This is a genomic window from Streptococcus dentasini (genome assembly GCF_053206945.1).
In genome coordinates, this window is sequence record NZ_JBRUHS010000014.1 from 1 (window position 1) to 52,928 (window position 52,928).

Consider the following 52,928-nt stretch of genomic DNA (forward strand, 5'->3'; position numbering starts at 1 on the left):
GTCATAGGACTCACAAGGGTCAGATCAATCCCGGTCACCACATAGGCCTCATAGAAGGCTTGCGGATCATCCGCTGTAAAGAGCTGGAAGGCCCCTTTTGGTGTGATCTTAGCCGCTTGAAGCATGGTTCGAACGTCCTCTGGGGCCGCTTCAAGGCTGGCATAATCAGCGACACTAATCCCTTCAACAGCCTGGCCTTTAGCGTCGGTAATTTTTACCAATTCTGGACGCAAGGTCAAAGCTTCTTCTGGATAATCGTCTACGTAGAAGAACCCTTTTTGGATGGTATCTGGGGAAGACTTATCGCCCTTGTATTGATCCAGATCCCACGTCAATTCGTAGAAATTGGTTGAACCAGCCAGGACGGTCTTGCCGTCAATCACGGTGCCATTTTCATTTTTATTGACCTTGTGCGGTTTGATGTAGTTATTATTGGGATTGTCTGGGTCTCCTGGTTTCCCTGGGGTAGTGACCCGAACGATATTGGATTTGACCCCATAAGCATCGTTGACCGTTAGGGTAAAGTTATTTTCATAGGTGGCCCCGTCGTTCATGACCTGACCGACAATGGTTGGGACGGGGGCAGTGATGCCCTTGGTGTAGTCCTGATTGAGCTGGGTCAGGGTTTCCGCAGTGGCCGTGAAGGTCACCGTATGCGTGGTTGCATCATAGGTGACCTCAAAGTCTGGACTGGCCACCTTAGTCGCTTCTAGGTTGAACTGATAGCCGCTTGGCAGGGGATCGACCAAGACGAAGGAGGTGGTTTCCTCACGGTTGGCCGGCAGTTCAGCCGTTCTCAGTTGGAACTTGACCACCGACTGTTTAGCGACCAGGGTCTTGTCGATATCGACTCCTATGTTATTGGTGATACCTTTGGCTACACTCGGTTGAACCTCTAATTTATAGTAATGGTAGCGAACTCTTGGTACATTAACTGGATCAGGAACCTTCTCATAAAAAGGTTCAACTGGCGGCGTCGGCTCTACCTCATAGTTGGGCTCATCCGGCTTGTTTGGTTCCGGTTGATCCGGTGTCCGAGTCGGTGGCGTTGGCTCCGGCTCGTAGTTGGGTTCTACCGGGGCTGGTTCGGATGGCTGTTCCTCTTCATAGTTAGGCTCATCCGGTTTATTTGGCTCCGGCTGATCCGGCGTACGGGTCGGAGGCGTTGGCTCCGGCTCATATTTTGGTTCTACCGGAGCTGGTTCGGATGGCTGTTCTACTTCATAGTTAGGCTCATCCGGCTTATTTGGCTCCGGCTGATCCGGTGTCCGAGTCGGCGGTGTTGGCTCCGGCTCGTAGTTGGGTTCTACCGGGGCTGGTTCCAAGTCCTTTTCGGCCTCGTAAACAGGTTCTGAAGGCTGAGTTGGAGCTGCTGGCGGTGTTGGCTCAGATTCCATCGGTTTATTAGGAATATCCTTGGCCTTTATCTTAGAATCAAAAGCGAACCATATTCCCGAGGCGTTTTCAGCAGAAATCGTAAATTTGATATCGGAACCCGTTTGTTTACCAACAATGGCTCCATACCAATTCAATGGGGAATCCGAACTATCCCATTCACCGCTTTCAAATCTCGATTGATTGGTCTTAGTATAGTTTGGAGTAGCAGCGTATAAGCCATCTCCATTGTCTTTTACAGAAGAGCCGTTTATTTCAATGGCCGTCCCTGTGTGATAATCAACCTTCTCAATTGCATTTACACCATCATACTGTGCCCAACCATGTCCTCTGTTAAGTGAAGAGAAATCTAGCAATGCACCCGTCGCATCGATTTTATTTCCATCTTCATCATAAAACCTAATTTCTACATCAATACTCTGTGAGCCAAAGAACTCAAAGTAATAGATCGTTGCGGTAGGATCATCATATAGCATGGCAGGTATTTTATCGGCCTTAAGACTAGTATCTTTTAGCGTATATATGAATTCTGCAGAAGCAATTTTTATACCATTCAGCTCTGAATTCTTTAAGTTGGTGTACTTTGCAACAACAGGTTTACCTTTTGACAAAAATACTCGCTTGCCCGGCCAATCTGCACTATCTTGAATTCCACCCCAAAAGTGACTATAGGCAACTCGTCTCTTTTCTGTATTAAATGGTGTATCTGCCTTAATATAGTCCATTTTATCTGCTTCGGCATAGAATTCGTCAGCATTATAGACTTTATCTCCCGATGTAATTTCAAGGGAGGCCTCTTTTTCCTTCTCAAAGACAAAAGGTTGCGATTCTGGTGATGGTAAATATCCATCATCATTTTTGTGTTTTTCTAGCTCTGCTAAGGCAGCCTTGTAAGCGGCCTGCTCATCTTCGTAAGCTTTTAACTTGGTTTGGTAGTCAGCTAAGTCTTTTTGGTATTGGGTTAAGTCTTTTTGATATTGGGCTAATTTAGCTTCATAGTCAGCTTTAGCATCGACATTGCGCTGTTTGATGGCGGCATTTTCTGCTGCAATCTCGGCATTCTTAGCCGCATTTTCAGCCACAACCTTGTCGTAAGCCGCTTTGGCATCCGCATTGGCCTGTTGAACGCGGGCCAGCTCTTGTTCGTAGGCGGCCTGTTTAGCTTGATAATCTGCCTCATTATCCTTGTTCTTTTGTTGGATATCTGCTAAATCTGTATTATATTGCTTCAGGGCTGCTTCATATTGAGCTTTGGCTTCGGCATTGCGCTGCTTGATGGCTGCATTTTCTGCTGCAATCTCAACATTTTTTGCCGTATTTTCAGCCACAGCCTTATCGTAAGCCGCTTTGGCATCCGCATTAGCTTTCTGCACGCGAGCGAGCTCTTGTTCGTAGGCGGCCTGTTTAGCTTGATAATCCGCCTCATTATCCTTGTTCTTTTGTTGGATATCTGCTAAGTCGGCTTCATATTGCTTCAGGGCTGCTTCATATTGAGCTTTAGCATCGGCGTTGCGCTGTTTGATGGCTTCGTTTTCTTTCGCAATCTCAGCATTTTTTGCCGTATTTTCAGCCACAGCCTTGTCGTAAGCCGCTTTGGCATCCGCATTGGCTTTCTGCACGCGAGCCAGTTCCTTTTCGTAGGCTTCTTTAGCTGCTGCATAGGCAGCTTGGCTGTCTGAGTTGGCTTGTTGGACAAGGGCCAAATCTTTTTGATACTGGGCTAATTTAGCTTCATAGTCCGCCTTGGCAGCAGCATTAGCAGCATTAATCCGCTCAACTTCTGCCTGATGGGCAGCTAAATCTCGTTCATATTGTGCTTTCTTAGCGGCGTTTTCTTGATTAATACGATCGGTCTTTGCTTGATTTGCAGCCACATCAGCCTTGTAGGTTCCCGTTGTGGTTTTAATAGCTTCCGCCTGCTTGCTGTAGTCAGCCTGAATTTCGTTTAATTTTTCATCTGCTTCTTGGGACGTTCCCACAGTCCCCTTGTCAACAGTTTCATCCTGTGACACCGACACGCCGGCTTCAGCAGCGGATTTTACAGCCTCATCAAGCTCAGTAGCCGCTACATCGACAGGTATTGAACCAGTTTTTTGCTCTGCTTGGGCTTGACTAGTCTCTGCTTGCGAGCTAGGAGCAGCCTGCTTTTCTGGCAGATTGGTTGCGGGATTCCCAGTCTCTGTTCCAGCTACTGCTTCTGTATCAACAGTGGATGTTGTACTGATCTCCGTATCTTCAGCGAACGCCTTTTGACCTGCTACAGACGCAATAATAGCAGTTCCCAACAGGGCACCACAAAGGGTCTTACTGATTTTACTCTTGCGAAAACCAAAAGTTTCCTTGTGTTTCATCTTATTTACTCCTTTTAATCGAGTTGTAATATTCCGTTTTTTAGTTACACCGATGTCATATTACCATTTTATTAGGAACTAAACAAGCTAATTGGCTTTTATTTGCTAGCAGTTGATAATCTTTCGAAATTTATACGCTAACTCTTAATAAATATTAGGTTTTACCACAATTTTACAGGCCTGGCTAAGGCCTTCACAGGTGGTTGGGAAGATGGGGTATATCTCCAGGACAGCTCCATTCTCTAGCTCCAAAGCCAAAGAAAGCTATTTTAAAACTGAAGGCCTTGCCTGCATTATTGCTCTGATTCTGCTCTTTCTAGCAAATGATTTTTAATCTTGGACTGGAAAAGCTAGCTAGATAAGGCTGTCCCACCCCTATCTATGAGGAGCTCCCTTTTATTTAAGATTTCTAGTCAAAATCAAATAACTTAGTCCACCAAAAAAGCATAAAATCACTGCTGCAACAACATAATTTTATGCTTTTTCCTGTATTATGGAATCTATCTACTTCAGGACCTTTAATGAAGCAGTCCGAAGCCAATAAGGAGGAGGTAGATAGCACTTGGCAGGTTATTAAAAACATGGACCATCATAGAGTCCTTGATATTGCCACGACGCTGATAAGCGCTATAGAGGACTGCTCCTAATAGGGCATAGAGAAAAAATTCCGGAATGGTCGCAGCATGCCCCAAGGAGAAAATTGAGGAGGTTACCAAACCAGCTAATATTTTACGCTGTTTAAAGAGAAGTACCTGCGGAAAACCGCGAAAGGCCAGCTCTTCAATGAGCGGTGCCATCAGACCAATCATCAGACAATATAAAGCCGTATAGAGAAAGAAGCCGCCCTGAAAGAAGTCTGTCAACTTGGCAAGCGCTTGGTCATTTGCTGTCTGACTCTGACCAGATATCCAAGCGAGAATCAAGGTTCCAAAAACAGCCACTGCTCGGGCTGCCAAAAAGAAGAGAAAATTGTACCCGATATCCCCCCAGGTCATCTTTTGAAGCTTGACGGTCTCGGGTTCATGCTTTTTATAGCTTCGCCAGAGCAATGTGAAAACGGCAATGATAAAAAGGATACAGAGCAGACCCAGTCCCCACTTGAGCGGCAGAGAAAAATAGGATTGATTTCGTAAAAGCAAGATAGGAACCATATTGCAGCATATGGCTAGAACCAGTAAACCAATAACTTTAAGAATATTAAAAAATAGTTTCATCATATCCCCTTATAATTTTATTTAGATATAGTGTACCATTTCTTTTTCATTTTGATAATGATAACAGTAAGAATAATTCACGATATCCCAAAATCGGGGCCTGCTATGTGTTCCCAAGTTCATTTACAATCGGTAGAATAACGGTAGCTCGGCCACCGCCTTGTTTTGTATTTGACAGCTCAAGCCTGCCCTTGTGCAGGCGGATAATATTATCCGCAATAGCTAGGCCTAGTCCTTGATGAGATTGGCTGCGACTACGGCTGCTATTCACAGTAAAGAAAGGCATTTTAGCTGAATTTAGAGCTTCTTGACTGAAACCAGGTCCACTATCAGTACAGGTGATAATTAATTGACTGTCTTGTTTCAGATAATGTATGGAAACGTTAGTCCCCAAAGGACTATGCTCTATAGCATTGGCAGCAATATTGATAAGCGCTCGTTTGAGCAGTTTGGGATCCCAGCTTGCTTGATCCGTGAGTGCTAGCGGCACCAGACAATCAAATGTAAGGCCTCTGACAGTAGCCAGACCTTTAAGATCACGATTGAGAGACTCTATAAAGTCTCTGACTGTAAGGATCTGAGGAGAAAAGACCTGCTGGCTCTGCGTCTGCGACAGTTCTGTTAGCTCTTGAAGATAGTCATCCAAGGCTTGGATATTTCTCTTAGTATGACTCAGAAAATCAGCTTGTTTCTCAGTTAAGTCCGTCAATTCCAGAAGGTCGGTGTTACCCTTGATAACTGTCAAGGGAGTTTTGAGATCATGAGTCAGGGCAGCTATCTGGTAGCTCTGGTCCTGCTTTGTCTGCCAAGACTCAAGAAGAGACTCTCTCAAACTAATACGCAGTCTGTCCAAACTCTGGATAATTTGGTCGAACTCCTTGATTCTAGTCTTTGGTAAAGAAAATTCTAACTCCTCCTCTTGGATCTTCTCTGTCATCCTTATAATAGGCCACAACTGGCGCTTGACATAACGGCCAAAGAAAAGGCTGGTCAAGATAAAATAGAATAAGAGTCCTAGACTCAATAAACCAATAATAACTATGCTCAGACGGGGTAAATGCTGCTCTAACCAAGGATCACGGTAACGCTGCCTGAGTTTATAATTGACAATAAGATGGCTGCCGTCAGGCCTCCTAAAGGTTTTGAAATACCCATAGCGACCATGGTCAAGACTGTAAGAATCTCGAGACGACGATGCCTTCTTCTTTAATTGGGGGTTCATATTAGTTTGTAGTTCCTGTCCATCTTTATCCACGAGCAGATAGCTAGTCCCTTGTGGAAGATTGGATAGTTTAAAATGCGAATCTGTCTCAATCGAGCGTGTTAAGTTTATCAACTCATTTTCTGTCTGATTAGCTGGCAAGATAAATCCGGTTCTAAAAGCCACTATCAAACCAATGTAAGCTATAAGCCCCATTCCTATGGCTCCCAGAACAACACTCATGAAGTAAGCTACGAAAATACTGGTCAAGGATGGGTTTAATTGTTTGTTTGCCATTTATAACCAATCCCCCAAACTGTTTCAATGGGTTCTGCTCCAGCCATCCGAAATTTTGCACGAATATTTTTGATATGCTCGGCTATGGCCGCAGGTGTTCCGCGTTCTTCAAATCCATAGAGATAGTCATAAAGCTGCTCTTTAGAGAAAACCTGGCCGCGGTGTTTGGCCAAATACTCACAAATTTCGTACTCTGATTTAGTCAGGGCAAGTACTTGATTGCTAATAGAAATTTCTTTGGCAGACAGATCGAACCGAATATTTCCTAAGACTAAACTGGTATGATGTTCACGCCTTTCCCGACGTAAGTGGGCATTAACACGCGCTAAAAGCTCTTGGACACCAAAAGGCTTAACCAGATAATCATCTGCTCCGCAACTAAGCCCTGTGACAATGTCTGCTTCCTGTGACTTAGCTGTCAGAAAAATGATCGGACTGTCCACCAGAGAGCGGATCTCTTTACAAAAACTCAAGCCATCGATATCAGGCATCATAATGTCCAGTAAAATCAAATCATAATCTACTAACTTTGAACGATCAACTTGTTCAGCACTGGTAAAAGTCTCTACCAAATAGCTTTGCAGCTCTAAGGTATTTTTTACCAAAGTCAGAATATCTGCTTCATCATCAATTACCAAAATACGTGTCATCTTTTTTCCTTTTTATGTTATCCGTACCATTCTTATCATATCATCCATAAAGTAATACTGACAAGCCATAGAGCAAGTAAATATGCAGCGGATAGAAAATATAAAAGAGATGCTTACTGCCCTTGCCTCGTTGGCCATTATACATAAGCATGAACGGTGCTGCAAAGATTTCTAACCATTCAAAATAAGAAAAGAAGAGACCGTGAAGGGTCAGTGGAGCACCTGCCAACAATGCACGCCCTAGATCAATTATCAGAGATACAAGGACAAAGGCGAGAACTTCCCTTTTGAGCGTTTTTCGGCAGAGATACATGGCAATGCCTACAATCAAAGTTGCCGTTCCACCATCCATAATGGAAAGATGCAGCGGCAGGATCGTAAAATTGAGCAGGTTAACAACAAACATGCCCAGTTGATTACCAGACCCCATGAAAATGCGGTAGAAAGGCATGAAAAGAAAGGGCAGAAGAATCGGAAAAAGAAGGGTCGGAATGCCTCGAAGGTACTTCCTCTCCTCAATCCAAGCAATCCCCTGCAAAGCAACCAGCAAAATGGCAAAGGAGGACAGCATCATATTCTTAGGAAAGAAGCCATCTCCCCGTACCAAAGGCTGCAGCACATTATAAAAGCCAAACTGAATCAGTCCCATGGCAATAGCTAAGCCGTAAATCTTGAGGAAGTATTTCTTGCGGTCATGCGTATGAATAAACCCTTCGATAATTGCAAATAAGAACAAAGGAGCGGATAGTCTCCCAAGCTGAGTGAACCACAGGGGGATCTTTCCTGTATAGTCAAAAAAGTAATGAATATGGTCTAGCAGCATGAGCACCAAGGCGATGTATTTGAGCTGAAAGCCCGTCAGCTTCTTGAATTTTGTCATAAGTAGCCCTCCTTACCTATTCTTAGTATAAACAATAAATTTAAGGACTTTATCAGGAAGAGCAAAATAAAAAACGTATAAAGGTCCAATTGACATCTTTATACGCTTCTTATGCTGATAGCTCTCTCCTCCAAATTTTATACGCTTCTTTAGCTAGAATAATTAGAGGCTGAAATAGCAGTCGCAATACCATTTGTCCACTATTTATCGCGATGGCAAAAGTATAAAAATAAGTGCTAGCCATAACCCAGTTCTAACTCCATTGATTGCCGCTGTGTGTCAGGTTGGGACAGCTATAAGTTGCTTCAAATTTACAGGTTGCGCTAGGTAGCTGAAAAATTCTGAAGAGCTATAGATGGCAGCATAAGCTCCAATTACTCCGCACACTCATCACTCGGAAATAAAAGGGCAGGGCACAGAGCCAGCGCCTAACAACTCTCATTCCATGCTGCTCTAACACATATTAAAAGTAAAGTCCAATAAGATTAAATAGAGGAGATTATATGACAGCTTCAGTAGGCAAATTCATCCCCTTCCAACCCTCAAGGGCGCCTGACAATTCATAAGCCTCTAGCCCAGCTGATAAGAGAAGTAACAGAGCCTGTTTGCCTAATATGGTGCCGCTGTTCCAGTCATAAACTACGTAGGTTTTATCCTTGGCTAAGCTCCCTAATTCTTGGGCTAAATCTTTAGCAGGTAGAGCTCTGGATCCTTTTATCTGCTCCTTTTTAACATGAGCTGGGGCATTGCGGACGTCAAGGAGGACATAAGGTGAGTCATCATCTTCCATGGCTTTTAATACCTCAAAATGGTTAATATAAAGGCTAAGGTAGGTTTCCAGTAATTCAATTTTTGTCATAATAGTTCTCCTTATAATATTGTCGGGATTTTTCAACCCAAGTTTTAACAGTTCTCTATTTTAGTTTTTTTACAGGCAGTTGAATTTACCAATTTACTCCCTTCGAAAATCCAGAGGAACCACTAAGAATGGCAAGAAAGAAGCGAGAGTACAGCTGTGGTTACTGGCTACCTCACTTCAACTTCTGCAGCGACAAAAGAGCTTAAGAGTACACTGCCCTTCTGCTCAAACAGAAAAAAAACTAATTTTGCACGTTTGAAGCTGATTCAGCTTATTTGCTCAGCGATTTGCAATAGGATAGCCTTTTGACTGTCTGATAATTCCTCTATCACTTCATGCTCAGCCTGTCTCATAACCAACCACATATCGGAAACCAGCTTCTCACCTTTTGCAGTCAAGGCGAGCACGTTCTGACGGCGATCTCTAGGATTTCGCTCTCGCTTCACCAATTCTTTTTCTTCAAGCACATCAATAATTTGCCCAATACTAGTTCGGTCGATGCTCAGTTTCTCACCAATCTTAAGCTGAGTATGATTGGGAGAATTAAATATGGCTAAGAGGACACCATAATATCTGGAATCCCTGTAATCCAACCCATGCTGGCTTAAATGGCTGCTAAAGCGTCTGTCCATAAACTGAGCAATTTTACTTAGGGTAAATCCCCATGATTCTTCAACTCTTATAAGAGTTCACCTCCATTCTTTATATATAATCAGTTTTACTGATTATCAGTTAAAATGATTATATGGCAGAAACTGAAATTTGTCAAGAAAAAGTACAGTGGGTAATTTTATTGATAGAGCACTGAGGTTGAAGCATTCTTATTCGTTTATAACTAATTCTAGCTGAGTTTGCTGTAATTTAGCCTTTTACCCCTATAATGCTAAGGTGAAAACGGCGATTGATTATACCAAAAGCTTAGAGTTCCTCTTTTAACTATCACTAACGCTACTAACAAGATCAAAAAAGAAAGGCCCTATAACTCCTAGTAGGGATTTATTCACTGAAGTTATAAAGCCAATGTCTATACTTATATTACAAAAAAGAGCAGAGATCAATCGATTTCTTTAAAGTATTGATCATCTCTTACTCTCTTTTATATCGATTAGGATTTAGCCAATAGCTGCAAGAAGAGCTTGGACTTGCTTAGCCAAATCTGCTAAGACTTCTTCAGAAGCTACATATTTACCATCAGCCCAAGCAGAATCGTTAACTTTTGAGAAAGTCACTTGGTCCACAAACTGTGTGCGGATAAATGGCATCAAGTTACGGTAGCTCTCTGCTACTGGTTCATTACCACCATTTGCCAAAACAGATACTGTTGTAACCTTATCTTGAAGGACTGAAGCACCTGTTGTATCTGAAAGATCTTCAGCACGAGAAAGCCAATCCAGTAAGTTCTTAACAGAACCCGGAATCGCAAAGTTATAGACTGGTGAGAAAATCCAGATAGCATCAGCTGCCTTAACAGCGTCACGAACAGCTTGAACTGCTGGCAATACCGGTGTTTCAAGGTCTTGATTAAAGATTGGAACCTGAGCCCAATCAAGATAGGTGACCTTGGCCTTGCCAGCAAGGGCTTGTTCAGCCTGCTGAGCCAGCTGCTGACTAAAAGAGCCTTGACGCAACGATCCGACAATAAATAAAATGTTTTTCATATAGGTTTCCCCTTAAAAATATTGTGTTTAGTAATTTTTCGGTTATTACTATGTAGTAATAATAGCACAACCAGAGGATCTTGTATAAAAATTTGCTCACTTATCATTTTGATCAAGAGTTTTAAATTTTTTCAAGAGGGTAATCAGCTGCTCTTGCTCTTCTTGCGTTAATATGCTAAAAGTCTCTTCTACTGCCTCAATATGTGCTGGCAAGGCCCGCTCAATAATGCGACGACCTTTTTTAGTGAGATGAATAATATAGGCACGGCCGTCCCTCTTACTAGCCTCACGTCGAATCCAACCGCTCTTTTCCATATTTTTGATGACAATGGTCATATTACCCGATGTCGTCAAAATACTGCTCACCAGTTCTCCAATACGCATGGAGCCTTTACTGTAAAGTACATCAAGAACACTGAACTGGGCTGGGGTCAAATCGAAGTCACGGAAAGTTGTGGAAACTCGGCTATCAATAGTATGGAAGGCTTTTCTCATGACAACCATACTTTTGACAGCAGAATTTTTAAATTTTGTCATAGACTATCTCCTCAAATGGGTTGAAGCGGAATCCCAGCACTGTCTGTTTGGCATCAATTAATTTATTGAACAAACAAAGGAGAAACTAGGACATCCTCTTCTCAACAAAAATTGTAATCGCCCTTGTATACGAGCCACCTTAAATCCACAAAACTACAGACAAACCTGACGCCTGGCCTTGGTCGCTATCGCTTGGTTATTAAGGGTTCTACCAAGAGCTGAAAAATAGTTTAAAATGAAACCAATTTCCTTGTTAAAGCTGCTATATTCAGCTTTTTTACTTTCCTAAAATGACCTCTAAGTTCTTTCATTGTAGCATTTCTGACTAAGAGTCGCAAGCTAAACATCTTATTTTGGAAATATAAAAAGGATCTGATCCTTCTTTCAAATAAAGGATCAAATCCTTAGATAAACCTAAGGCTAATTGATCGATTAAAGCCGTGTCAGAAACTACTTTTTAACCCGTGGAAATTTTTAGAAGCAAAAAGGAGGTCAATTAAAAGAAATCATCAAAAAGCGACAGTTGGTTATCTTCAGGCATATCACCTAGAATACCCATTTCATCCATTTTTTCAACTAGAGTAGTTGAAACCCCACCGCGTTTGCGCAGCTCGGTTTTAGATAGGAATTCTCCTTCTTGACGGCTAGCAACAATCTGTTTAGCAACGTTTTCACCAAGTCCGTCCATAGCCACAAATGGCGGGATGAGAGTGTCGCCTTCAATCTTGAATTCGGTTGCTTCACTATTATAGAGGTCTAACTGACCGAAGTGATAGCCGCGCTCCAGCATTTCATTGACAATTTCCAAAGTGGTATACAGATCAATTTCAACGTTGGACGCTTCATTATTCTTACGTTTAACAGCAATATCTTCCATACGTGCCTTGACAGCTTCTACCCCTGCGCTCATGGTTTTGAGCTCAAAGGCTTTAGCTCGAATGGAGAAGTAGGCACAGTAATAGTAGATAGGATGGTGCACCTTAAAATAAGCTACGCGCAAGGCCATCATAACATAGGCAGCTGCATGGGCTTTAGGGAACATGTACTTGATCTTCCCGCAAGATTCAATGTACCAGTCTGGAACATTGTTATCGCGCATGGCTTGAATATAAGTATTGCGCTCTTCCTCAGAAATTTTAAGCCAAAGCCCCTTACGCACCCGCTCCATGATAGTGAAAGCCATCTTGGGATCGAGACCTGCGTGCATGAGATAAACCATAATATCATCCCGACAGCCGATAACTGTTGAAAGAGTGGCAATGCCTTCTTTTATCAAATCTTGAGCATTGCCCAGCCAGACATCGGTCCCGTGTGAGAGTCCAGAAAGTTGGAGCAATTCAGCAAAGGTCGTCGGGTGGGTCTCATCAACCATCCCTCGAACAAAGTTAGTACCAAATTCAGGAATTCCCAGCATCCCCGTCGGTGTTCCGATCTGCTCCTCGGTCACACCAAGAACTTCAGTTCCCGAAAAGAGCTTCATGACATCCGGATCGTCGGCTGGAATATCTGTAGGGTCAATTCCCGAGAGATCCTGAAGCTTACGAATCATGGTTGGGTCATCATGACCCAGAATATCGAGTTTGAGGACGTTTTCGTCAATATCATGGAAATTAAAGTGGGTGGTCTGCCATTCTGCTGTCGTATCATCAGCCGGATATTGAACAGGAGTGAAATCATAAACATCCATATAGTTCGGAATAACAACGATACCGCCAGGATGCTGACCCGTTGTTCGCTTAACACCAGCTGACCCCATAGCTAAGCGATCGACCTCAGCATCACGGTAGAATTTATTGTAGTCACGCTCATAACCCTTGACAAAGCCATAAGCTGTCTTTTCCGCAACAGTACCGACAGTTCCGGCACGGAAGGCATATTCTTCACCGAAGATATCACGCACATCCAAATGGGCAGATGGTTGGTCATCACCGGAGAAATTAAGATCGATATCGGGCACCTTATCGCCATCGAAGCCCAGAAAGGTTTCAAAGGGAATATCTTGACCGTCTTTCATCAGGGACTGGCCGCACTTGGGACAGTCCTTATTTGGTAAATCAAAGCCAGAGCCGACGGATCCATCCGTGATAAACTCCGAATATTGACATTCTGGACATATGTAGTGGGGAGGCATGGGATTAACCTCAGTAATCCCAATCATCGTTGCCACAAAACTAGAGCCGACAGATCCCCGTGAACCAACTAGATAACCGCGCTTATTCGACCGATCAACCAACATCTGGGAGGCCAGATAAATCACGGCAAAGCCATTTCCCAAGATAGAGGTCAGTTCTTTTTCAATACGGCGATCGATAATGTCTGGCAGAGGATTGCCATAGAGCTCAAAGGCCCTAGCATAAGTTTTTTCAGCGACAGTCTCTTCGGCCTTGTCGATATAAGGCGTATAGAGGTCATTTTTGACCACCTCTACTTCTTCAAAGCGTTCTGCAAAGGTCTGTGTGTTTGTGACTACAATCTCATAAGCAAGCTCTTCCCCTAGGAAGGCAAATTCATCCAGCATTTCATTTGTCGTTCTGAAATGGGCCTTTGGCAGAGGAGCTGGCTTAGCATCCTCACCACGACCGATTGGGCGGTTAATCATAGCTCCTGGCCCTAAACTGCGGACAATGATTTCCCGATAGAGCTCATCTTCCGGCTCTAGGTAGTGAACATCACCCGTCGCTAGGATCGGCTTATCCAGTCTGCGTCCCACTTCGATCAAATCACGGATAACCTGTTGAATCCCAGCCTGATCTTGAATCAGATCATTAGCCAAAAGGGGGGCATAGATAGCCGGTGGCATCACTTCAATAAAGTCATAGTAGCGAGCTACTTCCACCGCCTTATCTACACCGCTGGTTACTACTGCATCAAAAACCTCGCCTTCCGAGCAAGCTGATCCCAGCAGCAGCCCTTCACGGTGAGCATCTAGGATGGTTCTTGGTATTCTGGCTACGCCTTCAAAATATTTGACATTGGATAAACTAACCAGTTTAAAAATATTTTTTAAACCGATTTGATTTTGTACATAGATGGTAGCATGTTTGACTCTGGCCTTTTTGTAAGAGTCCTCTGAAACCAACTTAGTGTTGAGTTCTGATAAATCAGTAACATTACGGTGGTCACGCGCCTCTTTAATAAAGATGAAGAGCAAGCGCCCTGTGGCTTCCGCATCATAATTAGCCATATGGTGATGATCTAAGGCCACTTGAAAACGTTTAGTCAAAGGGCCTAGACCATGGCGTTTATACTCAGGATAGAGGTTACGGGCAAACTCTAGAGTATCTATGACTGGCTGAGTAATGTGGGGCAGACCATGGCGTTCATAATTAGCATTCATAAAGCCAACGTCAAAGGTAGCATTGTGGGCAACTAAGACCGTATCCTTACAAAAGTCCTGAAATTCTTGCAGAACCTGCAAGAGCGGTTTAGCATCTTTAAGATGGTTGTCCGTAATCCCTGTCAGATCAGTCGTGAACTGGCTGAGGGGGTGGCCTGGGTTGATAAATTCATCGAACTGATCAATGATATTACCTTTGTGCATTTTAGAAGCCGCAATCTGAATCAAAGAGTTATTTACGGCAGAAAGCCCTGTGGTTTCCACGTCAAAGACAACATAGGTTGCTTCATGCAAATCCATAGGCACTTCATTGTAAGTGATCGGCACACGATCCTCAACGATATTAGCTTCTAAGCCAAAGATAGCCTTGATACCTGCCTTTTTAGCTCGGTGGTAACCATGGGGAAAACTCTGAACGTTTCCGTGGTCGGTGATAGCAACAGCTGTGTGCCCCCAGTTAGCTGCTTTGTCAATTAACTGTTCAACCGTAGGTAGGGCATCCATGGTAGACATATTGGTATGGGCGTGAAATTCTACACGCTTTTGCCCTTCGGGCATAAGATCCTTGCGTTCCTTATGGACAATTTCCTTCACATCCTGCACATTCATGGTCAAGGTTTTGGTCCACTGATTATTTTCAATATTTCCGCGAACGCGCAGCCAAGCACCCTTGGCGATCATGTCATACTTTTGCAAATCGGCATCATCTTTAGCCCACTTCTGCATGGCAAAAGATGAGGTATAATCTGTCATTTTAAAGCTGATGATGTGACGACCGGTTCTAGTTGTACGGCGCTCTACATCAAAGACCATCCCTTCAAAAACAATACGATTTTCTTCTGTTTCGATCTCCACCATAGGTGTGATCTCTGCCTTATCAAAACCAGCTTGACGTTTAGCTGCTCTTTCCTTATAGTCAAATTTGGGAGTGGGAGCAGCCTCTTCTTGGGCAGGCATAGAAGCTTCTAGGGAGGCCACAGCCTGAGCATTCTCTTCCTGAGCCTTCTCAATTAATTGCTCACTTCGAGCCTCAAAGGCCTGAGTCAGCTCTTGGGTCTTGTCAGCGTCGGTCCTAATCGTAAATGTGACAGTCCCAAAGCCAAACTGGGCAAACTGTTTCTCCAGCTTAGGAAGATGCTGCTGTTTAAAATGGTCATTATCCAGAAAACTGGGGGCATGAATAATGATTTGTCGACCTTCGCGAGACACTGCTAAATCCGAAAATGAAGAGCGAAAACTCGCGCTATTGCACAGAGGAAGATTAAAACTCTCTCTATAATATTCCTGAAGCAGTTGGTCTGAAACATCATTAGATTGAGCTTCAATGTCAAAACTAGCCTTGATATCAGCCTGTTCGAAGGTCCTGACTAGACGGTCAGCTAACTCGCGATAAATTTCAATGGGGGGAATTTCAGCAAAGATAAAATGAAACTCCCAGTGACGGCTAACAGCATGTACTTTAACTTCCTTAATGTCAGCAGACAAAAATACTGGAGACTGTCTCATCTCAAGCGGCATTTCTATCTGTTCCATCAATTTTTTGAACAAGTCTGACATGATATTTTACTCCTTAATAGTCAGTATATTATAGCATAAATAGCCTATAAAATCTCCCCATTACCTCAGGCCAAAAGGCTTAGAAAAGGGGCTGGAACTGATCTTGTTCCACCCCTTTTGGTGCTTTTTTCTGCCGACACGGCAAGTTACCCAAAACACTGTTTCCTGATATTTCAGAGCTAAATTTAAAGCCCTATTTACGTTTTTTAGACTTTTTCTTCTTGGACTTTGATTTAGGCTTTTTAGTCGTAGACTGATTACTTTTGTTTGATTTAGAAGGTAATGCCTTCTCAGACTTATCTGTCGTATTAGATGTTTGGCTATCCGCTTGAGTGCTCTTTTTACCATTAAGCTCAGAGGCCTCTGATTTTACATCTGCCTTCTCAGTTTTAGCCGCCTCAGCCTTAGACTTACTAGCTGCTGATTCGGTGTTTAATTTTTTAGCAGAGGTCTTAGTCTCTTTTGCCTTTTGGGATTTCTTAGCTTCGCGCTGCTCACGCTTTTGCGCTACTTGTTCGCGGCGCTTTTCCTCCCGCTCTTTCTGGGCTTTTAGCTTTTTAGCTATTTTTTCATCGTGAGTTTTTTGCTTATCAGCCTTACGCTTGGCAAGCTGGGCATTGTAGTCTGCCAAAGATTCCTCAAATTCAGCCTTTTTCTGGGCTAATACTTCTTCAAGCTCTTCCAGTTCTTTAGGCTGCTCTTGCTGACGTAAATCTTCGTAAAAGGCCGCCACAGTTGTTCCTAGGTAAGGTGCCAAAATAGAACCACAAACCAAACCGATGATAATGCTCAAAACCAAGATCAAAGCGACCCCTGCTGATGATCCCGTTTCTAAGACAGATTGACTTGCAGCAATTCCTAGCAGCGCAGCAAAGGCAGTAACCAGCAAGTACCACCCTAAAAAGCTCAGTACAAGCTGAAAAAAGTCTTTTTTATGCCCTTCCATCATGAGACGACTTTTAGTGATCGCTGAAGTAGTGGTGATGCCGTTATCAGCATCAAAATCATCTTTGAGTAGGAAGAGGCCTTGTGAATAAGAAATCGCCTTTACGACACCGGGGACGATCAACAGAACTGACCAAAGCAGACTAAAAATGTTGGACATAAGAACAAGACCAAAAATGCTGTCAAAGCGTTGGTTCCTAAAGGCATAGGTGCCTGCCTGTCTAAAAGACCATTTACGGCCACGAATCAACTCTAAATAAGCATAGCTAGCCCCCGCGCTGATGCCAACAGTCGCAAAAAAGGCGAAGAGAGCTAGAATCAGAAAGGCCATGGTAAGAAAGACCAAAACAATATTGGTACTAACTGATAATTCTAAGCCAGAGGCCTGCTTCCAGACGAGGGTTAGAACCCCCAGCAGGACTAGGACGATCGCCACTAAGACTAGCATTGGTACTAATATGACACCGATTCCCCAAGCCCAGTTACCACGCAGGGCTATCTTAGCTTGTTCTTTTAGCTCTTTTCTCGTTTTCACAACAAACTCCTTTTAGTTTAATACTACTATTCTATTACGGTTAAGAAAGCTTGTCAATGTAAAAAAGGACCTCGATGCCAGTAGGACTTAGCAAATCTTGCTACAGAGCTTTGAAAAGTACACTTTTAGTTATGCGACATCTTATGAAAACGCAGATTTGCAATAGTTGCAACAAAAACTTTCACTGTATCTCCGGGGATGAAAGCCAGGCTGCTCGTCACTACAGCTGTGAAAAGGGGAGCTCCTGTAAAAAAGGCCAGATACAAGCCCCCAAGTACATCAACAAATAGGACACCAGCCAGCCAAATAACTACGAAGGTCAGCACAGCCCTACGTCTTTTCAGACGAGACAAGCCCCAATCCATCAAGAGAGGAACAAAAAGCCAAGCAAGGACATAGCCAGCTGTTGGACCGATCATTACCTTAACTGTTGTTGTCAAACCTGAAAAAACTGGAATGACAAGACCGACTAGAAACAAAAGCAAGACTGACAGACTGCCTTTTTTGCCTCCTAACAAGCTGCCAGCCAGCATAACACCGAGATTTTGTAAGACAATAGGAACAGGGATAAACCCTAGGGGGATGCCCGGTATGTAACTGAGGACGACCAAAAGAGCTGTCATCATAGCAATAGATACGAGATCTTTTGTTTTCATTTTTTCTCCGATTCTCATTTAAAATAGATACTATCGTGCAAAGAGCACTTGGGATTGAAGGGATGACAACAATGCGGACAATGGCCAGACTTGTACTCTGACCAATCTAACAATGACCGACAAGCACCACATTGGACTAAGCACTTCTCGTTTTTATTCATGGGCTGAAAGTGGTGATCACAGAGGCTGTCATGGCATTGGTAGCAGGCATAAAAAGTCTGGCAGGCTTGACATTTTAAGGCCACGATATCGGTCTCACTGTGATAGTGATAACACCGACCTGCCTCATCGAGATCAATGCCGCGTATGGTTCGCATAGAGTTACTCCTAACCGTCATTGGTCTTAGTCTAGCATAGCCAGCATCGCTTGTCAACCAAACATAAAAAATAAGTTAACAAACAGCAAACAAAAATTGGCTTATAACACAGTACTTCCCATTAGCTATAAGAAGTCAGAAGTACTGCTGCCAACATTTCTAATTGATTCATGCTATAGGGATGTCTATTTAGGTATCATCCCCGAAAAAGAGCGAAACAAGCGCAATGACGATGACAGCACCAGCTACAGATGGCAGCAAGGCCATACCTGCTAAGCTTGGTCCCCAATAGCCAAATAATTTTTGACCAATCCAAGAACCAATTAAACCAGCGAAAATCTTTGCCAAGCAGCCCATGGAGCTGCCTCTGTTTGTAATACTGCCGGCTATAGCACCAATAATGGCTCCGACAATCAGCGATCCTATCCCTATCATCTTTTATCCTCCATTTAACAACAAGTAGAAGCGGCTCTGTGCTTTAACAGCCAGATATCAGAAATTTCGATTATTTTTTCCATAACCATAGCGCTCAAGAAAGTCCTGACGGAACTCTAGCAGACTATCGTCCATGATAGCTTGACGGACTTTCTTCATCAGGTTGACTAGGAAATAGAGATTGTGGTAGCTGGTCAGGCGAATACCAAAGGTTTCGTCCGCTTTGAGCAGGTGACGCAGGTAGGCGCGTGAATAGTTTCGGCATGTATAACACTCACAATCTGGATCTAAAGGTCCAAAGTCCTTAGCAAAGGCAGCGTTTTTTACAACCAAACGTCCTTGACTGGTCATGCAGGTGCCATTGCGGGCAATACGAGTCGGTAGCACACAGTCGAACATATCGACTCCGCGGATGACTCCGTCAATCAAACTGTCCGGAGCTCCTACTCCCATGAGATAGCGCGGTTTATTTTCTGGCAGGAGAGGAGTTGTAAAGTCGAGGACAGCATTCATCTCTTCATGACTCTCACCAACAGCAAGTCCCCCAATAGAATAGCCTGGAAAATCCATGCTGACAAGATCAGCAGCCGATTGACGACGCAAATCCTCAAACCCTGCACCTTGGACAATGCCAAAGAGGCCTTGATCCTGTGGGCGGCGATGAGCTTTGAGACCACGCTCAGCCCAGCGACTGGTGCGCTCAATGGATTTTTTAACATAATCGTAGGGTTGGTAAAATTGCGGACACTCGTCAAAACTCATCATGATATCTGAGCCTAGATTATTCTGAATAACGATAGCTTTCTCAGGTGAGAGAAACATTTTGGCGCCATTGAGGTGATTTTTAAAGGTTACACCTTCTTCTGTGATGTTTCGGCTATCTGCCAGAGAGTAGACCTGAAAGCCACCACTATCGGTTAAAATGGCTTGATCCCAGTTCATAAATTTGTGCAGACCACCGGCCTCAGCAATCAACTCATCACCTGGACGCAACCAGAGGTGGTAGGTGTTTGATAGGATAATTCCTGAACCCATCTCCTTGAGTTCCTCTGGTGATTGGGTCTTGACCGTCGCCTGAGTCCCAACTGGCATGAACATAGGGGTCGGAAAAGTGCCATGCGGTGTGATAATCTCACCTAGACGGGCACCTGTGTGCTTTTCTTTCTTAATCAAACGGTATTTGATTGGATAATCTGTCATTCACTTCTCCCTTGTCTTACCTTTATTTTTAAGCGCAAATTAGCTTCACTATTTTAACAAAATAAGACAGACTTGTCACTTGGAGCAGTAATGGGCATAGAAGCTGAAATTAATAATTTAAAAAAGAACTATGCTATCACCATCATTAGAGAGCTAGTGTACTGCAAGAAGTGAAATATACTCGTACATTATTGCTAGTAAAGATAGTCTAGTTATTTCAGGTAAAGGTATCTTATCGTGAATTAGTGATTATACATGTCCGGTTATTAATATTGTACAAATATTGGGGAGAACAATTGCTAAAGCTGTGAGGCCGCCAATAGCCCAATAATTCACTAAATTATCAATAGGTACATCCAAAATAACCGGAGTAAGCGTCAGGTAGACTATTGTTAAGACTAGGGGGACAACTAATGTCGATAGAAGATACTCATTAGTCCTAACTCCACTGAGTAACAATGTCTTTAGAGTTTTCTTTTCCTTTTCATCTGCTAAAATAGTTAGAATTGGGCTGCCTACAGCTAAGACAATGGCAAAAGGAATACAAAGCATTAGATAAGCAAGGCCTATTTGATCCTTTGGACCGGACTGACTGTCTATTATAAACCGGTAAAGGTAAATCAGGGCTACAGGCATAAGTACCTGTAAGAGAACACTCTTATTAGATAGAATAATCTGACAGCGCAACCAAAGAAGGGCCGTAAATTGTCTAAACATTGAGTTTTCCTCCTGTTAATTGAATAAAAATATCTTCTAATGTTGGCTCACAAGAATGGATGGTCACTATTTTTTCGCCATCATTAACCATGACTTGACCCAGTTCAGTAAAATCTAAAGTTCTTTCTGAGCCGTCTTCATAACTCAATTTAACTCGCTTGTCCTGATTATATTTCCGGATTAGGTCTTTTGGACTCCCTTGTTCAACTAATCTCCCCTCATTAAGCAAGGCTAAATTATCACAAAGCAAGGTCGCTTCATTCATGTCATGAGTGGTCAAAAAGATTGTTGTCCCAGATTCTTTCAGCTCTAAAATCAGCTCATGGATGGCCTGAGAGGTTGCCGGATCAAGACCTGAAGTTGGTTCATCAAGAAATAGAACTCGAGGTTGGTTAATTAAGGCACGAGCTAGAAGCATTCGCTGTTTCATACCTGTTGAGAGTTTTTCAGCAACTGTCTTGCGGCTGTCATAGAGACCAACCCGCTTTAAGAGATCATCAATAGCAAGATTATCTATTCCATAATATTTAGCATAAAAAAGCAGGTTATTATAAAGGGTCATTTTTTCATAAAAGCCAGTAGTATCACCAACTAAACCAATTTTCCCTAATTCTTGACTTGTTAATTTATGGGAATTTTGTCCTAAAATTGAGGACTGACCGCTGTCTTCCCTTAACTGTCCTGTCAAAATATTGATTGTAGTCGTCTTTCCTGAACCCGAAGGTCCAAGAAATCCAAAAATTTGACCCTTTTCAATCGAAAAACAAATGTCATCAAGAGCAACAGTCTTACTAAACGTTTTTCTAATATCCTGAGCAACAATAACTGAAGTATTCATACATGTTCCTTTCTTAACGGTATGGCGTTATTATAAAGAAAGGGGAGCAAAAAGAAAACGACATCCATGTCGGCTACATGGATGCCCCATTGAAACTTATTATTACAATTCAAACTCCCTGATGTGTCTTTATTTTTTGCTTGTTTATTTTTTTAACAAACCTAGAATGCAGATTATTTCTTATTTCGAATGACTTAAAAACGAGGCCACATCTATTTTGACCTCGTTAGTAAATCTGTTTATTAGGAATAGTAATTATGCTATTTCCTCTCTAAATTTCAACCTGAGCAGCTACTGTTTTAGCTGGTTGTTTCCCGACGTTTTCTAGGGTTACAGACTTGACTTCTGCTGCATTGGTAAAGACAACAATGATTGATTTTTCCTTTTTAGCTGCTTCAAGGGCTGCCAAGTCAACTACGGCAAGGAGATCACCAGCTTCCACGCGCTGACCATCGGCTACCTTGGGCGAGAATGGAAGACCATTCAGATTAACCGTATCAATCCCAATGTGGACTAATACTTCTAAACCATCATCGGTTAAGAGACCGTAAGCGTGTTTGGTAGGAAAAACACTGGTTACAACACCGGTTACCGGTGAATAGACATTACCATCTGTAGGTTCAATCGCAAAGCCATCTCCCATCATCTTACCGGAGAAAACTGGATCCTTGACTTGCTCGATTGGAATAATCTCACCATCAGCCACCGAAATAACCGCCTCAGTGGTACCCTTGAAGCTACTTTCCGGTGCTGCTACTTCTTCTTTTTTAGAGAAGTCAACCACAGGTATACGAGCACCGGAGTCTAGGAGATCTTGAATATCAGATTTGAGCCCATCAGCCTTAGGTCCATAAACAGCTTGGACTCCCTGCCCTTTGACAACCAGTCCGAGAGCACCCGCCTTCTTCCAGTCATTTTCACCGCCGACATGCTCAGGATTTTTAACCGTTACACGCAGGCGGGTCATACAAGCATCAACATCTTCAATATTATCTTGTCCACCCAACAGGTTAATGATTTGGACAATTTGAGAATCAACTGATGTTTCAGCATCTCCATTATTAGCATGGATAGCTTCGTCAACTTCTTCGCTGTCGTAGTTACCATTACGGCCAGCAGTCGCTAGATTCATCTTTTGAATCATAAAGTTAGCAATGAAATAGGTTAATAGACCAAAGAGCACACTCACCCAGATAAAGTTGACCACATCAATACCCAACCCAGCCTTAATAGCCATTGGTGTACGCGTCAAAAGTTCAATATTCCCAAATGAATGAAGACGAAGGTGAACGAGATCGGCCATGGCAAAGGCTAAACCTTGGATAATGGCATAGACAGCGTAAAGTGGCAGTGCAGCGAACATGAACATGTATTCCAAGGGTTCAGTAACTCCTGTTAGGAAGGTGGCAGCGGCGGCAGAGATAAACATTGATTTGTATTTTTTCTTCTTATCAGGATCAACATTGCGGTACATAGCAACAGTCATCCCCATCAAAATACCTGAGGCGCCAATCATCTGACCAACCTTGAAACGAGCTGGAACAACATCTTGCAATAATTGATGGTATTTGCTAGGATCACTTCCCTTAAGGTGAATAAGGTCTGTTACCCAAGCTAACCAGAGGGGATCTTGTCCCAGAACATCCTTACCAGTAACGACTGAGTGATAAGTACCGCCGAGCTGGGTGTAGTTCATGGGGATAGTCAACATGTGGTGGAGGCCAAATGGCAGAAGTAAGCGCTCCAGGGTACCGTAGAGGAAAGGCGCCAAGAATGGTGCCGTATCCTGGGAGTTAGCCAACCATTGACCAAAACCATTGATGGCAGATTGAACCAAGGGCCAGAAAATCGCCATAACTAACCCAACAATAGCTGAACGTATGATAACAATAAAGGGAACGAAACGTTTGCCATTAAAGAAGGTCAGGACATCTGGCAGTCTGCGGAAATTATAATATTTATTATAGGCCGTAGCCCCGACGAAACCAGCAATGATCCCAACGAAAACACCCATGTTAAGAGCGGGCTGATTAAGGACATTGATAAAATAGTCGGCAACACGCATTTGTCCGCCAAAGATATTATAAACAACAGCCTTATCATCTGCCAACATGTCCGTTGTAACACCGTAGAAATTACCGGTGATCAAATTGATTAGGATAAAAGAGATACCAGCAGCAAAGGCACCACCTGCTTTTTCCTTAGCCCAGCTGCCACCAATGGCCAAAGCAAAGAGTAGATGCAGGTTGTTTAAAAAGCCCCAGCCAATCTGAGAAATTAGATTCGTGACTTGCAGCCAAACTTCATTGTTGGGAGCAATCAAAGCTAATGAATTACCAATACTGATCATAAGCCCCGCAGCTGGCATGACAGCAATAACAACCATGAGACATTTTCCGAATTTTTGCCAAAATTCGAAGCTTGCTAAGCTTTTAACGTTTTTCATTTAAATAACTCCTTATTAGAAAGATACAAAAAGTGATAAAATCCAATTGAAAAATAGGAACTTAGTCAGAAATTATGGTGTTTGTGACCAGCAATAGTACTAGCAGCTACAGCTGTAGCACAAATTTCTAGCATCAGCGCCTCTTTTTTCTGAAGGATTAGCCTAGGTTTCACTATAATTATTCCATTAAAGTTTAAGTTCAACCAACCCCTGAATACTCTGACATTAAGTTTTGCATCAAAGGTGGGCAAGGGGCTATCTAGATAGTAACTAGATATCAATGATGACCTCAACACCAAAATGGTCTGACACCACATTGCCATGGCGGTTATTAAAAATGACCTGACTAGATAAAACTGGACGCCTCTGAGTAATGAAGATGTAATCCAGACGTTTTTCCTGCGCTTGTTCAGCCCAACCATCAATAGATTTAGATACTGTGATACCATCGTCTTTTTCCTTGGCTAAATGATAGGTATCCAAGAGCCCTTTATCTAAGATCTTTTGATAGGCTAAGGGTGAACTGATAGCGTCCGTATTGAAGTCTCCCATAAAAATCTTGAGTCCGGCAAAATCAGAATAGCTCACTAAGCGGCGGAGATTATCTTCTTGATTTTCAGACTGACTTGTTGGTAGATTCATATGACAACTGTAAACTTCAACAGGCTGACCCTCTATTTCTAGATTAAGTTTGATAATTTTTCTAGCATTAATAGTATGGATATCTTGACTTTTGGAAGTATAAAAATCCTCGACTGCCAGCACCTTATACTTAGTCAAAAATGCCAGCCCTTCATCGTAGATATCATAGCCAATATGTGAGGTTGACCAATGATAAGCGTAGTTTGTGACTCCTCTCTCTCTAAGCAGTTCCAGCAAAATTAATCCATAATTATCTTTTCTCAACTCTCCCTCTACCCTAGGAGCCGAGATGCTCTGATTAACTTCCTGAAGCGCAATAATATCATAGTCTCTCTCCGCTATGGTATCCGCTAAATATTTCAGTTTCATCTCCTGATTTTCTTCTAACCAAGCATGAACATTTAAGGTCAGCAGTTTCATACCTGCTCCTTTCTCCTAAGCTATGGTTTTATTATAATGCAAACGTTTTCTAAAGTCAATATGTATTACGTAATTCTTTTTAAAAAATATCGTTTTTTGCTGTAATTGGATTTGATATATACAACTGATAATCGTAAGAGACAGAAAAAAAGCAACAGAAGTAAACTGTCGCAATGAACTTGTTTGCCTTCTGCTACTTTTCATTTAGCGATGAATCTTCCTTCGAACAGCTGTTTTAATCATTGGATTAAAATTCACTATGCCAAATCTCCTCATTGTACTGAGCAATGGTTCGGTCAGATGAGAAAAAGCCTGCTTTGGCGATGTTGTGGATAACCTTACGGTTCCAAGCTGCTTGATCTTGATAGTCTGTCAACATTCTTTCCTTGGTCGCAATGTAGTCTTTCAGATCAATCAAGGTCATGAACCAATCCTTAGAAATCAGTTCCTGATGAAGGCGGCTGAGCCGCTCTTCATTACCGACCGTCTTGAGTTCAGGACTGACAATAAAATCTACAGCTTCTTTAATTTCAGCGTCCTTGTCATAATAATCTTTAGATACATAACCAGACTTAGCATAAAGATCAATGATGGTATCGGAGTCCTTACCGAAGCTATAGATATTATCTTTACCAGCCAGCTCTGCAATTTCAACATTGGCGCCGTCCATGGTTCCTAAAGTAAGAGCACCATTGAGCATGAATTTCATATTCCCTGTACCCGAAGCCTCTTTAGATGCTAAAGAAATTTGTTCTGAAATATCAGTTGCTGGAATCAGGTGCTCGGCCACGGTAACATTGTAATTTTCCATCAGATGTACATTAAGGTAAGGACTGACCTCAGGGTCATTATTAATCAACTTTGACAGACTGAGGATAAGATGAATAACATCCTGAGCGATGGTGTAGGCCGGTGCTGCCTTACCACCGAAGATGATGGTGATTTTCTTCTCAGGCAAATGACCTCGCTTGATTTCCAAGTATTTGTGGATAACATAGAGGGCGTTCATCTGTTGTCGCTTGTACTCGTGGAAACGTTTGATCTGGGTGTCAATGATAGAATTTTCATCCAAATCAATCCCCTTATTCTCCCTGAGATAACGCTTGAGAGCCAGCTTGTTGTTGAATTTGATCTCAGCCAAACGATTTTGAACCCTTTCATCATCGACAAAGGTCAAGAGTTTCTCCAATTTCGTAGCATCAGTCAGATAGCTATCGCCAATCAGTTCCTTGAGATAGGCTGCTAAATCTTGATTGGCAAATTCCAACCAGCGGCGAAAGGTAATACCGTTGGTTTTGTTGTTAAATTTCTCTGGGTAAAGTTGATAGAAATTCTTGAGTTCACTAGTCTTCAGAATTTCTGTATGAAGGGCAGCGACCCCATTGACACTGGTCGAGTAATGAATATCCATGTTGGCCATGTGGACGCGCTGGTCCTTATCAATAATGTGCACAGTTGGGTTGCTATACTTGTCTCGAATCAAGGTATCTAGTTTTTCAATAATGGTGACCAAATGCGGAACAACCTCATTGAGGTAGTCCAGAGGCCATTTTTCCAAGGCTTCAGCCAAAATAGTGTGGTTGGTATAGCCGACCATCTGAGACACGATCGTAACGGCTTCCTCAAAATCAAGGCCATGCTGCTCAGCCAAAAGTCGAATGAGCTCTGGAATGACCATAGACGGATGGGTGTCGTTGATTTGGACATAGGCATAATCCGCCAAATCATGGAGGTTAGAACCACGTTCCAAGGCCTCATCAATCAGAAGCTGAGCCGCATTTGAGACCATGAAGTACTGTTGATAAATCCGCAGAAGTTCACCACTCTTATCTGAATCATCAGGATAGAGAAAGAGGGTTAGGTTCTTTTGGATTTGTGTTTTATCAAAGGTAATCCCATCGTGGATCAAGCCATAGTCTAGCCCATCAATATCAAACAGATTGAGGTAGTTTTTGCTGCCCTTGTGGTAGCCCAGCACATCAATGCGATTTAGACGGGACTTAAGGGAAAAGTCCTTAAAAGGCACGTTGTAACTGATATCTGTTGGCACCAGCCAAGAGTCATCTTCAATCCAGTAGTTAGGCTGTGCTTCTTGCTGATTATCATGGAAGACCTGTTTGAAAAGACCGCAGTGATAGTTAAGGCCAACACCTTCACCATTAATACCAAGACTAGCCATAGAGTCGATGAAGCAGGATGCCAGACGCCCCAGTCCGCCATTACCTAAAGAAGGTTCCAGCTCCTCATCTTCAATCTGAGCGATAGATTTCCCAGCTGCCGCTAAGGCTTCTTTGGTTTCCTGATAGATCCCTAGATTAATAAGGTTATTGGATAAGAGCTTCCCAATTAGAAATTCAGCTGAAATGTAGTAGATCTTACGTTTCCCTGTATTTTTAGGAAGCTGACGAGCCCTCTCCTTAACATAGTCCATCAGAGTTAAATAGATGGCCTTGTTATCCAAATCGGCTAACTTAGTCCCTTGTTTCTCTTCTATATACTGTGTAACACTCATTTTCTTATCCTCTTTTCTTATCCTCTGTGATAGGTTTCTGTAATAGTCTTTAAAAATTCTTTCTTATCATCCGTTAATTGGTCGGCTGTCATCCGCCATCGCCAGTTGGTACCGACGGTATTTGGCGTATTCATCCGACTGGAAGCCGGTAAATCTAAAATATCCTGCATGGTCGCTATAGCTATATCGCTAACCGTCGCATAGAGTGTGCGAAGCAGTGCTTGTGTCACGGGTTCTCCGGGTGCCCGATGGGTGTAACGGTCTGTATAGGCTCTTGCTTCTTCGCTTAAGCCTTGATACCATCCGCGCACTACTTCATTATCATGGGTGCCTGTATAAGCCACTGAGTGACTCGTGTAGAAGTGCGGCAAATCAAAATTGCTTTCATTCGGCCCCTGTAAACCAAACTCTAAAATCTTCATGCCCGGGAAGGCTGTGTCTGCTAAAAGTTTCTCAGCCTTCTCATCAATATAACCTAAATTCTCCGCAATAATTGGCACCTGACCCAGTTCTTTCTTAATAGCACGAAAGAGATCATAGCCTGGGCCCGGTTGCCATGTCCCATATTTTGCAGTCGACTGGCTGGCCTCAACCTGCCAAAAATCAGAAAAACCTTTAAAATGGTCAATCCGAATCACGTCATAGAGTTTTAGGCTCTCCTTGACACGATTGATCCACCAAGCATAGCCACTTGTCTTGTGAGCTGACCACTCATAAATGGGATTGCCCCAGTACTGTCCCTCATCACTGAACTCATCTGCGGGGACACCTGCAACGTAAAGCGGCTTACGCTCTTTATCTACCTTGAATAGTTCCGGCATGGTCCATACTTCAACACTATCAGCAGATACATAAATTGGCATATCGCCGATAATTTTAATACCGGACTTGTTAGCGTAACCCTTAAGAGTCTGCCACTGTTGGAAGAAAAAGTATTGGGTAACCCTATGGTAATCAATACTATCAGCCAAATTACGACGGAGCTCAGTTAAAGTGCCCTCATCACGCAATATGGCCTTTTTATCCTCCCACTCCTGCAAAGCTTTCTGTCCAAAATACTCTTTAATAGCCATGAACTCGGCGTAATCCTGCAGCCAGTACTGATTGTCCGCTTCAAAATCTGCTAATTTTTGGCTGTTAGAACGATTTGCTAAGAAGGCCCGGACAGCTTTTTCTAACAGAGGGCGGCGTACTTTAAACAGTAAGCCATAATCCACTTCCTCTGGATTATTCCCAAAGCTGACCCTAGCTAAATCAACAGTACTTAGCCAGCCATCTGCTACCAACAAATCCAAATCGATCAAGTTGGTGTTCCCTGCAATTGCTGAAAAAGACTGGTAGGGAGAGTCCCCGTAGCTAGTAGTTGTCAACGGTAAAATTTGCCAATAGCTCTGTTTTGTCTCTACCAAGAAGTCCACAAAATCATAGGCGGCCTGTCCAAAAGTTCCAATTCCACGCTCTCCTGGCAAAGAGGTAATGTGCATTAAAACACCACTTGTTCGTTTTTTCATAAATTCTTCCTCCCCTAAGCCTCCTAAAGGTTAGTACATCTTTCATTATAGTGTAAGCGATTTCTTCTGTCAATAGTTTTACGTAATTCTTTTTTTATTTCTTTATATGATACGTATTTAATTGCTTGTTAAGGTCTATTTATGATAAAATATGACTATAATATTAAAGGACATTAAATTTATGAGCATGAGTAAGTACAAGCAAGTTTATGAAGACATTAAAAAGCAGATTGAAGAGGGCCAGCTCCAACCCAACCAAGAGCTCCCCACTGAAAACGAACTGATGGAAATCTATGGCTACTCCAAAGATACGATCCGAAAGGCTCTGTCCTTGCTAGAATTGGATGGTTATATCCAAAAAATGCGAGGGCGCAATTCGATTGTTATGGAACACGGTCGCACCAAAAACAATTATCTCTCTGAAATCAAGACTTCAGATGAACTTAACCGCGATGGTCAGCTTGATATTAAGACACAGTTGGATAATCTTTATATCATTCAGGGCGAAAAAGAGATTATGGATATCTTTAAAGTTGACGACAGCGTTGATTTCTATCGGGTTGGTCGCAGCAGAATTATTGCTGGTGAGCGCATCGAGTTTGAGCTTTCCTATTTCGATCGCCGCGTTGTTCCTTACCTCAATAAGACTATTGCCGAAAATTCAATCTATCAATATTTAGAAAATCAGCTTGGTTTGCGGATTACACATTCCCGTCGTGAAATTTCTTTTCGCTATGCTACAGAAGAGGAACAGGCTAACATGGATTTGGGAGATTTCAAGATGGTAGCGGTTGTCACCAGTCTAACCTATCTCTCCAACGGCCAACTCTTCCAATACGGCACCATTAGCTATCGCCCCGATAAATTTACCTTTGTTACTATGGCTAAACGGTGATTTTATAAACAAAAGAAGGCCGAGTAAAAACCTGATTGTTCTATCGTTGAATAAATTCTTAACGCGCTATAGACTTTACCAAAAAAGATAAAATTCTCCTAGTGATAAACATCTGCGTCAACTTCTATTTAACTTTATTCGCTAGGTCTTTTTTTGTATTCTATTTAATCGAACATATGACTCTGTAAACTTAGATAAAATGGGTGACGAAGCAAGATGTTTCGTCACCCATTTTCTAAAATTCTTTAAAGACTCTTCATTAGGTTCCCTTATTTTACTTTGCCTGTTTAAATATTCGCCCAAACACTATCTAAAATGTTGGTTTGGTCGCGATCCGGTCCGACTGAGAAAGTTGAAATGCGAACGCCGACCAGTTCACCGATACGGCGGACGTAATTGCGGGCATTTTCTGGTAATTCATCAAGACTGCGGCAGTCGGTAATATCTTCTGACCATCCCGGCAATTCTTCATAAATTGGCTGGCAGCGTTTGAGCTGCTCCAAGCTAGCTGGATAGTGATTAATACGCTGACCGTCAAGGTCATAGGCCACACAGATTTTTACCGTCTCAAGACCCGACAAAACATCAATGGAATTGAGGGATAGGTTGGTAATACCTGATACACGGCGGCTGTGGCGCATAACAACAGAATCAAACCAACCAACACGGCGCGGACGGCCTGTTGTTGTTCCATATTCATGACCAACCTCTCGGATACGATCCCCTGTTGCATCACTCAATTCTGTCGGAAAAGGGCCATCTCCTACGCGGCTGGTGTATGCTTTGCAGACCCCAACAACCTTGTTAATCTTGCTTGGTCCGACACCAGAACCGATAGTTACTCCACCAGCAACAGGATTTGATGAGGTGACAAATGGGTAAGTCCCTTGGTCTATATCAAGCATAACTCCTTGGGCTCCTTCGAAAAGGACGCGTTTACCGCTGTCGAGGGCATCATTAAGGATGACCGAAGTATCCGTCACATAGTTTTTGATGATTTGGCCGTAGTCGTAGTATTCCTGGAAAATGTCCTCAAATTGAAGAGGGTCACATTCATACATTTTTTCAAAGAGACGATTCTTTTCAGCCAGATTAGCTTTTAGGCGGTCAGCAAAAATATCCTTATCTAAAAGGTCGGCGATGCGAATGCCAACGCGCGCAGCCTTATCCATATAGGCAGGACCGATACCCTTGTTGGTCGTTCCGATTTTATTATCTCCCTTGGATGCTTCCTGTAGCTGATCTAATTTAATGTGATAAGGCAGGATGATATGAGCTCGATCTGAAATCCGCAGATTGTCGGTGCTGACACCTTCTGTATGAAGATAATCTAGCTCTTTTACTAGAGATTTAGGATTGATAACGACACCATTACCAATGACCGCCAACTTCTCCGGAAAGAAGATGCCTGATGGAATCAAGTGCAGCTTAAACTTTTTACCATCGATAACGATGGTGTGCCCGGCATTGTCTCCACCTTGATAACGAGCAATCACTTCAGCGTCTTGACTTAAAAAATCTGTGATTTTTCCCTTACCCTCGTCTCCCCACTGGGTGCCTACCACAACTACTGATGTCATATTAATACTTTAGAAAACCTGATATCGGCTTTCTTTACCTTTCTAGAATAAGATGATAGGAATTTCACCTATCAGTTTTCTACAACAATTTATTATAAGAAATTTCTGATTATTTTTCAAGATTTTGACAATTATAGAAGCTAAATATAAACAAAAATATTTTAAATAAAAAAATAATAGCTAAATTCCGAACGTTATAGGGTATTTTCAAGATTAAGCGATAAAGTTCGGATACTGCCCTTTATCAGGAAGCAAGGTAGCAGAAATTTGAGTTTCCGTAGGATTCAGTGTATAGTGGAAGCGTCATTAAAGTTTAATATAGTCATAAATCAAAAATAGCCAAAAGGGAGGGCCCCCTTATGACCATCAATCAACTCTTGCAACAAGCTCCCAGCAGTTTGCCTATTCTCGAAGGCACTTTTGGTATTGAACGCGAAAGCCTGAGGATCAATCGTCATCAACACAAGCTATCTCAACGGGAACATCCGCGTGTACTTGGAGCACGTAGTTTTCATCCTTACATCCAAACCGACTACAGTGAGCCCCAGATTGAACTGATTACGCCGATCAGTCAGTCTACTCAGGAAGCGCGCCGATTTTTACAAGCTGTCACGGATGTCGCTGGACGTTCTATTGCTAAAGAGGACTACCTCTGGCCTTTATCTATGCCGCCACAAGTTAGCGAAGATGAAATTGTTATCGCTCAACTAGAGGATGATTTTGAGCGCCACTACCGCCAGCATCTAGCTGACACCTATGGCAAACGACTGCAATCCATGTCAGGTATCCATTATAATTTTGGGCTAGGCAAGCACTTGCTAATGAAGCTTTTTGAGCAGAGTGACTACGATAATCTGGTGACTTTTAAGAATGATCTATACCTAAAGCTAGCCCAAAACTTTATCAAATACCGCTGGCTGTTGACTTATTTGTACGGAGCCAGTCCTCTGGCCGAAAAAGGTTTTTTTGAGTCAGAAGTGGCTCAGCCAATGCGCTCGATTCGCAACAGTCAGTACGGTTATGTTAATAAAGATGATGTGCAGATCTCTTACAGGAGTCTTAAGCAGTATGTTCATGATATTGAGGCTTGTGTTGCTGATGGGCGCTTAATCGCCGAAAAAGAATTCTATTCACCTGTCCGTCTGCGGGGAGCACAACACAGTCGAGATTTTTTAGAAGAGGGAATTACCTATTTGGAATTCCGCTGCTTTGATTTAGATCCTTTTGACCAGCTGGGAATCAAGCAGGAAACACTTGATACTGTTCATCTCTTTGCCTTATCTCTACTCTGGTTGGATGGCTCCACAGCTGTTGATCAAGAACTAGCTGCCGCCGAAAAGCTTAATGAGCGCATCGCCAGAGCAAATCCATTGGAAGCCCTACCTAGTGAAGCCCCTGTTAAGGATTTACTGCAGGCCATGCGGGCAGTACTGAAACACTTTAGCCTACCTCATTACTACAGCCAATTGGTAGACAGGCTGGAAACCCAACTGACCGACCCTAGTTTGACTATTGGCGGTCGGCTAACCAAGGAAATCAAGGAGTCCTCTTTAGAAGACTTTGGATGCGAACAAGGACAGGCATACAGCAATCTCGCTTGGCACGCCCCTTATGCTCTCAAGGGCTTTGAAAGCATGGAACTGTCGACCCAGTTAATCATGTTTGATGTTATTCAAAAAGGCATAAAGCTAGAAATTTTAGATGAAAATGATCAATTTCTCAAATTATCTCTGGGGGATCATACCGAGTATGTTAAAAACGGCAATATGACTTCTAAGGATAACTATATCGTCCCTCTCGCCATGGAAAACAAAACAGTTACTAAAAAAATTCTGCGACAGGCTGGTTTTCCAGTTCCAGATGGGGCCGAGTTCCATTGCTTAGAGGAGGCTCTTGATGGTTTTGCCCGTTTCAGTCATACGAAGGGGATCGTCATCAAACCCAAGAGTACAAATTTTGGGCTAGGTATCTCTATTTTTAAAGATGGCTTCAGCCGAGATGATTATATCAAGGCTGTCGAGCTGGCCTTTGCTGAAGACGACAGCATTTTAGTTGAGGACTATATTGTTGGAACTGAGTATCGCTTCTTTGTGTTGGAGGGAGAGACTCTAGCCGTACTGTTGCGTCAGCCAGCCAATGTCATTGGCGATGGTAACTCTACCATCAAAGAGTTGGTTGACAAGAAAAACAGTAATCCTCTGCGCGGTACTGGCCACCGCTCCCCTTTAGAAAAAATTGAACTAGGAGAGATTGAACGGCTCATGTTGGAACAGCAAGGTTACACACCTGACAGTATTCCAGATAAGGATAGTCGGATTAATCTACGGGAGAATTCCAATATCTCCACTGGCGGAGATTCGATTGACATAACCGAGCAGATGCACCCCAGCTATCTAGACTTAGCTGCCCAAATGGCCAAAGCTATGGGAGCCTGGGTCTGCGGTGTTGATCTCATTATCCCTGATTACAGACAGCCATTTTCACCGCAAGACCCTAATGCGATCTGTATCGAACTTAATTTCAATCCTTTGATGTATATGCATACATACTGTGCTCAAGGACCTGGCCAGATTGTTTCGACTCAGGTTGTTGAAAAACTTTTTCCAGAGTTATAAAACCGTGACGCTAAAATTGTAAACAAAAAATTCCTAACAGATTGATGAACTGTTAGGAATTTTTATGCTTGTAGAAGGGCTGAAAGGCAGGCACCCTTTTTATAACTTCGCTTTAACCAATAAAATCTTTAATATCTTCCGGTGCAAGTGAGGAGTCACAAACAACCTTTACAGAACCATTTTGAGAGACTAAGAGTCCAGGCACTGTAGCTATACCGTAACGATTGCGAAGTGCCTGAATATCATCGATTTGCGACATATCCTCGCTATGCAAGTAGGCAATGTCAACACCTGTCTCTTGTACCACTTGACTCAGTTTAGGTGCAAAACGCTGGCAGAATGGGCAGGTTGGACGACCGACAAAGAGGATGAACTTCTCCTTAGCATCAATGCGATTCCGTGCCTCTGCTGCAGTAATTTGTTCAAAATGACTAACGGCTTCTTCAAAACTTGACATCTTATTACCTCACTTTATTTCTTTGCCTTATCATAAACCAAGACAGCCAATAATGCAATTTTTTGCTACGCTGATGTAAAAAGAGACAGGAATTCTTGCCTGTCTCCAGATAATATACGATTATTATGCTTCTTGCTCTTCTTTCAGAAGTTTATTGTCGTACATTTTGATGAATGGATACCACACAATGAAAGCAGCGATCGCACAGACAATTGCGGTTAGGAAAGCTCCAAAAGCTCCAGAGCCTGGCGCTCCAATGAAGGCATTGAGCCCAACAGGCGTTGGCCAAGGAGATTGCGAAATAGAGAAGCCCGCAAGCCCAAGTTTAACTGACCAGTAGCCAATTGAAGCACTGACAATTGGCGCAATGATAAACGGAAGGGCTAGGAGTGGATTATAGACAATTGGGATACCAAAAATTAAGGGTTCATTAATATTGAAAATAGCAGGTCCCAGAGCTGCACGACCAAGCAATTTAAGCTGCGGTGCTTTAGCTAGAAAGGCGATATAGAAGCAAAGAAGCAAAGTTGCACCAGAACCACCGATAGTAACATACGAATTTGTAAATTCACCGGCAAAAGCAATATGAGCACCATTGGCATTTTCAGCCATATTAGTCAAAAGAATTGGATTTACGAGTCCCATAACGATATTAGCGCCATGAATACCAACAATCCACAGGGCATGTACAAGTAGATAGATAACTACTATACCTAGCCAACTATTTGTAATATTACGAACAAAAGCAAACGGAATAGCAATGACTTGATAAATATCTGTTCCAAGAGCTATAAAAGCACCATTAATAACGAGGATAACAACTGCAACAACCCCTGCTGGGATCAATGCTGAGAATGAGCGCGACACACCTTCTGGAACAGCATCAGGCATTTTAACAACCCAATTGCGATTAATACAAAGTCTATATAATTGTACAGCCAATATAGACATTAAGATGGCTGTAAACATACCAGAAGTTGATAGACGATCTAAACTATTGCCACCAATTGTCCATCCATTGATCGTAGCGCCTTTAACATTCAGATAGTCAAATGCACCTTTAGAAACAATCAACTGAGGAATCGTTAAGAAGAAAGCAAAGACAGACAGAAGTGCTCCATAGACAGGGTCAACATTTTCTTCGTTTTCTTCGGCGTAAATTTTAGTGTATTCGTAACCAATAACAATGGCAAAATAGAGCGATAGAATCCCCATTGTACAATTATAGCCTTGTAAATACAAAGGGGCAATTTTATCAAAGGATCCTGCCCATATATCTTCTAAAAAAGTCAGCATGGGGAAAGCTTGTGGGATAACACTGATTACAAGAAACATAGACCCTACGATTGTAAAGGGAATAGACGCCATACCAGCAGCGACAATAGCACGAACTGGACGCCATGTAGAGACGATACTCATTGGCCCCATTAAGTACTTTTCTAAAAATTCAAACACTTTATTCATCTTAAACCTCCTCAAAGTGTGAAATAATATATTACTTAAGACTTGCTAGATATTGTTGGATACGGTGGTACTGACGGTCTTTTTTCTGATTAATTTGGTTCAGTTTCCTCAACATCCATGCTGATATTAGCATTCCTAAAGCCAGAATAATAATGATAAATAACTTAGCAGCTGTGCTATTTGAGAGAAATGGGTAAAAGTATCTGTATTGATTAAGCAGCGTTAATAGAATTAATGCACCATTCACAGCAATGATAAGATAAAAGTAACTTTGCGTTATACGAGCAGTTTTTTGCTCACGTGTATACATCTGATACTGTTCCCACATACAGGCAGCTCCCATACCACCTAACAGTATAGGTAAAAACGACATGATTGACTTACCCGATAGTAACAACAATAACAACCAGTAAAGATTTACGAAAAAGAAAAATACAACTGCGTAACGTATCAAGAAATAGCGTGTATAGTACATATTCTTGATACCATTTTCTTTCCTTAAGCCGTCTATTCTCACTTTTTCTTTATCAGTTAAGGCGGCCATACATGCTCCCTCCCTATTCTAACTTCTTATACAACTCAAGCATTTCAAGTGCTACTTCACGCAGGGTCATGGTGGTCATCAGGTGATCTTGAGCATGCACCATGATGATCTCTACTTTAATTTCTGTTCCTCCTGCATACTCTTGCAAAAGATCTGTCTGTGACTGATGTGCTTTCAGAAATTCTTCATTGGCTTGGTCTAATTTTTTTTGAGCTAGATCATAATCGCCTTGCCGCATAGCGTCGAAAGCTTCATGAACGATGGCCCGGGCGTTCCCTGAATTAAGGATGATTTCAAAGGCAGCAACCTGTAGCTCTTCTGTATTCATATCTTTATTTCCTTTCTCCTAATCGTAAAAATAGCGCTTTAAATTCCTCAAAGGTTTGGCAGGCTAAGATTTTAGACTGTAATTCGGACTTATCCACTAAGTCAACAATACTGTTTGCGATAATCGGCAATCCATCGTTTTCATAGACAGACATTGAGATCAGAAAGATTAACTTGATAGCCGGATAGTCATCACTCCATCTTAAACCTTGGCGAACAAGGGCAACAGCCACACGATGCTTTGTCCCAACCGCTTTCAGTGGATGAGGGACAGCAATACTATCACTGAAGACAACCGAACTCATCAGCTCCCTTTGCTTAACCATCTCCTGCATTCGACTTTCAAAATGGTTTCCTTCATAATCAGAAATACTGTGAATGAGCTGGGCAAGCACCTCCTGTTTTTCAGCCTTATCAAAAATAAGGAAGTATTCTTTTGCAAAAAACTCATCAAAAATCGGCTCTAGCGGAACTGTATCTTCCTTAGTGTAACGAATAAGGCGTTTCTTTTTCTGCAAACTGGCAATTTCTTGCCTAATATGATTGATTTCCTCGTCATCTAAAAATACAGATACTGTAAACACAGGGATATTAAAAATCAGGGTTGACAGGTCGATAGATGAGATAATAAAATCAACACCTCGCAGCTTTTGATCACTGATTTCATAATATCCGATAACATCAACGACGCGGACGACATTGCCCAATTCGTTTTCAATACGACTTTTGAGCATTTGGGCACTGCCATAGCCTGTTGCACAGATAACCAGGATATTGTACTTTTTATGCTCTTTATAGCGTTCTTTAGCTGCCATAAAATGAAGAGCGATGTAAGCCAATTCGTCTTTTGATACAGAAAACTGGCTGAAGGCCGGCATGAGCGACAAGGTCTTTTCAGCCAGTTGATACATATCTGGATATTTGTTCTCAATATCATCCGTCAGCGGATTGTCTAGAATCACTTCGTTTTCCAAGCGTATCAGCATGGTTGAGAGATGGGACATCAAACCCTCAATCAATTGAAAATCATTCTCCACCGCGGGATTTAGTGTTTCAATAGCCGCTAGCAGCTCCTGACGAATGCGATCTTCCTGCTCCTGCACAACATGACTAGCATTAGCCTGCTTTTTCGTTACCAAATGCAGAGTAATGTAATCAACTTCCTCGCTAGGAAAATCAATACTGGTTACCAGACTAATTCTATCAAGGATACGCTGGGCAATCTTGCGTTCATATCGATCAGCTATATCAACTGCCTCAGTGAGTTTACTAATCTTAAATCCTTCCGTAATCCGACGTATTGCTAAGGCAATGTGAATAACTAAGTTTTGAATAACATAATCGGAAAGTTTTAACTCCCCCTCTCGACATTCGTCCAAGACAATAATGGTTAGTTCTTCAAAACTAATTTTTTGACTAAACAAATCATTATCAACATAAGTATGCAGGGTATTGACGAAACCTGAACTGATAAAGTAGTCCATGATAAAGCGGCGCTTATCGCGTTCACTACCAGTGATATAAACCCCTTTATTAGGTTTGCTTTCAATCTTTAAATGGTAGGGGACAAACTTTTCACGAATTTTTTTGAAATCACTAGACAGCGTTGAACGACTGACATAGAGTTCGTCTGCTAGATCATCAAAGTAAATTTTATTTTGCTCAAAGAGCAGCTTGTTCAACAAATAATTATAGCGATCATTGATATCAGAAACTTCCTTATAAGGAAGTTGGGCTAGATTCAGATGATAATCTTCCAAAAAATCAGAGAATTGCTCATCATCGGAAATGACAAGTTTATAGCCGTGTCCCTGCTTTGAGATCAACGTTAATTTAGGATAGGAGGATAATTTATCCACCAAAGATTTGTAGTAAGTGCGTATCGTCCTATCTGAACACTCAAGCTGATCAGCCAATTCCTGACTGGTTGTATAATGATCCTTGTTCTTTATAAGAATCTGGAGAATTTGTCTTTCACGTTTATTCAGCATCAGACACTCTCCCCTCATTAGACTTAGATATTTTCTTTAACCAAGGCAGCCATCTTTTCTATTCCCATTGGAATAGGAATGTAGGCTTGCGGCGGAATCTGAACGATAGGTTTATTCTTCTTGGCAGCCGCATCAGCCAGCTGCTTAAAGTTCATTTTTGTCTGCGGACTAACCAAGTAGAGATCATAATCATCTGCTTCAATACGTTTTTGACCTTCTGGTACGCCTACCGCATCCATTTCAATATCTTCACCCTGCTCTTGCAGCATGGTCATCGTTTTTTTAGCAATCATTGAAGATGACATGCCACCTGCACAGATAATCAAAGCTTGTTTTGCCATAATATAGCACTCCTTTATTATTTAATTTCTAACTTTATTATATAATAGCGTTTTCAAGATGTGTATCGCTACTTTTTCCGTATCTCAACGGAAAAAATCTCCATGGATACGGAAAATATGAAAATAGAACTCTCTAAAATTTCCGCACAAAAAAGAGACCAACCCTTATAGCTGATCTCTTGCCTTTATAGATAGATCCTAACACTTAAATAACCTGCCGGTAAGTGATGATAACGTTTTTAAGCTTGAGCTGATATTCCTGCATGATTAAGTCCCGTAATTTAACATCATTGATAGTTGAGGCAACTACAAAACCATCCGATGTTTCATATTTGATGGATAAAATATCCATCAGTTTGGAATTTTGGCGAATATCTGGCTTATCAGTTTCCTTAAAACTAATGAAGTAGGTGCTAGCTGGTTTGCCATTTTCCCCCTGATAGGTCGGAGTGGTTATTCTTTTTCTTACCCACAAAATAAGGTAAAATATTAGGACTATTATAGCAATGGCCAATAAACTATTCAAAATATTATTCCACATAAACATCACCTTTCTCTGACCACTTTCAGAAGCCTTTTCACATGGATTTTAGCCTCAGATTCAGCAACGAGACTAACAAACTATAAGTTTTCTCCATTTGAAACAATGACTTTCTTGTACCAGTCAAAGGACAGTTTTGGCGAACGAGCGTAAGTTCCCGTACCATCATCATGCTTATCAACATAAATAAAACCATAGCGTTTACGCATTTCACCTGTTCCAGCAGAGACAAGATCAATACAGCCCCAAGGCGTGTAGCCCATGAGGTCAACACCATCTTCATCGACAGCTTTGATCATCTCCTTGATATGGGCTGCCAGATAGTCAATTCGGTAATCATCATGAACCATACCATCTTCTGCTACTTGGTCGATTGCTCCAAAACCATTTTCAACAATAAAGAGTGGTAAATGATACATGTCTGTAAACCAGTTAAGCGCATAACGCAAGCCTTCAGGGTCGATTTGCCAGTCCCACTCAGACGCTTTGACATAGTTATTTTTGACTAGGTCTTCTGTTTCCAGATAGTCGTAGTGCGGATTGTTTGGCCGGTGGCTGTCAATAGCAAAGGACATGTAGTAGCTGAAGCCGATATAGTCTACTGTACCAGCCAGCAAGTCAGCCTTATCTTCTTCTGTCACATCCACTTTAATGCCTTTACGTTGCCAGTATTTAATAATGTGTTCTGGATAATAGCCATGCACATGGACATCTGTGAAATAATAGCGTTTCTGCATAGCTTTTTGCGCCATCAGCACGTCAGCTGGCTTGCAGGTTGCCGGATAAATTGGGCACATGGCAATCATACAACCGATTTGCAAATCGGGATTAATCTCGTGACCAATTTTGACCGCACGCGCAGATGCTACCAATTCATAGTGGGCAGCCTTGTACATGATGGCCTCACGGTCATCACCTTCTTTATAAACAATACCTGAATTGGTAAAGGGTGCAAAGTCCTCTTGATAGTTGGCTTGGTTGTTGATTTCATTGAAGGTCATCCAGTATTTAACCTTGTCTTTGTAACGACGAAAACAAACTTCTGCAAAGCGGACAAAGAAATCAATAACCTTGCGATTAGTAAAACCACCGTATTCAGTAACAAGATGATAAGGCAACTCAAAGTGGGATAGGGTTACAACTGGTTCGATACCATATTTGAGACATTCATCAAAAAGATCATCGTAAAATTGCAGGCCTGCTTCATTGGGCTCAGTCTCATCTCCCTTAGGAAAGATGCGGGTCCAGGCGATGGACGTCCGAAAACATTTAAAGCCCATCTCCGCAAAAAGTTTGATGTCTTCCTTATAATGATGATAAAAGTCAATTGCTTCATGGTTAGGATAATATTTTCCCGGCAGGACACCGTCTGTGATTTCCCGCGGAACGCCATGTCGGCCTGCTGTCATGACATCAGCAACAGAAATTCCCTTGTCGCCTTCCTGCCAGCCGCCTTCCAGCTGATGGGCAGCAACCGCACCGCCCCAAAGAAAATTTTCAGGTAATTTAGACATAACATTCTCCTTATATTAAGATACTAAGCCGTTAAGCACTCCAAAGGAATTTAGGAAATGGAGTGACGATTCATTAAGAATCGAGCGGCATTTATCTAATTCCACAGGAGTGTAGGCGAGTTCAATTTACAAGATACTTGTTGCCCTATTTTTAGAGCAAATATATATTCTTATATCACCTAGATTATAAGAGAAAAAATTTCAAATAGCCATACAATTTTTTTCCGTAACTATGCGGAAAACACTTTTATGAAAAATCCTAAAAATTAAACTAAGACAGTTAACTTTTAAAGTGTTGCTTATTTAGAATCTCAGTTCTGAAAAGTATTATTCCTAATTTTTGGATTGCGCATTGAGCCACGAGAAAATATTGTCGTAAATTTGTCCATCTACTTCTGCTTTATTTCTTCCTCCGAAAGTTGAATCGCTCGGTTCAAAGCCAGATATTTCTTGGCCATTTCGGATAGTCTCTGGATCTTGCACACCTGTTACTTGATTATTGAAGTAATAAATCCATGACCAGTGACCAAGATAGTCTACACCTTTGATATCTGTTCCAGAAACTGATTCATAGTAAGAGAACCATTTATTGGTAGCTCCAGCGTCAATCAAGGCTTTATAGATGGGGAGAGAGTAGGTTTGAGGGTTGACAGTCGTATCATTAGCTGCATGGATAAACCAAATTGGAATATCTTTAATAGCATTTACTTTTTCTCTATCAAACCAAAGTTCCTCTCTTTGCACTGGAACCTCTTGTCCTGTTTGCTCATCCTTGACCTTCTTGTAGGTACCGTCTTCATTGCGCTCAAGATCATAGTAGGAGTAAGCTGTAGCACTTGGTGCCAAGGCTACAAAATAATCAGGATAATGGATAGCCATATTCATGGTCATATAACCGCCATTTGAACACCCTGAAAGATAAATGCGATTAGGATCGATATCGGGGTTTGGCTTAACATACTCTTTAATAGTATCCATCAGTATTTCTGTATAGCGAGAAACACCCGCACCAGAACCGTTTGTGCCATCGCCTTCATCCATCCAATAGGTAGGGGACTGAACCGCAAGAACATAGGCTCCTTTCTGCTTACCAGCGGAGAACTGCCTTTGAATATCATCACCTATCAAGGCCGTAACTTCATTACCAAGCAATTCAATACTGGTATCTGTCCCACCTTCTCCTTGACCGTTTAACCAAATAATCAAGGGATTTTTATCTTGACCTTTTAGCTTTTCAGGCTGATAAGCAGCATAGTGCAAGGTAGACTTTTCTTTTTTATTTGTCAAAGAATTTTTATAAGTGCCTGTAAATTTATCTTTAACATTAAACTTATCAACTTCGGGTATTACACGATTTTTTATGGCATCAGTATTCTTAGAAAGGATACTGTCACCAATTTTGAGACCTTTAACAATGACATTATAGTGAGAAGCCCACTCATTCATAAAGGTCTCTGTGTTATAGTGAAATGGGCTAGCGACAGCGGAGAACGTTTTATCTGAGTAGTCAACATGAAGATCCAATGTAACATATTTACTCTTCTTAGTAGTCTCCTTACCCAACTTGTCAGATAAGTATACATTATCTACAGTTCGATCAACCTTAGCAGTCTGCACGGTGACCTTAGCACCATCCGCTGATTTAACAGGAGTATTCAATTCAATGATTACTTTTCGCACTGCCGGCCCAAATTCATACCCTTGAATACCAATAGATAGTTTTTTAATACTTGGTTTAGTGGTATTGCTGGTCGCTGAGCATCCGACAATAACCAACCCTAAGATAGTAATAATAGCTAGTTTTAAAGACCGGCGCATCTCGCACCTCCTTAATTAAATATCCTATAGTTGTTATAAGAAGGACTATGTCAAATGACCATTTAGACTTTTTCCGTATCAGTAAGGAAAGCGATTTCGTTTTAATTAAACAAGCCTGCAGCAATGCTAAACAATCAATCAGATAAGACGCACAGTTTCCTCAAAATTGGACACCTTTTTCGTATTTGTCCAATAATAAATCAAATTTTTTACAGGCAAGCTCTCTAAGAACTATAATAGGAGCAAAATTAAAATTGGAGGTTTGGGTCTCATGATGGATAACTTAATTGTTAAGCAACTCATAAAAAATTCATTTGATATTCCGCTGCAAGTTACCTACCCTAATGGTAAAACTGAGGTCTATAATGGTGAACATCCACGGGTCAAAATTAAATTTAATAAGAAAATCTCAGTGTCTAATCTTACCCAGAACGCTTCAATCGTTTTAGGAGAAGCTGTCATGGACGGCGATATTGAAATTGAGGGTTCGATTCAAGAATTGATTGTGTCAGCCTATCATGCTTCTGATAGTTTTTTGAAAAATAGTAAATTTGCCCGCTTCTTACCCAAGCAATCCCATACTAAAAGTGATAGTAAATCTGATGTCCAAAGTCATTATGACATTGGGAATGACTTTTACCGTCTGTGGCTTGATAAAACAGCGACCTATTCTTGTGCTTACTTCCAACATGAAGATGATAGTTTGGAAGAAGCTCAGATCAATAAAATCCACCACATTATTAAGAAACTGAATCCGCAGCCTGGAAAAACATTATTGGATATTGGCTGTGGCTGGGGTACTCTCATGTTAACAGCCTGTGAACAATACGGCTTGAAGGTCGCAGGTATCACACTTAGTGAAGAACAAGCTAACTATGTCAATCAGCGCATCAAGGAAAAGGGCCTAGAGGATCGAGCAAAAGTCATCCTTAAAGACTACCGCGATATTGAAGAGGGACCTTATGATTATATTACCAGCGTTGGCATGTTTGAACATGTCGGTAAAGAGAATTTAGGCCAATACTTTGACACCCTTTCTCGTTACCTTACAGAGGACGGTCTGGCTCTGATTCATGGGATTACTGGTCAAGCAGGAGGAAATCATGGCAATGGCTATAATGGCTGGATTAACAAGTATATCTTTCCCGGTGGTTACATTCCTCGGCTAACTGAAAATTTGGAGCATATTTCTGATGCTGGACTTCAAGTAGCAGATATTGAATTCCTGCGTCGTCACTATCAAAAGACTCTTGAGAGGTGGACAGAGAACTTCCACAAAGCTCTGCCAGAGGCGCGGAAACTCCACGACGAGCGGTTCATCAGAATGTGGGATTTATATTTACAGGCTTGTGCCGGTTCCTTCCAAGCAGGGAATATCGATGTGGTTCAATACCTTCTATCAAAAGGAGAAACCAAGTCTACCATGCCTATGACTAGGGACTATATGTATAAATAAGCAGACAAAAAGCTGAGTCTAAGAGTTTTCCTAGACCCAGCTTTTTAATTTTAGTGATTTTCAGGCAATGATGCTTGCTTGGTTCGTGGTAATATGAAAACGAGATAACCGACAATGCCCTCTCGCTGAAGTTAGTAAGGAGCCTAATAGACAGAAAAAACTTCTGCTCCCTCGAGCTTTAATTCGTTAAGCACCGTGATGGAGCGGGAGGGTTGGAGCTTTTTATCTATTATAGGTAGTCCTTATCATCTTTGCCAAGGTAGAACAATAAATTTGATAGCTAACTATACTGATTTTTATTCCACTCCCCTTTAGACATTTGTTATTTTTGTAACTGATAACTGAACACGTCTAGGCTCTTGCGGGAAAGGATAAAATATGACTAGAAATCCTATACTTCTTTGCCTATTTTGCCATTGAGACGTTTAACGGCGTTGTACCTTAGTTTAATTGAGCCTGGGCTAAAACCATACGTCTTTTTTTACGCCCTTAGCAGCTTAATTTAATTCTGCAATTTGATAAAGTTCAACCTCGGCAGCTGTTTCGGAGCCGAACATGCTAATCATAATTTTAGCCTTATTATTTTCGATTTCAATGACTCGGCCTTCCTGTCCCATGAAAGCCCCATCAATAATCTGTACCACATCGCCAACCTTGATATTGGTATCGATAACATCAACTGTTTGTCCCATAGATAACAGAATAGCTCGAATTTCTTCTTCTAGGAGAGGCGTTGGTTTTGAACGGTTTCCGTGAGAACCGACGAAACCAGTAACATTGGGAGTATTACGCACGACAAACCAAGCGTCATCCGTCATAACCATTTCCACAAGGACATAACCCGGGAAACGATTCTCCTCGACTTCTTTGACCTTACCGTTTTTTTCAACGTTAACAGTTTGGGTCGGAATTTCAACACGCAGGATATTCTCCGTCATGTTGTAAGTCTGCGCTCGCTGCAATAGATTTTCTTTAACCTTATTTTCATAACCTGAATAAGTTTGCAGGACAAACCAGCCCTTATCAAATGAATCTAGCATAGTAATTTCCTTTCATAATAAAAAAGCCTTGGTAGGCCTTAATGTCCTTCTTATTATAACACAAGTTAGGATAGCTGGAAAACTTTTTCATAGGATTTTTAAAATCTCTTAAAACATGGTATACTAGTGCTATCGAACTCTTTTAGGAGAATATTTTTAAGGAGACCATTTTTATGATGAATGAAAAAGAATGGGCTGAATTTTTTGAATTAGTAAACGGAAGAAAACCAGAAGCAGCTGACTATGTAAAGGCAGAAGCAGCTGGTGAGTATATTCCGGATCAGCCTAAACAGGCAGGACAAACAGTTGATACACCTGCTGAACAGCCAACACAAATAGAGCCTGAAAGCAGTGAGCTCCAGCCAGAATCGAGTCAAGTCCAAGAAAACCAGCAACAGGAACAGCCGCCTCAACTGACTGATCAAGCACCCGTAAATAATATGACGGTTTCACAAAATAGCAATACAGCTGTACTCAATTCTTTTGGACAACCAGTCATGCCTGCACCACAAAAGCCTAAACGGTTCCCTAACCTCTTTTATAAGGAGGGTCAAAAAGGCTGGCCAATTTGGCTTAACATCGGTATTATGGTAATTATCGCTGTACTTTTGCTTACCTTAGGAATTCTAGGATTCCGAGGCCAGGAAAAGGCAGCACAAAAGAATATCGAAGGAGACTGGGAATTAGTTGAAACAGCTTACTACGATGATGGTGGTTGGGATACTTTTTCGCAGAATTCTAGGATCGTTGATAGTAAGTATAAAGAAGATACTAAAGGATTAAAGATTAATACCTTTTTGTCCAGCAAAAATGGTAACTTAGTATCCTATAACTATATAACATTCCCGCCAGCGCTACAAGATGAGTTACCAGATGATGTGTATGCCACTGCCTCTTTGGCTGATCCAGCTTTGACTTTAAATGTTAAAACAAAGGAGCATCGCATTGAGACTCGTATTGAGGATAGTAAATTCTATAACTATTATCTGGCTGATCCAGATGAACCACTCCAACTCGATGATTGGAAAGCAAAATATTTTATCAATGACAATCAACTAACAATTGTTTATTTTGAACATGGTGAACCTTACTTTAAGGAAACCTACAAATCCATGACTAAACAAGAAGCTAAGAAAGCTAAAAACAAGGCTAAAAATGGATATGAAGCCTATCACGACCTTTTAGATGAGTACTACGGTGATGATGAGGAATACAGTGATGACAGTGACTATCGTGGCGGAGGCGAATTCCAAGCCGGATAATCCCCCTTCTAATATGTGTTTAAACAACGAAGATAATTTGCTTTCTCCTCGCTGATCTTCGAGGCCCTATAATTCTTGGTGAGGAATTATAGGGCCTTTTTGGTGTTCAGCTTAAAACGGGGACTTAGCTTTTACCGCTATCTCCACCCCTTCCAAAAGTTCCAGAGGATCTTTCGAGCTTGAAACTTGTGTGGATAGGATTCATCTCTTTTTTAGTTGAACCTGGTTACGATTATTACGATTTAGAAGGTAATTTTGCCAACGGTCGGAATAAAATAACCACTGTCTCATATATAATCCAAATTTGAGATATCTTTGTTCTGACCACTTTTGCTAGTTTTTGAGTATACAAAAAGGCATCTGCAAAGCAGACACCCACAGGGAGATTCACACTATATATATCTTAGAAGGGTAGAGTCACCTGAGTAAGAAGATAGGACATTCCCCAGCGAAGAACAAAATCAAAAGCGTAGATAATTGCCGTAAAGAAAGCCGTATACTCCAAAATTGCGAAAAAGTCAATCCAGCGTTGTTTAGGAGTTGGCCAATTTGTTTGTTCTAAGATTTGAAAAATTCCAGCTAAAAATTTCACGATAATTCCCTCTCTTTTGCTAAACTGTTAGCGTGTTTCTTTGTGCAAGGTGTATTTTTGACAGTGTTTGCAATATTTATTGACCTCTAAGCGTGTCGGTTTAGGGTTACTGCTTATACTGATTGAATAATTGCGCGAACCACATTCCGAACAGGCTAGGCTTGCTTTTTTCTGCGCCATAAGTCCTCCGTTTTAATCCCACCTATTGTAGCATGAATTAGGATTTCAATCAAGTTAGTAAGTTTATCTGAGCCTAAACTATCTGATAAACTGCAGCTTAGATAAAATCAGCGACTAAATCAACAAAGAGGCTGAAACAAAAAGTCCAGCCCTTTTGAATGTATATAAAAGCATCAGACAACATAAGGGGAACAAGATCTGTTCTTACTCCTACACAGTTGGTACTTTGGCACCCACGACGCACTATGGAAGTCCTTAACTGGAAATATCTTAGTTCTCGGGTATCCACCTTAAAATAAGAAAACAAACGCTTCGAATGATTGATTGCTTATAGATCACTTTATGTGTTATATAATTTACGAATGCTAGCTAGACTCTGGCAGATGCCTGATTCACTCCCGATTTTGCAGGCGATAGCACTAACATTATAGTAGTCTCCTCACTCTCTCGTTAATGTATCTCCATTGCGAAAAAAGATAAGATCATTTATTGGAGCCAGCCTTTGAAGGTATTCCAAGCATCCTTAGCTTTATCTACAATACCAGAATCATCGACAGCCTGACCGACCTTATCTTTGGCATCTTCGGCCGCATCACCAATTTGATCAATAATCCCTTTAGATTCATCCGCATTGGCGCTGCTATCTTCATTATTAGCATCGTAGGTTAGATCCTGACCATCCGATAAATAGGCATTCTCTTGAGAAAATTCTGTCCCCTTGGTATAGGGTAGAATGTAGCTCGATACTTGGCTGAAGACATTGTCAGAAGTTCCATATTCATCAACAATATAATGATTTTCGTCCGTATGCTCGAAGCCCATCCACTGAGCAATGACCACATCAGGTGTATAACCGATAACCCATTCATCACTGATCAAGTTTTCGTCAAAGTTGGTTTCAGTAGTCCCCGTTTTCCCAGCCATAGTATAGCCATAGGCATTAGCACTGACAGCTGTCCCGTTGGAAAAAGTCCCCAGCATCATACTAGTCATCTTGTTGCTGACAGACTTACTAATAACGCGAGATGAAGCTTTCTTATACTCGACGACGGGCTTACCTGAGGCCGTCTCGATCTTAGTGATAAAGTGGGCTTCATTCATAACTCCACCATTAGCAAAAGTAGAGTATGCTTGAGCCATTTCTAACGGGTTGGTTGTGACACTGCCACCGAGGGCAACACCTAGGTTTTTAGGCACATTATCCATATTGAGACCAAATTTTTTACCATAATCAAAAGCCGTGCTGACTCCCATTTCGTTCAGCAGATGAACAGCTGGAATATTATAGGAATTGGCCAAGGCCTGATACATAGGAACACTTTCCGTCTCAATACCGCCGTAGTTAGAAGGAGCATAACCATTATAATCCTGAACAGTATTAGGAAGCTCCTCATCAATGTCATAACCTTCGGCGACAGCTGGTGAATATACAACCAGAGGCTTAATCGTTGATCCTGGACTGCGCGATGACTGAGTAGCATAGTTATAAGATCTAAAGGTAGGATCATCCGTCGAGCCGAGACGTCCAACTAGACTGCGGACACCACCGGTCGATGGGTCGATAGCTACACTGGCAGACTGAGCGGTTGAACCATCATAAGGTGAGGTAGGAAAATTGGCCGACTGAGCATAGACTGTTTGCATTCCATCTTGATAGTTGGTATCCAATTCAGTGTAGATTTTATAGCCATTATTAAGAATATCTTTCTCCGATATCCCGTATTTATCAATAGCTTCGTTGACTACAGCATCAAAATAAGAGGGATAATTATACTCCTCAGCCTTGCCCGCATAGGTATCACTAAGGCGGCTGGATATATCAACGCCCCTGTATGATTTTGCATCAGCTTGTGTCAAATAGCCAGCATTAACCATATTTTGCAGGACAGTATCGCGTCGGTTGGTAGCATTATCGGCTGAATAAAGCGGATTATAAATCTCTGGGCCTTTCAACATTCCCGCCAGAGTTGCCGCTTCATCAACAGTCAAATCAGCAGCACTGGTTCCAAAATATTTTTGACTGGCATCCTCAACTCCCCATACACCATTGCCAAAGTAGGCATTGTTGAGATACATGGTTAAAATTTGGTTTTTGGAATATTTCTTATTGAGCTCTACTGCTAGGAAAAATTCCTTGGCCTTCCGCGTAACAGTCTGTTCCTGAGTCAGGTAAGCATTCTTGGCTAACTGCTGGGTAATCGTTGAGCCTCCTCCGAATTTTCCGGCAGTTAGAACAGCTAAGAAAAAGCGCTTATAATTAATACCGTGATTCTTATAAAAACTGCGATCCTCGGTTGCAATGACAGCTTTTTCTAAATCATCAGAAATAGCATCTAATTCAACATAGGTTCCCTTATTCCCCATCAGGTTACCAGCTTGCTGACCTTCTTTATCATAAATAACCGTTGAAGATTTCAAAGCATCCTGTAAGTCAGATACATTAGTTGTTTTGGCTAGATAAAAAAGATAGGCCGCTGTAAAAAGAACAAAGATACTAGCTCCAATGGCCAAAATCTTGTTAATCTGGTAGCGACGCCAAAAACGGCGAATCCAAGATTGTTTATCTGGGATGATGACCTTGAGAAAAGCGAGTTTAGGATATTTTTCAATCAGCTTGTCTAGGTGACTCTGATGGTGGCCTTGACTGCGATGGTACTCGCTTTCATGAACAGGTACTGACTCCAAACGCTGGGTCATGCTCATTTCATCACCAGCTTGACTGTCAGACGGCTTCCTTGAAGGTTTTTCTTTATTCTTGTTTCTATTCAGCAGTTTCGTTTTCAATTGACGAGCCTGCTGTTTGATTATCTCTAAAAACTTCATAGCCCTATTATAGCAAGTTTCCTTCAAAAACCTAGAGAGAAAATGCGATTTGTGCTAAAATCAAAAGCATGAAATTCCGAATTACTCTACCGCCCTCTTTCCCCCAGACAACAGTCAAAGGATTGCTGGAGGAACACTGGTTAGTTCCCCGCAAAATACGTCACTTTCTACGAACGAAGAAGCATCTGTTTGTCAATGGAAATAGCATCAACTGGCAAAGCCCCGTTCAAGCTGGAGATTATATTGATGTGATTTTTGACCAAGACGACTACCCTAAAAAAGAAATTCCCCTAGGTCAAAAAGAGCTAGTCGACTGCTGCTATCAAGATGAACATCTGATTATCGTTAATAAACCCGAAGGAATGAAAACCCACGGCAATGCCCCTGATGAGGTGGCCTTACTCAACCATGTGTCTGCCTACGCTGGGCAAACCTGCTATGTCGTCCATCGCTTGGATAAGGAAACTAGCGGCTTGGTGCTTTTTGCTAAAAATCCTTTTGTGCTACCCATTCTTAATCGATTATTAGAAGATAAAAAGATTAGTCGTCATTACTGGGCTTTGGTTCAGGGGGGATTTAGGCAAAAGAAAGTCACTTATACTGATAAGATTGGACGAGATCGACATGACCGCAGAAAGCGTATCGTTAGTCCCCAGACAGGCCAAGGGGCCATTACTCATGTCACTAAACTCAAGAGCTTTCCCAATCAGACTCTTGTTGACTGTCGGCTAGAAACTGGACGAACCCATCAAATTCGTGTCCATCTAGCCTATCACGATCATCCCCTCATTGGTGATCCACTTTATCATAGGCATCCCAAGGGGCGACTGATGCTTCACGCTTACCAGCTCAGTTTTACCCATCCCTTTACAGCAGAAATTCTGACGTTTAAAGCCAAATCAGCAAGCTTTGAACAAGGACTACACGATAGAATAGAATGGCGTTCCCCATAGTACTCTTAAGTTCTCTTGCATAAATTTTACAGTTAAGCAGGAGAAAACTGCAAAATTGTCATATCGGAGAGGCAAGGTTCTTGTTTACTGGAATGTTACAAATTGGTCCTCGTAACATAGATGTGACCACCAGCCCATAAAAACAAACAGGAATCGGATACTTGAACCGACTCCTGTTTATGGTTACTGGTAGATAACAGGTCCTAGCCTTATAGCAGGAATAATGTCCTAACTACCATCAAATATAATAGTTCAAGATAGTCTGCTAGACTCCGTTTGTTCCATCAGCGCCAGCAACTGTTGAATAATCTCATCGGTCAAGAGGTCTAGCCCTAGGGATTTCATCAGGTGTTGGATAAAGCGCAAGCGTCTGGTCGAATCGATGGTAGCACCTGATAACTCTCCCCACCAGTTAAGGAGAAGCAAGAAGGCCTCAGCACACTCATCTGGATATTCCGTCTCTATAGAGCCATCTGTGATACCCTTACGGATGATATCCGCTATCACAGCCCCACCCCCTTTAAGACTGACCTGTATGGTAATCATCTTAAAACTAGGTTCCATAGTAATCAAATCTAGATTTTGATTGACCTGCCTAGATACTGAATGATTCAGATTTAGCAGCAACAACTCTCTTAGTTGCTCTAAACCATTCAAGTGGTTAGTCGCCTGTTTCCATTCCTCAAAGTAACCTAGTATCTGCTCTTCATATCTACTAAGGACCTGTTTAAAAATCTCATCCTTGGATTTGAAGTGGTGATAGATTGCCCCCTTTGAAATACCCGCCCTTAGGGTAATGTCCTGCACGCTGGTTTGACTAACTCCTTTACTAGCAAAAAGCGCCATAGCTGTTGTTAATATTTTTTCGATCATGGCTTGGGAGTCGTATTTCTTTGCCACAGTTAACCCTCCATTTTCTATTCTAGTTTATTGTACCAGAAAAGGTGGTAAACCGCAAAAGAAGCTAGAACTCTAAATTTAAGCCCTAGCACCAAGGACTATTTTATGGCATCAACACCTACTACTCACCCACCTCAGTCGTAGATAAACTGCGGCTCCTACCATTGTTTTGGTGTCTTTAGCCACCAGTATTTTTTCCTTTCATTAGTCAGAAAAACAGCGATCAGGTCAGAAACGCGTTGCCTACGGCGTTTGTTCCTCCTTGTCAGCCCCATACCAGAGATAGATACTATATAGGGTCATGATAGCAATACCACCTAGGTAAAAGATTGGATTGACCTTAGAGAAATCGCCAAACCCTGTAGCCTCTCTTATACCAACAAAGCTACCAGGTACGTTGTTAATCAGCGCGTGGAAGAGTACGCAGACGACAACAGACCTCGTCCTCTTATAAAGTCCGGCAAACCAGATAGCAAAGACGATACAACTGATAAAAAAGAGCGGGAAAGAGGTCTGGCCTCGGTC

Annotated in this window: 41 protein-coding genes and 1 pseudogene; 5 read left to right on the forward strand and 37 right to left on the reverse strand. The window is 41.9% G+C overall.

All coding sequences use genetic code 11. The annotated features are described in order from the left end of the window. The 21 genes and pseudogenes from ACVR1G_RS09450 to malQ form a co-directional block, all read right to left on the reverse strand. The coding region (locus tag ACVR1G_RS09450; RefSeq protein ID WP_447452929.1) for an antigen I/II family LPXTG-anchored adhesin at positions 1 to 3,746 on the reverse strand (3,746 nt) is incomplete at its 3' end. Between the two features lie 518 nt (positions 3,747 to 4,264). Next, the gene (locus ACVR1G_RS09455; RefSeq protein ID WP_447452967.1) at positions 4,265 to 4,960 is read right to left on the reverse strand and encodes a CPBP family intramembrane glutamic endopeptidase; all 696 of its coding nucleotides are present in this window, start codon (positions 4,958 to 4,960) and stop codon (positions 4,265 to 4,267) included. A 103-nt stretch (positions 4,961 to 5,063) separates the two neighbouring features. Further along, complete coding sequence (locus tag ACVR1G_RS09460; RefSeq protein ID WP_447452930.1) at positions 5,064 to 6,458, reverse strand: sensor histidine kinase; 1,395 nt, start codon at positions 6,456 to 6,458, stop codon at positions 5,064 to 5,066. Then, positions 6,440 to 7,108: a response regulator transcription factor gene (locus ACVR1G_RS09465; RefSeq protein WP_447452931.1), complete on the reverse strand. Its 669-nt coding sequence runs from the start codon at positions 7,106 to 7,108 to the stop codon at positions 6,440 to 6,442. The genes ACVR1G_RS09460 and ACVR1G_RS09465 overlap by 19 nt, the downstream gene beginning before the upstream one ends. Positions 7,109 to 7,148: 40 nt before the next feature. Next, a complete protein-coding gene (locus ACVR1G_RS09470; RefSeq protein WP_447452932.1) occupies positions 7,149 to 7,988 on the reverse strand; it encodes a TraX family protein in 840 nt (279 codons plus the stop codon). A gap of 499 nt (positions 7,989 to 8,487) precedes the next feature. Beyond that, positions 8,488 to 8,847: a rhodanese-like domain-containing protein gene (locus tag ACVR1G_RS09475; protein WP_447452933.1), complete on the reverse strand. Its 360-nt coding sequence runs from the start codon at positions 8,845 to 8,847 to the stop codon at positions 8,488 to 8,490. A 266-nt stretch (positions 8,848 to 9,113) separates the two neighbouring features. Further along, positions 9,114 to 9,530, reverse strand: coding sequence for a MarR family winged helix-turn-helix transcriptional regulator (locus tag ACVR1G_RS09480; protein ID WP_447452968.1), 417 nt, complete (start codon positions 9,528 to 9,530; stop codon positions 9,114 to 9,116). A gap of 429 nt (positions 9,531 to 9,959) precedes the next feature. Next, positions 9,960 to 10,505 (reverse strand): NADPH-dependent FMN reductase, encoded by a 546-nt coding sequence (locus ACVR1G_RS09485; protein ID WP_447452934.1) that lies wholly within the window; start codon positions 10,503 to 10,505, stop codon positions 9,960 to 9,962. Between the two features lie 96 nt (positions 10,506 to 10,601). Beyond that, on the reverse strand, positions 10,602 to 11,042 hold the full coding sequence (locus ACVR1G_RS09490; RefSeq protein ID WP_447452935.1) for a MarR family winged helix-turn-helix transcriptional regulator: 441 nt from the start codon (positions 11,040 to 11,042) through the stop codon (positions 10,602 to 10,604). Positions 11,043 to 11,538: 496 nt separating this feature from the next. Then, positions 11,539 to 15,936: a PolC-type DNA polymerase III gene (locus ACVR1G_RS09495; protein ID WP_447452936.1), complete on the reverse strand. Its 4,398-nt coding sequence runs from the start codon at positions 15,934 to 15,936 to the stop codon at positions 11,539 to 11,541. Positions 15,937 to 16,129: 193 nt separating this feature from the next. Then, positions 16,130 to 17,416: a DUF975 family protein gene (locus tag ACVR1G_RS09500; protein ID WP_447452937.1), complete on the reverse strand. Its 1,287-nt coding sequence runs from the start codon at positions 17,414 to 17,416 to the stop codon at positions 16,130 to 16,132. A 125-nt stretch (positions 17,417 to 17,541) separates the two neighbouring features. Continuing rightward, positions 17,542 to 18,072, reverse strand: coding sequence for a biotin transporter BioY (locus ACVR1G_RS09505; protein ID WP_447452938.1), 531 nt, complete (start codon positions 18,070 to 18,072; stop codon positions 17,542 to 17,544). A gap of 14 nt (positions 18,073 to 18,086) precedes the next feature. After that, the gene (locus ACVR1G_RS09510; RefSeq protein ID WP_447452939.1) at positions 18,087 to 18,389 is read right to left on the reverse strand and encodes a CHY zinc finger protein; all 303 of its coding nucleotides are present in this window, start codon (positions 18,387 to 18,389) and stop codon (positions 18,087 to 18,089) included. A gap of 189 nt (positions 18,390 to 18,578) precedes the next feature. Continuing rightward, positions 18,579 to 18,824: a GlsB/YeaQ/YmgE family stress response membrane protein gene (locus ACVR1G_RS09515; RefSeq protein WP_447452940.1), complete on the reverse strand. Its 246-nt coding sequence runs from the start codon at positions 18,822 to 18,824 to the stop codon at positions 18,579 to 18,581. A 57-nt stretch (positions 18,825 to 18,881) separates the two neighbouring features. Continuing rightward, complete coding sequence (gene tgt, locus ACVR1G_RS09520) at positions 18,882 to 20,024, reverse strand: tRNA guanosine(34) transglycosylase Tgt (RefSeq protein ID WP_447452941.1); 1,143 nt, start codon at positions 20,022 to 20,024, stop codon at positions 18,882 to 18,884. A gap of 288 nt (positions 20,025 to 20,312) precedes the next feature. Next, a pseudogene (locus ACVR1G_RS09525) lies at positions 20,313 to 20,741 on the reverse strand (ABC transporter permease); the annotation flags it as partial. Next, positions 20,734 to 21,579, reverse strand: coding sequence for an ABC transporter ATP-binding protein (locus ACVR1G_RS09530; protein WP_447452942.1), 846 nt, complete (start codon positions 21,577 to 21,579; stop codon positions 20,734 to 20,736). The pseudogene ACVR1G_RS09525 and the gene ACVR1G_RS09530, both read right to left, overlap by 8 nt. A gap of 271 nt (positions 21,580 to 21,850) precedes the next feature. After that, on the reverse strand, positions 21,851 to 24,025 hold the full coding sequence (locus ACVR1G_RS09535) for a PTS transporter subunit IIBC (RefSeq protein ID WP_447452943.1): 2,175 nt from the start codon (positions 24,023 to 24,025) through the stop codon (positions 21,851 to 21,853). A 270-nt stretch (positions 24,026 to 24,295) separates the two neighbouring features. Continuing rightward, on the reverse strand, positions 24,296 to 25,087 hold the full coding sequence (locus ACVR1G_RS09540; RefSeq protein WP_447452944.1) for an endonuclease/exonuclease/phosphatase family protein: 792 nt from the start codon (positions 25,085 to 25,087) through the stop codon (positions 24,296 to 24,298). 247 nt (positions 25,088 to 25,334) lie between these two features. Beyond that, complete coding sequence (gene glgP / locus ACVR1G_RS09545) at positions 25,335 to 27,599, reverse strand: glycogen/starch/alpha-glucan family phosphorylase (protein WP_447452945.1); 2,265 nt, start codon at positions 27,597 to 27,599, stop codon at positions 25,335 to 25,337. Between the two features lie 17 nt (positions 27,600 to 27,616). Continuing rightward, complete coding sequence (malQ, locus tag ACVR1G_RS09550) at positions 27,617 to 29,110, reverse strand: 4-alpha-glucanotransferase (protein WP_447452946.1); 1,494 nt, start codon at positions 29,108 to 29,110, stop codon at positions 27,617 to 27,619. 187 nt (positions 29,111 to 29,297) lie between these two features. Here malQ and ACVR1G_RS09555 point away from each other — a divergent pair, with 187 nt between their 5' ends. Continuing rightward, positions 29,298 to 30,005, forward strand: coding sequence for a UTRA domain-containing protein (locus ACVR1G_RS09555; protein WP_447452969.1), 708 nt, complete (start codon positions 29,298 to 29,300; stop codon positions 30,003 to 30,005). A gap of 287 nt (positions 30,006 to 30,292) precedes the next feature. Here the strand turns inward: ACVR1G_RS09555 and ACVR1G_RS09560 are convergent, their stop codons facing one another. Next, positions 30,293 to 31,585, reverse strand: coding sequence for an adenylosuccinate synthase (locus ACVR1G_RS09560; RefSeq protein ID WP_447452947.1), 1,293 nt, complete (start codon positions 31,583 to 31,585; stop codon positions 30,293 to 30,295). 359 nt (positions 31,586 to 31,944) lie between these two features. Between ACVR1G_RS09560 and gshAB the strand changes: the two genes are divergently transcribed. After that, entirely contained in the window at positions 31,945 to 34,200 is a 2,256-nt protein-coding gene (gshAB, locus tag ACVR1G_RS09565) for a bifunctional glutamate--cysteine ligase GshA/glutathione synthetase GshB (RefSeq protein ID WP_447452948.1), read from the forward strand. A gap of 112 nt (positions 34,201 to 34,312) precedes the next feature. Here the strand turns inward: gshAB and ACVR1G_RS09570 are convergent, their stop codons facing one another. From ACVR1G_RS09570 to ACVR1G_RS09610, 9 genes are all read right to left on the reverse strand, one after another. Further along, positions 34,313 to 34,657 carry a DUF6568 family protein gene (locus ACVR1G_RS09570; protein ID WP_447452949.1) on the reverse strand — a complete coding sequence of 115 codons (345 nt, stop codon included), beginning with the start codon at positions 34,655 to 34,657 and terminating at the stop codon, positions 34,313 to 34,315. A 123-nt stretch (positions 34,658 to 34,780) separates the two neighbouring features. Continuing rightward, positions 34,781 to 36,121: a PTS cellobiose transporter subunit IIC gene (celB, locus tag ACVR1G_RS09575; RefSeq protein ID WP_447452950.1), complete on the reverse strand. Its 1,341-nt coding sequence runs from the start codon at positions 36,119 to 36,121 to the stop codon at positions 34,781 to 34,783. A gap of 31 nt (positions 36,122 to 36,152) precedes the next feature. Next, positions 36,153 to 36,665 carry a hypothetical protein gene (locus tag ACVR1G_RS09580; protein WP_447452951.1) on the reverse strand — a complete coding sequence of 171 codons (513 nt, stop codon included), beginning with the start codon at positions 36,663 to 36,665 and terminating at the stop codon, positions 36,153 to 36,155. A gap of 13 nt (positions 36,666 to 36,678) precedes the next feature. Then, complete coding sequence (locus ACVR1G_RS09585) at positions 36,679 to 36,993, reverse strand: PTS cellobiose transporter subunit IIA (protein ID WP_447452952.1); 315 nt, start codon at positions 36,991 to 36,993, stop codon at positions 36,679 to 36,681. A 4-nt stretch (positions 36,994 to 36,997) separates the two neighbouring features. Next, on the reverse strand, positions 36,998 to 38,983 hold the full coding sequence (locus ACVR1G_RS09590; RefSeq protein WP_447452953.1) for a BglG family transcription antiterminator: 1,986 nt from the start codon (positions 38,981 to 38,983) through the stop codon (positions 36,998 to 37,000). A 23-nt stretch (positions 38,984 to 39,006) separates the two neighbouring features. Beyond that, positions 39,007 to 39,324: a PTS cellobiose transporter subunit IIB gene (locus ACVR1G_RS09595; RefSeq protein ID WP_447452954.1), complete on the reverse strand. Its 318-nt coding sequence runs from the start codon at positions 39,322 to 39,324 to the stop codon at positions 39,007 to 39,009. Positions 39,325 to 39,529: 205 nt separating this feature from the next. Then, positions 39,530 to 39,865 (reverse strand): hypothetical protein, encoded by a 336-nt coding sequence (locus tag ACVR1G_RS09600; RefSeq protein ID WP_447452955.1) that lies wholly within the window; start codon positions 39,863 to 39,865, stop codon positions 39,530 to 39,532. Positions 39,866 to 39,945: 80 nt separating this feature from the next. Continuing rightward, positions 39,946 to 41,379 carry a 6-phospho-beta-glucosidase gene (locus ACVR1G_RS09605; protein ID WP_447452956.1) on the reverse strand — a complete coding sequence of 478 codons (1,434 nt, stop codon included), beginning with the start codon at positions 41,377 to 41,379 and terminating at the stop codon, positions 39,946 to 39,948. 333 nt (positions 41,380 to 41,712) lie between these two features. Further along, complete coding sequence (locus tag ACVR1G_RS09610) at positions 41,713 to 43,197, reverse strand: prolyl oligopeptidase family serine peptidase (protein ID WP_447452957.1); 1,485 nt, start codon at positions 43,195 to 43,197, stop codon at positions 41,713 to 41,715. 271 nt (positions 43,198 to 43,468) lie between these two features. Between ACVR1G_RS09610 and ACVR1G_RS09615 the strand changes: the two genes are divergently transcribed. Further along, positions 43,469 to 44,653: a class I SAM-dependent methyltransferase gene (locus tag ACVR1G_RS09615; RefSeq protein WP_447452958.1), complete on the forward strand. Its 1,185-nt coding sequence runs from the start codon at positions 43,469 to 43,471 to the stop codon at positions 44,651 to 44,653. 497 nt (positions 44,654 to 45,150) lie between these two features. Here ACVR1G_RS09615 and nusG read toward each other — a convergent pair whose 3' ends face one another. Beyond that, positions 45,151 to 45,693: a transcription termination/antitermination protein NusG gene (gene nusG, locus ACVR1G_RS09620; RefSeq protein WP_447452959.1), complete on the reverse strand. Its 543-nt coding sequence runs from the start codon at positions 45,691 to 45,693 to the stop codon at positions 45,151 to 45,153. 173 nt (positions 45,694 to 45,866) lie between these two features. Here nusG and ACVR1G_RS09625 point away from each other — a divergent pair, with 173 nt between their 5' ends. After that, on the forward strand, positions 45,867 to 46,955 hold the full coding sequence (locus ACVR1G_RS09625; RefSeq protein WP_447452960.1) for a hypothetical protein: 1,089 nt from the start codon (positions 45,867 to 45,869) through the stop codon (positions 46,953 to 46,955). A gap of 403 nt (positions 46,956 to 47,358) precedes the next feature. Here the strand turns inward: ACVR1G_RS09625 and secE are convergent, their stop codons facing one another. The 3 genes from secE to pbp2a form a co-directional block, all read right to left on the reverse strand. Next, complete coding sequence (secE, locus tag ACVR1G_RS09630) at positions 47,359 to 47,547, reverse strand: preprotein translocase subunit SecE (RefSeq protein WP_447452961.1); 189 nt, start codon at positions 47,545 to 47,547, stop codon at positions 47,359 to 47,361. Between the two features lie 27 nt (positions 47,548 to 47,574). Next, the gene (gene rpmG, locus ACVR1G_RS09635) at positions 47,575 to 47,727 is read right to left on the reverse strand and encodes a 50S ribosomal protein L33 (protein ID WP_447452962.1); all 153 of its coding nucleotides are present in this window, start codon (positions 47,725 to 47,727) and stop codon (positions 47,575 to 47,577) included. Positions 47,728 to 48,213: 486 nt separating this feature from the next. Next, a complete protein-coding gene (gene pbp2a / locus ACVR1G_RS09640) occupies positions 48,214 to 50,550 on the reverse strand; it encodes a penicillin-binding protein PBP2A (RefSeq protein WP_447452963.1) in 2,337 nt (778 codons plus the stop codon). 68 nt (positions 50,551 to 50,618) lie between these two features. Between pbp2a and ACVR1G_RS09645 the strand changes: the two genes are divergently transcribed. Further along, complete coding sequence (locus ACVR1G_RS09645; protein ID WP_447452964.1) at positions 50,619 to 51,503, forward strand: RluA family pseudouridine synthase; 885 nt, start codon at positions 50,619 to 50,621, stop codon at positions 51,501 to 51,503. Between the two features lie 252 nt (positions 51,504 to 51,755). On the opposite strand, the gene ACVR1G_RS09650 is transcribed toward ACVR1G_RS09645, so the two are convergent. Both ACVR1G_RS09650 and ACVR1G_RS09655 read right to left on the reverse strand, forming a co-directional pair. Continuing rightward, positions 51,756 to 52,403, reverse strand: coding sequence for a TetR/AcrR family transcriptional regulator (locus ACVR1G_RS09650; protein WP_447452965.1), 648 nt, complete (start codon positions 52,401 to 52,403; stop codon positions 51,756 to 51,758). A 243-nt stretch (positions 52,404 to 52,646) separates the two neighbouring features. Continuing rightward, positions 52,647 to 52,928: CPBP family intramembrane glutamic endopeptidase (locus ACVR1G_RS09655; RefSeq protein WP_447452966.1), on the reverse strand; the 282-nt coding region annotated here is incomplete at its 5' end.

Coding starts and splice junctions, on each gene's coding strand:
- ACVR1G_RS09455 (WP_447452967.1), bottom strand. CDS start 4,960: ATGAAACTATTTTTTAATATTCTTAAAGTTATTGGTTTACTGGTTCTA.
- ACVR1G_RS09460 (WP_447452930.1), bottom strand. CDS start 6,458: ATGGCAAACAAACAATTAAACCCATCCTTGACCAGTATTTTCGTAGCT.
- ACVR1G_RS09465 (WP_447452931.1), bottom strand. CDS start 7,108: ATGACACGTATTTTGGTAATTGATGATGAAGCAGATATTCTGACTTTG.
- ACVR1G_RS09470 (WP_447452932.1), bottom strand. CDS start 7,988: ATGACAAAATTCAAGAAGCTGACGGGCTTTCAGCTCAAATACATCGCC.
- ACVR1G_RS09475 (WP_447452933.1), bottom strand. CDS start 8,847: ATGACAAAAATTGAATTACTGGAAACCTACCTTAGCCTTTATATTAAC.
- ACVR1G_RS09485 (WP_447452934.1), bottom strand. CDS start 10,505: ATGAAAAACATTTTATTTATTGTCGGATCGTTGCGTCAAGGCTCTTTT.
- ACVR1G_RS09490 (WP_447452935.1), bottom strand. CDS start 11,042: ATGACAAAATTTAAAAATTCTGCTGTCAAAAGTATGGTTGTCATGAGA.
- ACVR1G_RS09495 (WP_447452936.1), bottom strand. CDS start 15,936: ATGTCAGACTTGTTCAAAAAATTGATGGAACAGATAGAAATGCCGCTT.
- ACVR1G_RS09505 (WP_447452938.1), bottom strand. CDS start 18,072: ATGAAAACAAAAGATCTCGTATCTATTGCTATGATGACAGCTCTTTTG.
- ACVR1G_RS09510 (WP_447452939.1), bottom strand. CDS start 18,389: ATGCGAACCATACGCGGCATTGATCTCGATGAGGCAGGTCGGTGTTAT.
- ACVR1G_RS09515 (WP_447452940.1), bottom strand. CDS start 18,824: ATGATAGGGATAGGATCGCTGATTGTCGGAGCCATTATTGGTGCTATA.
- tgt (WP_447452941.1), bottom strand. CDS start 20,024: ATGACAGATTATCCAATCAAATACCGTTTGATTAAGAAAGAAAAGCAC.
- ACVR1G_RS09530 (WP_447452942.1), bottom strand. CDS start 21,579: ATGAATACTTCAGTTATTGTTGCTCAGGATATTAGAAAAACGTTTAGT.
- ACVR1G_RS09535 (WP_447452943.1), bottom strand. CDS start 24,025: ATGAAAAACGTTAAAAGCTTAGCAAGCTTCGAATTTTGGCAAAAATTC.
- ACVR1G_RS09540 (WP_447452944.1), bottom strand. CDS start 25,087: ATGAAACTGCTGACCTTAAATGTTCATGCTTGGTTAGAAGAAAATCAG.
- glgP (WP_447452945.1), bottom strand. CDS start 27,599: ATGAGTGTTACACAGTATATAGAAGAGAAACAAGGGACTAAGTTAGCC.
- malQ (WP_447452946.1), bottom strand. CDS start 29,110: ATGAAAAAACGAACAAGTGGTGTTTTAATGCACATTACCTCTTTGCCA.
- ACVR1G_RS09555 (WP_447452969.1), top strand. CDS start 29,298: ATGAGTAAGTACAAGCAAGTTTATGAAGACATTAAAAAGCAGATTGAA.
- ACVR1G_RS09560 (WP_447452947.1), bottom strand. CDS start 31,585: ATGACATCAGTAGTTGTGGTAGGCACCCAGTGGGGAGACGAGGGTAAG.
- gshAB (WP_447452948.1), top strand. CDS start 31,945: ATGACCATCAATCAACTCTTGCAACAAGCTCCCAGCAGTTTGCCTATT.
- ACVR1G_RS09570 (WP_447452949.1), bottom strand. CDS start 34,657: ATGTCAAGTTTTGAAGAAGCCGTTAGTCATTTTGAACAAATTACTGCA.
- celB (WP_447452950.1), bottom strand. CDS start 36,121: ATGAATAAAGTGTTTGAATTTTTAGAAAAGTACTTAATGGGGCCAATG.
- ACVR1G_RS09580 (WP_447452951.1), bottom strand. CDS start 36,665: ATGGCCGCCTTAACTGATAAAGAAAAAGTGAGAATAGACGGCTTAAGG.
- ACVR1G_RS09585 (WP_447452952.1), bottom strand. CDS start 36,993: ATGAATACAGAAGAGCTACAGGTTGCTGCCTTTGAAATCATCCTTAAT.
- ACVR1G_RS09590 (WP_447452953.1), bottom strand. CDS start 38,983: ATGCTGAATAAACGTGAAAGACAAATTCTCCAGATTCTTATAAAGAAC.
- ACVR1G_RS09595 (WP_447452954.1), bottom strand. CDS start 39,324: ATGGCAAAACAAGCTTTGATTATCTGTGCAGGTGGCATGTCATCTTCA.
- ACVR1G_RS09600 (WP_447452955.1), bottom strand. CDS start 39,865: ATGTGGAATAATATTTTGAATAGTTTATTGGCCATTGCTATAATAGTC.
- ACVR1G_RS09605 (WP_447452956.1), bottom strand. CDS start 41,379: ATGTCTAAATTACCTGAAAATTTTCTTTGGGGCGGTGCGGTTGCTGCC.
- ACVR1G_RS09610 (WP_447452957.1), bottom strand. CDS start 43,197: ATGCGCCGGTCTTTAAAACTAGCTATTATTACTATCTTAGGGTTGGTT.
- ACVR1G_RS09615 (WP_447452958.1), top strand. CDS start 43,469: ATGATGGATAACTTAATTGTTAAGCAACTCATAAAAAATTCATTTGAT.
- nusG (WP_447452959.1), bottom strand. CDS start 45,693: ATGCTAGATTCATTTGATAAGGGCTGGTTTGTCCTGCAAACTTATTCA.
- ACVR1G_RS09625 (WP_447452960.1), top strand. CDS start 45,867: ATGATGAATGAAAAAGAATGGGCTGAATTTTTTGAATTAGTAAACGGA.
- rpmG (WP_447452962.1), bottom strand. CDS start 47,727: ATGGCGCAGAAAAAAGCAAGCCTAGCCTGTTCGGAATGTGGTTCGCGC.
- pbp2a (WP_447452963.1), bottom strand. CDS start 50,550: ATGAAGTTTTTAGAGATAATCAAACAGCAGGCTCGTCAATTGAAAACG.
- ACVR1G_RS09645 (WP_447452964.1), top strand. CDS start 50,619: ATGAAATTCCGAATTACTCTACCGCCCTCTTTCCCCCAGACAACAGTC.